The sequence below is a fragment of the Mucilaginibacter defluvii genome (assembly GCF_039543225.1).
GTDB classification, from domain to species: domain Bacteria; phylum Bacteroidota; class Bacteroidia; order Sphingobacteriales; family Sphingobacteriaceae; genus Mucilaginibacter; species Mucilaginibacter defluvii.
Genome location: NZ_BAABJI010000002.1, coordinates 1,786,094 through 1,843,764, shown reverse-complemented (window position 1 = coordinate 1,843,764; position 57,671 = coordinate 1,786,094). Strand labels below are relative to the sequence as shown.

The window sequence follows — 57,671 nt, the reverse complement described above, 5'->3', positions numbered from 1 at the left end:
TGCTGCTCCAATACCTGTTTGGTAGCGGCTATCAGGTGTTGTACGTTGCCTTTGCCACCCATTTCGGCTACAAAACGACCGCCGGGTTTAAGGCTTTTGTATACACAATCCATCATAGCATCGGCATTTTTTATCCAGTGCAAAACAGCATTGCTAAAAACGGCATCATACTTTTCGGTCGCCTTAAATTTAGTGGCATCTTCAACTGCGAAATCAACATCCGGGTAATTGGCTTTAGCCTGGCGGATCATTTCTGCAGAGCTATCTGTGCCTTTAACTATAGCGCCTAAATCATGCAGTTGCTGTGTAAGGTAGCCGGTACCGCAGCCCAGGTCGAGTATATGCTCACCGGGTTGGGCGTTCAGTAACTCCAACACATTCTCCCCGTATTGAAATACAAAGGCATGTTTTTGGTCGTATAATTCAGCGTTCCATTTCATTGGTACCCCTCTCTTATCTCCCCAAAGGGGAGAGGCTCTTTTTTTTTAAATTATAATGGCAACTCCTCGTTAATCTCCTCCCTTTGGGGAGGCCGGGAGGGTTACAAATATTCCAGTACTTTTTGGCCCATGGCGGTGGTGCCTAATATTTTGGCTTTGTCGGTGTTGGCATCGGCAATGTCGCCGGTGCGGTAGCCGTCTTTTAGTACTTTGTCGATAGCGTCGGTTATCTTTTTAGCTTCCTCTTTCAGGCCGAAGCTGATCTCGAACATCAGCGCTACGGATAGGATAGAAGCCAGCGGGTTGGCTTTATCCTGCCCGGCAATATCATGCGCCGAACCGTGGATAGGCTCAAAAAAGCCGGTGCCATCACCTACCGAGGCAGAAGCAAGCATACCCATTGAGCCCGCGATCTGCGAAGCCTCATCGGTCAGGATATCACCAAAAAGGTTGGCGGTAAGCACCACATCAAACTTTTTAGGGTTTTTAACCAGTTGCATGGCGGCGTTATCAATAAACATGTGTTCGGTTTCAACGTCAGGGTAGTTTTTGGCTACTTCCTGCACAACCTCACGCCACAGGCGCGATGCCTCCAATACGTTAGCCTTATCAACCGAGCACAGGCGTTTGCCACGCGCGCGGGCAGCTTCATATGCCTTTGTTGCAATGCGCTCAACCTCATAACGATGATAGATCATTAGATCAGAAGCTGTGTTGCGGTCTTCGCTGCGTTTCTTCTCGCCAAAGTAAACATCGCCTGTCAGTTCGCGGAAGAACAGAATATCCGTTCCCCTTAGAATTTCAGGCTTCAGGCTTGATGCATCCAGCAACTCATCAAACAGCATGATGGGGCGCAGGTTGGCATACAGGCCAAGTTCCTTGCGTATCTTTAACAATCCCTGCTCCGGGCGAACCTTCGCCGATGGATCGTTATCGTATTTTATATGGCCGATGGCACCAAAAAGGATGGCATCACTGGCTTTTGCTTTTTCCAGAGTTTCATCAGGCAGCGGGTTACCGGTTGCCTCAATGGCTGCATGACCCATCAGCGCCTCGTCAAACGTAAATTCATGTCCGCCTGCCGCGCCAACCTTTTCCAGTACCGCCTTACCCCAGGTAGTAACCTCCGGCCCGATGCCGTCGCCTGGTATTACTAAAATGTGTTTTTTCATTTGCCCCCTAACCCCCTAAAGGGGGAATAAGTGTTTAATATGTATGTTATAATTATTGAATCGGCTCTCCGGTTCCCCTTTAGGGATTAGGGGCCTTTTCAAATTCCTCTACCGCTGCCCTGTTGCTCAGTATGTAATCAATATCATCGTACCCGTTTATTAAACAGGCTTTTTTATACGGATTGATCTCGAAGCTTTCTTGTTCGCCAGTTGTTGAGATTTTGATCACCTGGTTTTCAAGGTCAATGTCTACAACGGTAGTATGATCGGCAAATACCGCATCGAAAATCTTTTTCAGGAAATCGTCGCTCACCTGTACCGGCAGCAAGCCATTGTTAAGGGCATTGCCCTTAAATATGTCGGCAAAAAAGCTGCTTACCACGGCATCAAAACCATAATCAGATATGGCCCAGGCCGCATGTTCACGACTACTGCCGCAACCAAAGTTTTTGCCAGCTACCAGCACCTTACCGCTGTAGGTGGGGTGGTTTAATACGAAATCGGCTTTTGGCTGATCGTTCTCGTCAAAGCGCCAATCGCGGAAAAGGTTATTGCCGAAGCCCTCACGGGTAGTGGCCTTCAAAAAACGCGCGGGAATGATCTGATCTGTATCAATATTCTCGATAGGCAGAGGCACCACGGTGGTTTGTATATGTTTGAATATTTTTGTCATGATGATTTTGTTCACTTCATTGCGAGGTACGAAGCAATGAAGATGTTAACCGACTAATTCCTCCTCGTTCAGCATTTCTCTAATATCAGTAACTCTACCGGTAATAGCTGCAGCAGCAGCGGTTAGCGGGCTGGCTAACAAGGTGCGGGAGTTTGGTCCCTGGCGGCCTTCAAAGTTGCGGTTTGAGGTTGATACGCAGTATTTACCTGCCGGTATCTTGTCCTCGTTCATGCCTAAACATGCGCTGCAACCCGGTTCGCGCAGCGGGAAGCCTGCTGATTCAAATATCTTGTCCAAGCCTTCGGCTATGGCTTGTTGTTCTACTTGTTTTGAGCCGGGTACTACCCAAACCGTAACATTCTCGGCCTTGTGTTTGCCTTTTACAAAGGCGGCCACCTGGCGCAGATCCTCAATACGGGAGTTGGTACAACTACCAATGAATACATAGTCGATCGGTTTGCCTAACAACTGCTCATTATCGTGCAGGCCCATATAATCAAGGGCTTTTTTGTATGAGCCTTGTTCCTTAGCCTCAAAATCCTCCGTAGCGGGTACCTGTTGTGTAACACCGATGCCCATACCCGGATTAGTACCGTAGGTGATCATCGGCTCAATATCTTCGGCATTAAAGGTTAATACCGAATCAAACTCGGCATCGTCGTCAGAGTAAAGTGTTTCCCAATAGGCTACGGCTTTATCCCATTCTTCGCCTTTAGGGGCAAATTCACGACCTTTTACATAGTCGATAGTGGTTTGGTCGGGCGCTATTAAACCACCGCGGGCACCCATTTCGATGCTCATATTGCAGATGGTCATGCGGCCTTCCATGCTCAGCGAACGGATGGTATCACCGGCATATTCAACAAAGTAACCGGTACCGCCTGCGGCCGATATTTTGCTGATGATGTATAGTATTATATCTTTTGCACCCACGCCTTTTTGCAGGGTGCCGTTAACTTCAATTTTCATGCGTTTAGGGCGCGATTGCAGTAAGCACTGGGTGGCCAGTACCTGCTCAACCTGTGATGTGCCAATACCAAACGCTATCGACCCGAAGGCGCCGTGGGTAGAGGTATGGCTGTCGCCGCAAACATAAGTGCTGCCGGGGCGGGTTATGCCCAGCTCTGGGCCTATTACGTGCACTATGCCCTGGTATGGGTGGCCGAGGCCATAAAGTTCAACGCCAAATTCGGCGCAGTTTTTTGTAAGCATATCCACCTGGTAACGCGATAGCTCCTCCTTGATAGGCAGGTGCTGATCCCAGGTAGGTACGTTGTGATCGGCCGTGGCAACGGTTTGCTTCGGCCTGAAAACAGGTAATCCACGCTGGCGCAATCCGTCAAAAGCCTGCGGACTGGTAACCTCGTGGATAAAGTGTGTATCGATGTACAAAATATCCGGAAATCCCTCCTTGCTGCTAACAACGTGGGCATCCCAAATCTTATCAAATAATGTCTTTGCCATTTTTCTTTTTGTCCTATTGTATATGTAATGTGCGATAGTCAGTTAGGTTGCCCATTACATGTTTAACTCAATCATCGCTTTTGCAATATATCCCCCTTTGCACAAGCAAAGGGGGATGAGTTATTTTTGTGGCTTTCGGCTAATGTTACGCTTCTACCGCCTGGTTCTCGGGGCGAAGGCTGCGTACAGTTTTACCTGCCTGCCATAATTCGCTGTCACGTAGTTCAGCAAGTTCGGCGTTAAGTTTTTCACGGTAATCAGGCTGGCTGTTTGAGTCGATAGAACGTTGTGACTCTTTGCCGGTAGCAACGCTGTTGTATAATTCTTCAAACACCGGTTTAGTAGCGTCACGGAATTTTTTCCACCAGTCAAGCGCGCCGCGTTGTGCAGTGGTTGAGCAGTTGGCGTACATCCAGTCCATGCCGTTTTCAGCAACTAAAGGCATTAATGATTGGGTCAGCTCCTCAACAGTTTCGTTAAATGCCTCAGATGGTGTGTGGCCATTGCTGCGCAATACATCGTATTGTGCGGCGAAGATGCCTTGGATACAACCCATCAAAGTACCACGCTCGCCGGTAAGGTCGCTGAATACTTCTTTCTTGAAATCAGTTTCAAACAGGTAACCGCTACCTACAGCGATACCCAGTGCAATAACACGCTCCCATGCTTTACCGGTAGCATCCTGGAAGATAGCGAAGCTTGAATTTAAGCCACGGCCTTGCAAAAACATACGGCGCAGTGAAGTACCTGAACCTTTAGGGGCAACCAGGAATACGTCAACATCAGCCGGAGGAACAATGCCGGTTTGCTCATTAAAAGTGATACCGAAACCGTGAGAGAAATATAATGCCTTACCCGGAGTTAAGTGTTTTTTAACAGTTGGCCAAAGCTCGATCTGCGCAGCGTCGCTAAGCAGGTAGCAAATAATGGTACCTTTTTCAAGGGCTTCTTCAATTTCAAAAAGAGTTTCGCCGGGTACAAAGCCATCAGCAATCGCTTTATCCCAGGTTTTAGAGTTTTTACGCTGACCAACAATTACGTTAATGCCATTGTCTTTTTGGTTTAAAGCCTGGCCCGGACCTTGAACACCGTAACCAATAACGGCTACAGTTTCGTTTTTAAGTACGTCCTGCGCTTTTGATAAAGGGAACTCCTCGCGGGTAACTACATTTTCTTCAGTACCGCCGAAATTTAATTTTGCCATGTTTTTTTGTTTTGTTGTGTGATGCGCTTACAGGCGTTTCACCTTGGTTTTATTGTTTTTAGTTCTTAGTTACTTGTTGTATGCACCATTACTTCGCACGTCGCGATGGTGCTTTTAAAATGGGATTACATCGTAAACACCTTCTGCCCCTGGTTTAAATATTCATTCTCAATCACTTCTTCACCCGGTTCAAGCCTTTCAAATTCGCGTAGTTTGGCGTTAAAGCCTTCGCTGTTCTTAATAATGGCTACCCGGGCGCTGCGTACAAATTCGATCAGGCCGTAAGGCTGAAGAATTTTTATAAGCGATTCGGTCTCTTCACGGTGGCCGGTGGTTTCAAACACCGTGTAATCCTTACGGATCACCACCGCGCGGGCACCATTTTCGCGCAATAAACGCTCAACGCTTACCTGCTCGGCAATTACGTTGGTTGATACCTTGTAAAGCGCCATTTCCTGCCAAATCACATCAGCATTGGTATGATAGTATACTTTCAATACTTCTACCTGTTTTTCAATCTGGCGGCATAACTTACGTACTACATCTTCCGTTTCGTTTATCACGATGGTGAAGCGGTGTATGCTGTCAACCTCTGATGGCGAAGTGTTCAGGCTGTCGATATTAATCTTACGGCGTGTAAATATAATAGCAATTCGGTTTAAAAGACCAATTTGGTTTTCGGTATATACCGTTATGTTGAATTCCTGTTTAACCCCACCTAAATCCTCCCTGGCAGGGAGGACTTTTTTATCTTCATTTAATGTGTTTGTCATGATCTAAATTCTTTTGAAAGTTTTATCGCACCTCCCCTTGGGGGAGGCCGGGAGGGGTGTTATTTAAGCCTGATTTCAGAAACGCTGCAACCTTGTGGTACCATCGGGAATACGTTATTCTCTTTAGTAACCATTACTTCCAGTAGGAATGAACCATTGTGGTTAAGCATCTGCTCTAATGCCGCGGTTAGTTCAGCGCGATCGTTCACAGATTTGCCCGCAATGCCATAACCGCTTGCCACGCGTACAAAATCCGGACTTTGGATATCCACAAACGAGTAACGGCGCTCGTTGAACAGCTCCTGCCACTGGCGTACCATACCTAAAAAGCGATTGTTCAGGATGATGATCTTTACGTTAACGCCGGTTTGCATAATGGTACCCAGTTCTTGTAAGGTCATCTGGAAGCCGCCATCGCCAATAATGGCAACTACCGGGCGATCCTGCGCACCAAACTTAGCGCCTATAGCTGCAGGCAGGGCAAAGCCCATGGTACCTAAGCCACCGCTGGTTACGTTGCTGCGGGTTTTGTTGAATTTGGCATAACGGCAGCCCACCATCTGGTGCTGGCCCACGTCGGTAACAATAACGGCATCGCCGCCGGTAAGCTCGTTCAATACCCTTACCACTTCGCCCATGGTCATTTCCTCGGTATCCGGGTTTAGTTCCTTATGGATAACCGCCTCCACTTCTTTTTGGGTAAAGTCGTTAAATTTTGCCAGCCACTCGGTATGTGCTTTCGCTTCTACCAGTTCGGTAAGCAGGGGAAGGGTTTCCTTACAGTCGCCCCATACCGGTACGGTGGTTTGTACGTTCTTGTCAATCTCGGCCGGATCAATATCAAGGTGGATCACCTTGGCTTGTTTGGCATATTTATCTAACCGGCCGGTTACGCGGTCATCAAAACGCATACCGATGGCGATCAATACATCGCACTCATTGGTTAATACGTTAGGACCGTAGTTACCATGCATCCCCAGCATACCTACGTTTAGTGGGTGATCTGTCGGGATAGCGCCTACACCTAAAATTGTCCATGCTGATGGAATGCCTGCTTTTTCAATAAAAGCTTTAAATTCCTGCTCGGCACTGCCTAAAATTACACCCTGGCCCCAAAGCACAAAAGGTTTTTTTGCTTGGTTGATAAGCGCTGCAGCCTCTTCAATATACTGTTTACGCACTATAGGTTTCGGCCTGTAGCTGCGGATATGGTTGCAAGGCACATATCCCTCAAAGTTAAATTTTTGTATCTGCGCGTTCTTGGTAATGTCGATCAATACCGGGCCTGGGCGACCGCTGCGAGCGATGTAAAATGCCTTAGCGATAACTTCCGGTATCTCGTTAGCATCCGTTACCTGGTAGTTCCATTTGGTAACCGGTGTAGTGATGTTGATCACGTCGGTTTCCTGGAAGGCATCAGTACCTAACAAGTGTGCGAATACCTGCCCGGTGATGCAAACCAGTGGCGTGCTGTCAATCTGCGCGTCGGCCAAACCGGTAACCAGGTTGGTAGCACCCGGTCCGCTTGTAGCGAACACTACGCCAACCTTGCCCGATGTGCGTGCATAACCTTGCCCGGCGTGAATACCACCTTGTTCATGGCGCACCAGTACGTGGTTCAGCTTCTCGTTATAATCATACAAAGCATCATAAATAGGCATAATAGCCCCACCCGGATAACCGAAAATGGTATCGGTACCCTCAGCTATCAACGCCTCAAGCAATGCAACTGAACCCGACACCTCTACAGTTTCTTTGGTTTTGGCTGGTGCAGGTATTTCCTGTTGTGCAACTTCCATAATCTCTTATTTTATTTCGAATATCGACTCGAATGTTATTTCTTTATTTTATTCTTGAACCTGAATTTTCAGAATTTTATAATGAGCAGAATTTTTACTAATTGACATTTATACTCATACTGTTAATTCCCTAATTCTGAAAATTCCGGTTCAGACTTACTCATCCGTAACACAACCTTCGGCGGCCGTGCTTACGGTTTTTGCGTATTTGTAAAGCAGGCCTTTGGTTACTTTAAGCGGCGGTTGCTGCCATTGTGCCCTGCGGGCGGCTATTTCCTCGTCGCTTAGTTTTACGTTGATGGTATTGTTGATGGCATCGATCTCTATACGGTCATCATCTTTAACCAGTGCTATCAGGCCCCCCTCAAATGCTTCGGGGGTGATGTGGCCAACTACGAATCCGTGTGTACCGCCCGAAAAGCGCCCGTCGGTTATCAAAGCTACTGAGCTGCCCAAACCCGCGCCAAATATGGCCGATGTTGGCTTTAGCATTTCAGGCATACCGGGCGCACCCTTCGGGCCCACGTTGCGGATTACCACCACATCACCCGGTTTGACTCGCCCCGTCATAATACCGTCAATCAATTCAAATTCACCATCGAACACACGGGCGGGGCCTTCAAAGCGCTCGCCCTCTTTACCGGTTATTTTGGCAACGCTGCCGCCCTCGGCAATATTACCGTACAAAATTTGCAGGTGGCCTGTTGCCTTAATGGCTTTATCTACCGGCAGAATGATCTTTTGCGTATCAAAATCCAGCTCAGGTACATCAGCAAGGTTTTCGGCTAGGGTTTTACCGGTTACGGTTAAACATTCACCGTGTAGCCAGCCTAACTTCAACAGGTATTTCATTACCGCAGGTACACCACCTACCTTGTGCAGGTCTTCCATCATGTACTTGCCGCTTGGCTTCATATCGGCCAGCAGGGGAGTACGGTTGGTCAGTTCCTGGAAATCGTCCTGAGTTAATTTTACGCCAACGCTTTTCGCTATCGCGATAAGGTGTAACACAGCGTTGGTTGAGCCGCCCATTACCATAATGGTGATGATGGCGTTCTCGAAAGCCTTACGCGTCATGATGTCGCTTGGCTTAATATCTTTTTCAAGCAATACCTTAATGGCCTTACCGGCCGCGCGGCATTCCGCTTGTTTTTCTTCGCTTAATGCAGGATTTGATGATGAGTAAGGTAAGCTCATGCCCATAGCCTCAATAGCCGCGGCCATGGTGTTTGCCGTGTAGATACCGCCGCAGGCACCCGCGCTCGGGCAGGCATTTTTAACTACACCCATAAAATCAACATCGTCAATCTGGCCGGCTATCTTTTTACCTAAAGCCTCAAATGCCGATACGATGTTCAAATCCTCACCCTTCCAGTGGCCGGGTTTAATGGTGCCACCGTATACCATGATCGACGGGCGGTTAAGCCGACCCATGGCGATCAGTGAGCCCGGCATATTTTTGTCGCAACCCGGCAGGGTAATCAGGCCATCATAATACTGCGCGCCGCAAACAGCCTCGATGGAGTCGGCAATAACATCACGGCTAACCAGCGAGTAACGCATACCTTCGGTACCGTTGCTCATGCCATCGCTTACGCCTATAGTGTTAAATATTAAACCTACCAGACCTTCGTCCCATATACCTTGTTTAACCACCTTAGCCAGATCGTTCAGATGCATGTTACAGGTATTGCCATCATAACCCATACTGGCTACGCCCACCTGCGCCTTCTTCATATCTTCGTCGGTAAGGCCAATGCCGTAAAGCATGGCTTGTGCCGCCGGTTGGGTAGGGTCCTGCGTTAGGGTTTTGCTGTATTTGTTTAATTCAACAGCCTGTAAAGTATCTGTAGTATCGCTCATTATCTTTGTATATTTTATAAACCGGTGTTAAGGTTAATAATTGATATTGTAAGGTAGAAAGACAGGCTTTTTATCGCAATAGACGCGGATAAAAATTTAAAACAATATTTAATTCTTAATATATTACTTTAATAAAATTATATTCTTATATATAGTGTTTAAATAAAATTAAATATTTTGTTGATTGTACCAAAGAGTAAATTGGTATTCGGTATGTATTCTATGCGTGCATAGTAAACTGTTCAAATTCTGCCTGAAAACGTAAAAAACCAGAAAACAGAACGCAAAAAAAACGCCCCGGTAAACTTGTTACCGGGGCGTTTTTTTTGCGTTCTTTTAGGTTAGTGCGAAATACCTTCAGCCAGTACGGTAACTTTATTATTGGCAGCTTCAACAACTCCGCCTTTAATAATAAAAGTTTCTTTTTGTACCGAACCACCGCGCACGATCAATTTGCCATCCTGCAGGATAGAAATAATAGGAGCGTGGTTATTAAGTATTTCAAAAGCACCCAGTATGCCTGGTACGGTAACCGAAGCGGCTTCGCCCTCAAATACTGTTTTATCTGGTGTAAGAATTTCTAAAGTCATTTATTGTTTAGATTTTAGAGTTAAGAAGCAAGAGTTAAGAAGCAATTTTGGTCTTAATTCTTACTTCTTAACTCTCGACTCTTATATATTAAGCGTTAGCTTCAGCTAACAGTTTTTTACCTTTTTCAATAGCGTCCTCAATGTTACCTACAAGGTTAAAGGCTGCTTCAGGGTATTCGTCAACTTCACCATCCATAATCATGTTGAAACCTTTGATGGTTTCTTTAATGTCAACCAGTACACCTTTTAAGCCGGTAAATTGCTCGGCAACGTGGAACGGCTGTGAAAGGAAACGCTGAACACGACGGGCGCGTGATACAACCAGTTTATCCTCTTCAGAAAGCTCATCCATACCCAAAATGGCGATGATATCCTGAAGCTCTTTGTAACGTTGCAGGGTTTCTTTAACGCGTTGAGCAGTGTTATAGTGCTCGTCGCCTAAGATAGCCGGGCTAAGGATACGTGAGGTTGAATCCAGTGGGTCAACCGCAGGGTAGATACCTAACTCGGCAATTTTACGTGAAAGTACAGTAGTAGCATCCAAGTGAGCGAAGGTTGTGGCCGGCGCAGGGTCGGTCAAGTCATCCGCAGGTACGTAAACGGCCTGTACTGATGTAATTGAACCACGTTTGGTAGAGGTGATACGCTCCTGCATCAAACCCATCTCGGTAGCCAGGGTTGGCTGGTAACCTACCGCTGATGGCATACGGCCTAATAGTGCCGATACTTCAGAACCTGCCTGGGTGAAACGGAAAATGTTATCAATAAAGAAAAGGATATCACGGCCTTTGCCACCTTCCTCATCACCATCGCGGAAGTACTCAGCAATAGTTAAGCCTGAAAGCGCCACACGTGCACGTGCGCCAGGAGGCTCGTTCATCTGACCGAACACGAAGGTTGCTTTTGAATCTTTCAAAGCTTCGGCATCAACTTTAGTTAAGTCCCAGCCGCCTTCTTCCATTGAGTGCATAAACTCATCACCATATTTTATAATGCCTGATTCAAGCATCTCACGTAAAAGGTCATTACCTTCACGGGTACGCTCGCCTACACCGGCAAATACTGATAAACCTGAATACGCTTTCGCTATGTTGTTGATCAGCTCCTGGATCAATACCGTTTTACCTACACCCGCACCACCAAACAAACCAATTTTACCACCTTTAGCGTAAGGCTCCAATAAATCGATAACCTTAATACCGGTAAACAATACTTCGCTTTCGGTTGACAGGTCTTCAAAACGTGGTGGCTGGTTGTGTATAGCACGGCCATTCGTTTTGTCAAGCGCTGCGATACCGTCAATAGGGTCACCAACAACGTTAAATACACGGCCTTTGATAGCTTCGCCAACAGGCATTTTAATACCTGAGCCTAAGTCGATAACAGGCATACCGCGTAATAAACCATCGGTTGAATCCATGGCTATGGCACGTACCCTGTCTTCGCCAAGGTGTTGTTGTACCTCAAGCACAATTGTCTGACCGTTTTGTTTAGTGATCTCTAAAGCGCTGTAAATTTTAGGAAGAGTGCCTTCGCTAAAGCTTACGTCAACTACGGGACCGATGATCCGCGATATTTTTCCAGTGTTTGGCATATTATAACCTGATATTAAAATATTTTAGTGTGTTGTACAGCATTCCTTTAACAGGATACTATTCGGAGCGCAAAGTTATGATTTATAACGAAATATTTATAGCGTGTTAATAAGATTTTTCGAGTGTTAATTACTTCGCAATCCATGGTCTATAGTTCATGGTCAATGGTTCAGATACACAAGGTTGATAGTTCGTTGGTGATAATTGTAATTTAATAGATTGCGATTGATGTTATATTTCCAAGAAATATAACATCAATGGTCTATCTACTATCGACCATGGACCAATAAAAATCTCTACCAATCTGCTCAACAATTTTCAATTTTGCTATCTTAGCAGGCTTTAGCATATAATGATGAACAAATTCTTCGGAACAGGAGTAGCGATGGTGACTCCTTTTCAGCCAGACGGCCAGGTAGACTTCGACGGGTTAAACAACCTGATCGAACATTTAATCGACGGCGGGGTAGAATACCTCGTTGTTTTAGGTACAACCGGTGAGAGCGCCACCCTGAGCAAGGACGAGAAGAAGAAGATATTTAAGTGTGTTGCGGAGAAAAACAACGGTCGCTTACCGCTGGTTGCCGGTATTGGCGGTAATGATACCCGCGAGGTTGTGGAGTTGATAAAAGGTTTTGATAGCACCGGTTATGATGCTATCCTCTCGGTAAGCCCATATTATAACAAACCAACGCAGGATGGGATATATCAGCATTATAAGGCCATTGCCCAGGCATCGGCTTTGCCTGTAATATTGTATAATGTACCGGGCCGTACAGGTAGCAACATTGCTCCCGAAACTACCGTGCGCTTAGCTAACGATTTTGATAATATCATCGGTATAAAAGAGGCCGCGGGTAATTTTGACCAGTTTAACCAGATACTGCGCGATATGCCCGAGGATTTCCTGTTCATATCAGGCGATGACCCGGTTACGCTGCCATTGATCGCTATGGGTGGGGCCGGCTTGATCTCGGTAGTTGGTAACGCCCTGCCGCGCGAATTAAGCGACATGGTGCGCCAATGCCTGGCCGGTGATTTTAAAACCGCACGTAAAGCTCACTTTAGCCTGATTGAATTTACCCGCCTGATGTTTGCAGAGGGCAACCCGGCAGGGGTGAAGTCGGCGTTAAAGCAATTGGGCATTTGTGCCGATAACCTGCGCCTGCCACTGGCACCGGTAAGCAGCGCTACCGAACAGGCGATAGCTTCTGAAATTAATAAGATAAAAGCATAAAAACAGAAAAACCGGCTTCGGCCGGTTTTTAATTGGTCAGTGCTTTAAAAAATCCTAATACTTACTCTTTGTTCTTGGTGTCCTGAACTTCCAAACGGATAGTTTGAGCTAAGTTTTTAAGATCCTGCAAACCTTTGCGTAAACGGGTGCCCGCGGCGCTATTGCCTTTACTGTAGAATTTTTCGGCATCAGTCTCCAGCGAAGACACGAGCTCTTTCAGTTCGCTAAATTTTTTCATTTTAGGTTACTCCTTTTTAGATAATTGAGTTTAATTGTTTTACTGAAGCTAATCTAAAATTGTTTTTATTTAAAAAAAAATTTTGATTGCCAAAATGAACCTCAAAAACCCTTATTTTTTCCACATTTCAACTGATTGACAGTTATTTAGATTGTTTCTTGCTAAAATATCATATAACAAAGGCTTAATGCTCGATTTATAAGCGTTGCTTATGGGGATAGCTTACCGATGCTGTTCGATATTTTATGGCAAAATAAAAGCCCCTGCAAGGGGAATGCAGGGGCTTGATGAATATGTTTGGGTAATAGTTAGTCTACATTGTCGTGCAGAAACGAATTGTTGTTCCTGATCTCAGTTTTACCTTCATCATCAGGTAATAAGGAGAAGCGCGAGATCTGGCTTTCGTTTGATGCAGGAGTTTGCTGCAACGCGATCTCCTTACGTTTGTAAGCCGGAACGTTTTCCATTTCCTGCAGATTGCCTGAGCGTAGTTTCATGCTCAGGTCTTTCAACCGCATGATGCGCTCGCGCGATTTGCGCAGTTGCTCTTCCATTGATTCCTCGGTCTTATCATCATCAGCACCGGCAACAGGCTCCGGAGTTGGTTCAGACTCCGGTTGTACAGGCTCAACGGCATGATATTGCATTACCGATTCTGTTACTTTGAAAGTAAAATCGGTAGCCTCAGGCTCGGCTGCTGCTTTAGGCTCTTCAGGCGTTAACTGGTGCCTAACCACAGGGGCGTTGGTATCTTCAGTTGAGCGTGAAGCAAACAGGTCAAATAAACCGGTTTGTTTAATCTCTTCCTTAGCTTTCATGTAAGGCTCGGCAACCGCGTCGGGCTTAACCGGGTTAATAAATTCGTTAACCGGTTTAACCATCGGCGCATCCTCAGGTATCAGCATAGATACTACTTTCTTGTTGCTGATCTCTTTCTCGCGCTCGTCCTTAGTTTGGAAACCGGTAGCGATGATCGTTACCGATATTTTATCGCCTAAATTTTCATCGCGGCAGTTACCCCAGATCAGGTCGGCGGCAAGGCCGGCTTCTTCCTGAATATAATCAGTGATCACGCTTACCTCATCCATGGTTACCTCTTTATCGCCCGAGGTAATATTGAGCAGGATGTAGCGTGCACCTTCAATTTCGTTGTCTTTTAAAAGTGGCGATGCCAGGGCGCCTTCAACCGCTTTAAGGGCACGGTTTTCACCATCGGCAGCGCTGCTGCCCATTATGGCTACACCGCTATCTTTCATTACGGTGCGCACATCCTTAAAGTCAACGTTTATATAGCCCGGCAGGGTAATAATTTCAGCAATACCTTTGGCAGCCGTGGTCAAAATATTATCTGCCTGGCCAAATGCCGAACCCAGGGTAAGGTTGCCGAATATCTGACGCAGCCTGTCGTTTGATATTACCAGGTAAGAGTCAACATATTTCTTAAGTTCTTCTAAACCTTCCTCGGCCTGCATTTTACGGCGTTTGCCTTCAAATGAGAACGGAGTGGTTATAATACCTACGGTGAGTATATCCAGTTCGCGGGCTGCTTTGGCAATGATAGGGCTTGCGCCTGTACCGGTGCCACCACCCATACCTGCTGTAATAAACAGCATTTTGGTATTGGTGCCAAGCATTTCCTTTATATCGTCAATATTCTCGATAGCTGAATTTTTGCCAACTTCGGGTATTGAACCTGCGCCCATACCTTCGGTAAGGCTGGCGCCTAATTGTACTTTATTGGGGATAGGGCTAAGCTCAAGAGCCTGCGCATCGGTATTACAAATTATGAAGTCGACACCGGTAATTCCCTGCCTGTACATGTGGTTTACAGCGTTGCCACCACCACCGCCAACACCAATTACTTTGATGATTGACGATTTTTCTTTTAACATCTCGAACTGCATATCTCTTGTTTTCAGCTAAATGTATTTTGACGATCAGTCAGAATTCTCTATCGTAATATTATAACTTTTTCCACAATGTTTTTCCACAATTGTCGATATTGTGGAAAAGTTTTCGTTTGTGAATAATTACTTCAGAAAGTCCTCATCTTTTATATCATCTTTAATAAACTTTTTTCCGCTTTCTAATATTTTGCTAAGCAGGCCATATTTTTTCTCTTCGCTGCCGGCGCTGTATTTCACCTTTTCGGGTTTGGCAACAACAGGTGCGGTAAGTGTAAGCGTATCATACTCCATTTTCTGAATACCTTTTATCAGCAGGCCTATACCGGTAGCAAACGTTGGGCTTTGTAGCTCTTCGTAAATGCCTTTTGGTAAAACCTCATTTTTAGCCAGGTGCTCGTTAGGGTAACCTACGCGGCAATCAAGCCCGGTTACATATTCAACCAGTTGGGTAAGATGTTTCAATTGCGCGCCGCCACCGGTTATTACAATACCGGCAATCAGTTTTTTCTCGTAGCCTGATGATTTGATCTCGTAGTACACATGTTCAATAATCTCCTCCATACGGGCCTGAATAACGAATGCCAGGTTTTTAACAGAGATTTCTTTAGGCTCACGACCGCGCAAACCCGGTACGCAAACTATCTCGTTCTCTTTGTTTTCATCAGCCAAGGCCGAACCGAAACGCACTTTCAGTTGCTCAGCAATGTTGCGCATTACTGAACAGCCCTCGCGGATATCCTCGGTTACGCTGTTACCGCCAAACGGAATAACGGCTGTATGACGAATGATACCTTCATGAAAGATGGCCACATCAGTAGTGCCGCCACCAATATCAACCAGTACCACGCCGGCTTCTTTTTCTTCATCGCTCAATACCGACTCTGACGAAGCCAGCGGCTCCAGTATGAGCTCTGAACTTTCCAGGTGTGCCTTGTTTACGCATTTAACAATATTTTTAATAGCGGTAACCTGACCGGATATGATATGGAAGTTGGCCTCCAAACGTACGCCTGCCATACCGATTGGATCCTTAATGCCGGGTTCGTTGTCAACAGTAAATTCCTGCGGCAGTACATGGATGATCTCTTCACCCGGGGGCATCACCAGGTTATACATGTCTTCTATCAGCTTATCAATATCCTTGCGTGATATTTCGCTTTGCAAATCGCGACGGGTTATCAGGCCACGGTGCTGCAGGCTTTTAATATGCTGCCCTGCAATACCCACGTTCACTACCTTAATTTCAACATTTGATTGTGTGCCTGCAACATCAACGGCCTGCGATATGCCCTGCACGGTTTTATCAATGTTTGACACCATACCACGGGTAACACCGGCCGACTCCGCCTTGCCTATACCCAATACCTCTATCTTCCCGTTTTTGCTGCGGCGGCCAACAATGGCGCATATTTTTGTAGTCCCGATGTCCAATCCTACAATGATTGGTGAACTTTTCTCCTGTGATAAACCCTTGTCCATTTTACTGTTGTTTTATTTGCGATGTATCGTTATTCAGTTTAGTTGTTGTATCCGTTTTTACCGGATTGCTTTTCTTCCTGGTGGTGTCGGTCTTGCTGTCTTCGTTCTTGATGCCTATTACCTGGTTGGTGTATTTAACGTTAAGCGCTTTATACTTGTCCCAACCCACCTTTGGTAAAGCCTGCGTGTAAAAGGCTTTAAGGTTGCGGAATTTAACATCCAGCGAATCGGCGTTACCTAACAATATTTTTTGATTACCTACCCGTGGTATCAGCTCAATTTCGCGCGCCTGGTTAACATATATCTGTGCTACCTGCGCATCCCATAACGAATCTTTACGGATGTAACCGGCTGTTTGGTATAACGATGCCGCCAACTTGGTATGCAGCGTATCAACCCGGTTGGCAAACAGCTCGTCAATGTATCCGTTGGCTACAACCACACGTGCCGTAAAGTTGTTTGACAGCGGCATCTTTAATCCGTGCTGATCCACATAAAAATCCTGATCGAACCGGTTGATGATGCGCAATATAGGCTGCCGCTGAATGATCTCTACTTTAATCATCCCATCCATATCGGTATACACCTTGGCAAACTCTACAAAAGGGTTGGCCTTGAGCTGGTTTTCCAGCTCGTGTATGTTGATGTTTTGCAACCTGCGGCCCTCAAGCGTGTGGCTGGTGGTGTGCAAAATATTATCTACCTCCTGCCTGTCAATAAAATACTGGTTGCCGGGTATGTACACTTTAATACCCTTGCAAACCACTTCTGCCTTTTTTATCTCGATAAAACTCATGAGCGCAACCAGGCCACCCAGGCAAATTACCCAGGCCGAGCCAACAAGTATGCGGTTCCATATGCGTTTACCCGACATTTTCTAACACCTTTTTTAATGGTTGCACCAACTGGTCAATATCACCTGCGCCCACCGTTAAAAGTAGCTCAGGTTTTTCATTTTCTATTATTTGTATAGCTTCTTGTTTTCCACATTTGCGCTTATTCCACAATTTCATCTTGCTGAGTATCAGCTCTGAATTTACACCATCAATCGGCAATTCGCGTGCGGGGTAAATGTCAAGCATCAGCAGTTCGTCGCTCATGTCCAGCACCTCGGCAAAGCCATCGGCAAAATCGCGGGTGCGGGTATACAGGTGCGGCTGAAATATGGTGGTCAGCTTTTTATCCGGATATAAAGTTTTCACAGATGATATAGCCGCGCGCAACTCCTCGGGGTGATGGGCGTAATCATCAATAAAAATGTGTTTATCGATCTTTACAATATATTCAAAGCGGCGTTTAACCCCTCTGAATGATTCGAGCGCGCTCTTGATAGCCTCGCCAGATACATTTAAACGCAGCGCTACCTCGATGGCAGCAACAGCATTTTCAATATTATGTAAACCGGCAATACCCAAACAAATATTGCTGATGCTTACCGAGTTGTTTTTAAAGTCGAAATAAAAGTTACCGTTCTCCACCCGTATGTTCTCCGCCACGGCATCGGCCTCGCCGTTTATGGTGTAGGTAGTGCCGTTTGCCAGTGGCAGGCCTTGCTTATTTATCAATTGGCCACCTTGCTTTATCTGCGATGCGAACAGCGTAAACGACTCAGTTAAATGCGAGTGATCGCCATAAATATCCAGGTGGTCGGCATCCATCGAGGTTACCACGGCAATATCAGGGTGCAGGGTAAGGAAGGAGCGATCGTACTCATCAGCCTCAACCACCACAATATCGTTTTTACCGAACAGCACATTGCTTTGGTAGTTGGATGATATGCCGCCCAAAAATGCCGAACAATCCGTACCCGAATCTTTCAGGATATGGGCGATCATACTGGAAGTAGTGGTTTTGCCATGTGTGCCGGCTACCGCTATGGTATACTTGCTGGCGCTGATCAAACCCAATACCTGCGAGCGTTTATGCAATGTAAAGCCCTTGCCCGTAAAAAAGTTCAGTATTGCCGAATCCTTAGGTATAGCAGGGGTGTAGATGACAAGCGTACTATCATCGGGCTGCCTAAAGCTTATTTGTATCTCGGCCGGTTCGTCCTCAAATATGATGCATATGCCCTCGTTATGCAGGCTATCAGTTAAATCGGTTGATGTTTTGTCGTACCCGCAAACAACACAGCCCAGTTGATGGAAATAGCGCGCAAGGCCACTCATGCCTATGCCGCCTATGCCCACCAGGTAAACCCGTTTTATGTTGCTTAATTCCATCATCACTTTAAAATAAGGCCCCTCTACTTGCAAAGAGGGAACCTTATTGTTTAATTGTTAATTGTTATTTGGATAACCTCTTTCGCAATTACTTCATCGGCATTAGGCATAGCCAGTTTGCCAATGTTGTTGCATAATATTTTTTGTTTCTCTTTGTCTTTTAATAATTCCAGTGTCTTGTCAACCAGTTTGGCCTCGGCATCGCGGTCGGCCACAAATATGGCAGCGTTTTCCTGCACCAAAGCCAGCGCGTTTTTGGTTTGATGATCCTCAGCCACGTTTGGCGATGGTACCAGTATAACCGGTTTTTTAACCTCGCAAAGCTCGGCAATAGTGCCCGCGCCGGCACGTGATATAATAACATCAGCCGCAGCGTAAACCAGATCCATACGGTTTAAAAACTCCCGTACCTGTATGTTGGGGTGAAAATTTTCGCCCAGTTGCTCTATAATACTTTTATAGTAATACTTGCCGGTTTGCCAAATTACCTGCACATCGGCATCAATAAATTTTTGCAGCCCGGCCTGTATGCTGTGGTTAAGCGTACGCGCACCCAGGCTGCCACCTAATACCACCACAGTTTTTTTATGTGCCGATAGGCTGTACAACTCCAAAGCCTGCATTTGCTTACCGGCAATGCTAACCGACTCCTTACGTACCGGGTTGCCGGTTTTAATGATGCGGTCGGCAGGGAAAAATTTATCCATTCCGTCAAACGCGACGCATATTTTTTTGGCTTTTTTACCCAGCCATTTATTGGTTACGCCCGCGTAGGAGTTTTGCTCCTGTATAAGGGTTGGTATGCCTTTCAATGATGCCGCGTATAATAATGGACCCGAAGCATAACCACCGACACCAACGGCGGCATCGGGCTTAAAATCTTTAATGATCTTCAGCGCCGCGCGTACGCTGCTTATCAGCTTAAAAGGGAACATGAGGTTTTTGATGATAGAACCACGCTGTATACCCTGTATGTTCAGGCCGATGATCTTGTAGCCTGCCGCCGGAACTTTTTCCATTTCCATACGGCCATTGGCACCTACAAACAATATTTCAGTTGATGGATCGAGCTTTTTCAAGGCATTGGCAATTGATACTGCCGGGAAAATATGCCCGCCCGTTCCGCCGCCGCTGATGATGATACGTCGTCGCCCAGCCCCCTGAAGAGGGAGGTTTACGTTGCTTGTATTTTTAGTTTGATCCATCATTTAACTCTCTTTCAATACTCCCCTTAGGGGCTTGGCGGTTACACCGCCACTTCCCTTATCTCGCCAACCACAACTTTTTTAGGTTCCTCAATATCCCTGCTTACTGATAGTATGATGCCGAAGGCCACGCTTGTAAATAATATGGATGTACCACCCATACTTACCAGTGGCAGCGGTACACCGGTTACCGGGCCTAAACCAACAGCTACGGCCATATTGGCAAATGCCTGTATAGTTAAGCTAAAGCTAAGTCCTGCCGCCAGCAATGCGCCAAAGGCTTTTGGAGCTTTAGTTACTATCTTGATACACCGGTAAAGCAAAAACAGGTAGATACCTACCAGTGCTATGCCGCCTACCATGCCGTACTCCTCAATAATGGTAGCATATATAAAATCCGAATAGGGGTGAGGCAGGTAGTTACGCTCGGTACTGTTGCCCGGCCCTTTACCCACAAATCCGCCGGTCGCGATGGCGATCTTGGCGTGATCGGATTGGAACGACTTATCAGGATCAGCTTTCTCAGGGTGCATGAAAGCGTTGATACGTGATACATAAGTATCACGACGGCCGCCAAACAGCATTACTCCGGCTAACAACACAACCCCCGCTAAACAAACCAATGCAATTTGTTTTATACTGATACGCCCTACAATGAGCAGCAGGATGCTTACACCAAACAGCATGATGGCCGTTGAAAGACCTGCCGGAGCGATCAATACAAACACTACGCATACTGAGCCCATGATAGGTACGAAGGATTGCTTAACATCCTTTATGTTTTCCTGCTTGCGCGATAGGGTACGGGCCAGGTAGGTTATCAGCGATAGCTTGGCTAAATCCGAAGTTTGAAAGGTTAATCCACCAGGCAAGGCAATCCAGCGGCTGGCATCATTTACGTGGTTACCGAACAGTAGCGTGTACAGCAATAACGGAATAGTAACGATCATTAACAGCTTTGATATACCAGCATAATAGCGGTAATCTAGCTTGTGTGATATGTACATGAGGGCGATGCCAGCCACAATCATGGCAAGGTGCTTCATCAGGTACGATTCTGCACCCGTGCCATGTTTATAAGCGATGGTACCGGTTGAGCTGTACACCGCCATTAACGAAATAACCGACAGCACGATCACGATCAGCCAGATCCAGCGGTCGCCTTTGGTATTGTTTAGTATCGCGTTTAACATATTTAACTCTCCCAACCCTCTCCAAAGGAAAGGGCTTTTTTATCTTAATAATTTTATTCCCCCTTCAGGGGGTTAGGGGGCTTACAGTTCCCTTACTGCATCCTTAAATTGCTGGCCGCGGTCTTCGTAGTTCTTAAACAGATCGAAGCTGGCGCAGGCCGGTGATAGTAAAACCGTATCGCCTTTTTTAGCTAAATGGAAAGCGATCTGCGCCGCTTCCTGTGCCGAAAAGGTATTTACTATAACCTCAACATCATCCTCAAAGGCATCATGTATGCGTTTATTATCCTTACCCAGGCATACAATGGCTTTTACCTTTTGCTTTACCAGGTCTTTAAGCATACCATAGTCGTTACCTTTATCAACGCCGCCCAATATCAGTACCACATCGCTGGTCATGCTCTCCAGCGCGTACCAGGTTGAGTTAACGTTGGTAGCCTTTGAGTCGTTAATAAAGCTGATGCCCGATATTTTGGCAACAAACTCAAGCCTGTGCTCAATGTTCTTAAAGTTGCCCATGCTCTCCCTCATACTCTCGTTCCGTAATTCAAGCACCTTGGCTACTATGCCCGATGCCATTGAATTATAGATGTTGTGCTTTCCCTGCAGGGCCAGATCTTTAATTGACATTGTAAAATGTTCTTGTTGTGTGTTGATGACAATATTGTCGTTCTCCAGGTATGCACCCGGCTGTATTTTCTTTTCGATTGAAAAAGGCAGCATTTGCGCGCCGAATGTGCGGCTTTGCAAACCTTTCAGTATTTCAGCATCGTCGGCGCAGTATATAAAATAGTCGTGCTCCGTTTGGTTTTGCGTAATGCGGAACTTCGACGCTACATAATTATCCATTTTATAGTCGTACCTGTCCAGGTGATCGGGCGTAATATTGAGCAGTATAGCGATATCTGCCTTAAACTCATACATGTCATCCAGCATAAAGCTGCTGATCTCCAAAACATAATAATCAAAACTTTCGGTTGCCACCTGGTAGGCAAAGCTGTTGCCTATGTTACCCGCCAGCCCAACATTCAATCCCGCGTTTTTCAGGATGTGATAGGTAAGGCTGGTAGTGGTGGTTTTTCCGTTTGACCCGGTGATGCAGATCATCTTAGCTTCAGTATACCTGCCCGCGAATTCAATCTCGGATATTACCGGGGTTTTTTGCTCGCGCAGCTTTTTAATGATCGGCGCTTTCTCCGGTATACCCGGGCTTTTTACCACTTCTGTAGCGGTCAGTATTTCGGCTTCGGTATGCTGCTGCTCCTCAAAGCGGATATTCCATTGCTGTAGCTGTGCTTTGTACTTATCGGCAATAGGGCCAAAATCAGATACAAAAACATCATAACCCTTTTGCTGCGCAAGGTATGCCGCGCCTACGCCGCTTTCGCCCGCGCCAAGCACTACAAGCTTCGCCTGTGCTTTTGAGGTTGATATGTTTTTTTCTTCGCTCATTTTATAATCTCACCGATTGCTCTCTGATTTTACCGATCGCCTTAATTTTTATTCTCTAATTACTAATCTCTAACCTCTAATTACCACACACTACTCACCACTCACTATTCACCACTCTATCTCAGCTTCAATGTTATGATCGCCATTATCGCCAGCATAATGCCTAATATCCAAAAACGGGTAACGATCTTGGATTCGTGGTAGCCCTTTTTTTGGTAATGGTGGTGCAGTGGCGACATCAAGAATATCCTGCGGCCCTCGCCGTATTTCTTTTTAGTATATTTAAAATAGGATACCTGCATAATCACCGACATGTTTTCTACGATAAAGATGCCGCAGAGTATGGGTAGCATCAGCTCCTTGCGTATCATGATGGCGAATACCGCAATGATACCGCCGATGGCCAAACTGCCTGTATCGCCCATAAATACCTGGGCAGGGTAGGAGTTGTACCACAGGAAACCGACACATGCACCCACAAAGGCCCCGGCAAAAATTACGAGTTCGCCCGAGTTGGGGATATACATAATGTTGAGGTAATCGGCTATAACCGTATTGCCCGATACATAAGCCAGCAATGCCAGCGTAATGCCGATGATAGCCGATGTACCCGTAGCCAGGCCGTCAATACCATCCGTTATATTGGCACCGTTGGATATCCCCGTTATAATAATGATCACGAAGAACAGGAAAACCACCAGCGCGTATTGCTCGTACCCTTCGCCGGTAAATTTTAATACCTTGCTGTAATCAAACTCATTGTTTTTGTAAAAGGGCAGGGTAGTAATGGTCGACTTGATATCCTGCGTATAAACCGGCACATTATCGCGCATATGGAATGATACCGGGGCATCATAAGTTACCGGTAGTTTTACTTCCTGTCGGATAATAATGCTGTCGTTGAAGTACATTGTCCAGCCGATAAACAGGGAAAGGATAACCTGACCGGTGATCTTAAAGCGGCCTGCAAGACCCTCTTTGTTCTTTTTAAATACCTTGATATAATCATCCAGAAAACCGATAGCACCCAGCCAAATGGTGGTTACCAGCATCATGATGATGTAGATGTTCTCCAAACGTGCGAACAAAAGGGTAGGCACTACAATACCCAGGATGATGATGATGCCACCCATGGTAGGCGTACCTTGTTTTTGCATTTGCCCTTCAAGGCCAAGGTTGCGCACGGTTTCGCCCACCTGCTTATAGCGCAGATAATCAATCAGCCTGCGGCCGTATACCGTGGTGATAATTAACGACGTAATTACCGACATTGCCGTACGGAACGTGATGTACTGAAACACCCCCGCTCCCGGAATGTGGAATTTTTCGTTTAAATATTGAAAAAGGTAGTATAGCATCTGCCTTTGTTTTAATTCATTTCTTTAAATAACGCTACCAATTCTTCCATATCGTCAAAGTGGTTGCGTACGCCGTTTATCTCCTGGTATTTTTCGTGGCCTTTACCGGCAAGCAGTATCACATCACCGGGTTTGGCCAGGGTACAGGCTGTTTTTATAGCCTCACGCCGGTCGGTAATACTCAATACATGGCGTTTGAATGCCGGGTCAACACCTGCTTTCATATCTTCGATGATCTGCGCCGGATCTTCGCTGCGCGGATTATCTGACGTTAGGATCACGTTGTCGCTCCATTCGCAGGCTACCTTTGCCATCACCGGGCGTTTAGTTTTATCACGATCGCCGCCGCAGCCAATCACCGTTATTACTTTTTCGTCGCCTTTGCGTATCCCATGAATGGTGCTTAATACATTTTGTACTGCATCCGGCGTATGGGCGTAGTCAACAATGCCGATCACCTTATTAGGCGCTACTATATAATCAAAGCGGCCCTCAGCGCCAGGCAGTTTGCTCAGGCTGGTTAGTACTTTGGCTTTATCCTGATCGAGCAACATGGCAGTAGCGTAAACCGCCAGCAGGTTGTAAGCGTTAAATGTACCTACCATCCTGAACCATACTTCTTCGTTATCAATGTTCAGCAGCAAACCATCAAACGCGCTTTCCAATATCTTAGCCTTGTAATCGGCCATGCTTTTAAGGGCATAGCTTTTTTTATGGGCCTTGGTGTTTTGCAACATCACGCTGCCGTTTTTATCATCGGCATTGGTTAAGGCGAATGCATTTTTAGGCAAGCCGTCAAAAAAAGCTTTTTTAGCATCACGATACGCCAGGAATGTTTTATGGTAATCCAAATGATCGTGCGTAAGGTTGGTAAAAATGCCGCCGGCAAAAGTCAGCCCCTGTATACGGTGCTGCGCTACAGCGTGCGAGCTTACTTCCATAAAGCAATAATCGCAACCCTGGTCTACCATATCAGCCAGTAGGCTGTTAAGCGCTACCGGATCGGGTGTGGTATGGGTTGAGGGTATGATGGTACCGTTGATCTGGTTTTCAACGGTTGACAGCAACCCGCATTTATAACCGAGGTCACGAAACAACTGGTATAAAAGCGTGGCAATTGTGGTTTTACCATTAGTGCCCGTTACACCAACCAGTTTCAGGTTCGATGATGGCTTTTCGTAAAAGTTAGCTGCCACAATACCTAATGCGATAGCCGAATCAGCCACCATTAAAAAGTCAACCTCGCCGGTAACATGCGCGGGTAGTTCTTCGCAAATAATAGCCGCGGCTCCATGTTCTACCGCTTGCTCAATATAATCGTGCCCGTCAACCACAGTGCCTCTAACGGCAATAAACAATGAGCCGGGTACCACCTTGCGCGAATCAAAAACAACGGCTGTTATTTCAACATCCGCGCTGCCTTGTAACTCGGTAAAAGCAAGCCCCTCAATTATATCGCTCAAGTATCTCATTGCAGTTCCAGTATTATTTTTGATCCCTTAGGTATCAGGCTGCCGCCCGTTACCGATTGTTTTTTTACCGCGCCGCTGCCGCGTGCCACTACTTTATAACCGGCGTTGCCCATTACATAAAGTGCGTCGCTAAGCCCCATGCCGGTAACATTAGGTACCGAGCCTTTTTTTACTTTGGTATCTTCAAAGGCGATACCGCTGCTGGTGTCGATCCCGTTTTCTAAAGCGTTTACAGACGCGTACAAGGGTTTAAGGCCAAGTTTGCTATAAACATGTTTTAAGGCTTTAACATTACCCTGCTTAACATCGGGCATGCTGGTGTTACCCACAAAATGCTCGGTTTTGTTTTGGTTGATGCGCATATCAGCGGCATAAACCTTGTCGGCTATTTCCCTGAACGCCGGACCAGATACCGCCGCGCCATAGTAGCCGTTTTTTGGGTCGTTAATAACTACGATCAACGAATACTTCGGATTATCTGCAGGGAAATAACCGCAAAATGATGCCTGGTACTTGCGGTTGGCACGGTAGCCCAGATTAGCATCGGCCACTTGTGCGGTGCCCGATTTACCCGCAACCTTATAAACCGGGTTGTTGATGATACTTTTACCAGTGCCCTCGGTTATTACCCCCTCAAGCATGGCTTCCATCTTGCTCAATGTAACATCCGAGCATATTTTCGGATTAATAACACGGGCGTTGAAATGCTCTACTGTATTACCTAAACGGCGTATCTCACGCACAAAGATTGGTGCGATATATTTGCCGTTGTTAGCAATCGCGTTATAAAACGACAGCATTTTTAAAGGCGTAAGTTGCATCTCGTAACCATAGGCCATTTGCGGCAAGCTCATGTTTTTGTTCCAGCTACGGTTTTTTGGGTTCTTTACAACAGGTTGTGCCTCGCCCGGAATTTGCAGGCCCATTTTTTCATTCAGCTTCCAGTCATATAGGTGATCGGTAAATTGAGATTGATTATCATGGTAAGCCGTATTTACCAAATAGGCTACCGCCGCGTTTGATGATTCCTCGAACGCCTTTTTAACCGTTACCCGGCCAATACTGCCATGTGAATCCTTAATGGTGTGGCCTTTGATTGGATAATTACCGGTGTTCACCATGGTATTGGTATCTACCTTGTTGTCTTCCAGCAGTGCCATATACGAGGCTACCTTAAAAGTAGAACCTGGATCCTGGTTGCCGGCAATGGCATAGTTGAACTTTTCTTTATAAACACCATCCTCAACCTTGGTAAAGTTTGCTACAGCGCGTACTTCGCCGGTATTTACCTCCATCAGGATGGCCGTACCATGGTGGGCATCGCTTTTAATCAGTTGTTTTTCCAAAGCGGTTTGTACCACATCCTGAAAGTTAACATCGATGGTTGATATAATGTCCGCGCCTTCTTTTGGTGCGATATCATACTCACCGTCGTTCACCGGCATCCATATGCCACCGGCAATGCGCTGCATCAATCTGCGGCCTTTTTCGCCGTTAATGTAATTGGCAAAGGCACCTTCTAAACCCACCGGGTTTTGTATATTATCATTTTTATAACCTATGGTACGCGCCGCCAGGGTTTGAAAAGGCATAATACGCTTGTTCTTTTGCACAGCTATAAGTCCGCCACGGTATTTGCCCATATTGAAAATAGGGAACTGGCGTACCTTTTTCAGTTGCTGATAAGTGACCTTACGCTTTAGTAAAAAGTAACGGGCCTTTTCGTGCCTGGCCTCGCGCAATATGCGGGCATACTGACGTGCTGATTTATCAGCGAATAACCCCGATAATTTTCCGGCCAGCGAGTCAACCTTTTCGTAAAATATCTTGTCGTCCTCAATGGCGCCGGCAAGCATATCCATACGCAGTTCATACTCCGGTACCGATGTAGCCAGCAGGCTGCCATCAACCGAGAAGATGTTACCTCGGCCGGCCTCAACGTCCATATTACGCACCGAAAGACTATCGGCCATAGAGCGCCATTTTTTGCCCTGTATTACCTGTACGCGGCCCAGTTGAAATACAACGGCAATAGCAAAAAGCAGGATCAACCCGAAAGCAAGGTAAACCCTGAGCAGTATGTTGGTCCTAATTCCCATTTTGATCCTCCTTAACGGTTATTTTTTGAGGTGGTTCAAGTGATTGTTTTATGCCGATAGTATCGGTACGTTTAGCTACTTCGGTTAACGTGCTTTTATAAGCCAGCTCGGCTTTTGCCGATTTATAATCCCAGGTAAGCTCTTTAACTTCTTTACTTATCTTATCAATATCACGCAGATTTCGCTCGGCCAAATGCCTGTTTGCTATATAAAGCATACATAAAAACGCTACGTATAAAATAAAAGGCAGGGCCCTGGTAGCCTCCTCGGTGGTTACAAAGCCTTTATTTAAAAATTGCGTAAAAAGGTTATCCGGTATTTCACGTGCCGGCTTTTCTTCCACAATAAGCTCCTTTTCAGCTACTTCTTCCTCAATTTCACTGCGTAAACGATTCGTCATTTCTTTACAGCTATTCTAAGTTTCGCGCTGCGCGCCCTGTTGTTATCTTTTATCTCGTCCTCAGTTGCGGTAATAGCGCCACGGCTCACCGCGTCCAAAGGTTTTTTATCGTTACCATATAAATCCTTTTCCACCTCGCCACTGAATTTGCCTTTGGCGATGAAGTTCTTAACCAGCCTGTCTTCCAGCGAATGGTATGACATCACCACCAGCCTGCCGCCGGTACCCAGTACTTCTGCCGATTGGGCCAGAAAATCCTTCAAGGCTTCCAACTCCTGATTTACCTCAATGCGCAATGCCTGGAAAACCTGCGCTAGGTATTTGTTCTCCTTGCCGCGTGGTATCAGGTTGCTGATGGCGTTCTTTAGGTCGGCAATGGTATTCAGCGGGGTATTCAACCTTGCTGTCGCAATGGTTTTGGCCAGCGACTTCGCATTTTGTATCTCACCGTAAACGCCAAAAATGCGGTGCAAGTCAGCCTCAGCATAGGTGTTTACTACCTCCTTAGCGGTCAGTGTATCGGCCTGATTCATGCGCATATCCAGCTCGGCGTCAAAACGGATAGAAAATCCGCGGTCGGCCTGGTCAAACTGATAGGATGATACCCCCAGATCAGCCAAAATGCCATCCACCGGGATAGCATCATGCAGGCGGCAAAAGTTTTTTAAGTACCTGAAGTTCTGATCAACAAAAGTGAAGCGGTCATCATCAGGTATATTGCGCTGGGCGTCGGCGTCCTGGTCAAAAGCGATCAGGCGGCCATCGGGGCCAAGATGTTTGAGTATTTCGCGCGAGTGGCCTCCGCCGCCAAAAGTCACATCTACATAAGTGCCGTTGGGTTTAATGGCCAGCGCCTCAATACATTCCTTAAGCATTACAGGTACGTGGTAACCGTTAGTCATCGTCCCTCCTTCCTGCACTGCCCATTACCTGCTCAGCCATTGCTGCAAAATCATCCGGAATGCTGTTCATCAGCTCATCATAAGCGGCCGGTGCCCATAGCTCAATTTTGTTAAGCTGGCAAGCCACAATCACTTCGTTGCTGATGCCGGCATAATCAAGCAATGCCTTCGGCAACAGTACGCGCCCGGCAGCGTCTAAAGACAAGCCCATGGCTCCACGGGTGAAAAAACGCACAAAATCGCGGCTTTTCCTGTCGTATTGATTAAGTTTGCTCAGGTCGTTCACCGTATTTTCCCATTCCTTTTTAGTGTATATCGTCAGCTGTTTTTCAAACCCGCGCAAAATCACAAGACCCTCTCCTTCAACTCCGGGGAGTTGTTTCTTGAGGTCCGCAGGGATCATTAAGCGCCCCTTGGCATCCAGCTTGCAATCATATTCACCTAACAGGAATGACATCTATGGTATATCGGCAAATTTTGTAACGTAAAAGTAAATCACTTTTCCCACTTTCTACCACTTTCCCCCACTAAAAGTTTTCAACATTTTTAGTGCGCTTTTTGTTGCGTTAATTTTTTAAATAGTTTTGCTGTAAATCAGTTGTTTATGGCAGTGAATGATGCGGTGGGAAAAAGTGGAGCAGAAATGCAGGTTTTAGAGGGGTTTTAATAAGACTAGCAAAATATATAGACGCCAAAGTTGATTGAAGCGTAGTTATTGTGTGAGTTTATCGCAATTTTGTTGATCGGCGCCATAGTATATATTTGAGAGCCGGATGGCACTGTAAATCACTGGCAAAACACACTATGCAGAAAATATTAAAATTAGTTTTGATTGTAGTAGTTACGATTGGCCTGGTATATGTTCTAGCTGCTTATATCAGGATGGATAGTTTCTCGTTCGCATGGATTTTAAATTTTATGTTGATGACGGGTGTACTCGCTTTTACCGAAACATTAAAAAGCGACCTCGCTTCATCTTATTATAGGGAGAAGAAATGGGAGCGTGGCGGAAAGATTTACGAGCAGTTTGGCATCAATTTCTTCAGGAAGTTATTGGTTTGGGTAGGCTGGGAAAAGCTGCATAAAAAAAACAATCCGGTAGCAAAAGATATCCAAGCGTTAAAGCATTTACATCATCAAACTAAAAAATCGGAGTTGGGCCACATGATTATCCTGTTCATCGTATTTGGATTTAATATTTTCGTGGCCGTTAAATTCGGATTTCTCAAGTCACTATCGTTACTGACATTGAATGTATTATTTAACCTTTACCCAATCTTTCTTCAACGATATAACCGCCCCCGGATAGAAAGGGCTATCGCCCTGAGTAAAAACAGATGATACTTATTTGGAAGATTTGGTAAGCGAATGCGCCAATATTAATTGATGAATTATTTAACTTTGGATTGTGAAATCATTCTGCCTTATAATTTCCATGATTGTGCTGATAATGTCGGCAAAACCATGTTGTGCAGATCAGGGTTGTCAGGATACTATAAACGAAATAAAAGAGCAAGCCGCTAAGCAATCATCCCATGAAAAAGAGTGTATCGGTTGTTCACCCTTCTTTATGTGTTGTTCTTGTTTTGGTTTTGTTGTCACCAATCCTGTACTAACTTCTATTGAAGTTATTTTTGAAAGTCCTGAGCGTATATATGCTTCTTATACTCATCCTTATTTAAAAGAAGTGGCTTTGGCAATATGGCAGCCCCCTCAACTAAGTTAATCCCTTTTTATAGCCACCGTTGTGGCTTATTGTTATTGGAATTAACTTAATCATAAAAATTAATGAAACGAATATTTGTGCTCGTAGCAGCACTGCTATATACTACTTTAGCTCTTTCTCAAAATACATTTAAAGCCATTATTAAGGATGGTAAAACAAATACCCCCTTAATTGGCGCAACCGTACTATTACAAGGTGCAACCAAAGGTGCAACAGCCGATACAAGTGGGCTAATAACTTTAAGCGGGCTACCAGATGGGATGCAGATTTTGCAGTTTCGCTATGTAGGATACCAAACCAAACTGGATACGCTTACTTTTCCACTTCAGGTACCAGGGATGGTGGTGGTGCAGTTGATGCCATCAGGTAAAGGGGAGGGGGAGGAGCTCATTGAAGTTACCGTATCGTCTACACGCAGCAGCCGTACTATTGCCAATACACCTACCCGGGTAGAAGTTATTTCAGGTGAGGAACTGGAAGAAAAAGGCAATATGAAACCCGGAGATATCCGCATGATGCTCAATGAAAGTACGGGTATACAAACGCAGCAAACATCGGCAACCAGTGGTAACTCGGCCATCCGTATTCAAGGGTTAGATGGTAAGTACACGCAGATAATACGTGACGGCTTTCCTTTGTACTCCGGCTTCTCAGGTGGATTGGGTTTACTGCAAATAGCACCGCTGGATTTGAAACAGGTGGAGGTTATCAAAGGGGCATCGTCAACACTTTATGGTGGCGGCGCAATTGCCGGGTTGGTTAACCTGGTATCAAAAACACCTACAGATGAACGAAAGCTGGATTTTCTTTTAAACGGCACATCAGCAAAAGGGTTGGATGCAAGCGTGTTTTACGGCCAAAAGTTTGATAAAGCAGGTGCAACTATTTACGCAGCCTATAATCATGGTTCACCTTATGACCCTTCAACAATAGGTTTAACCGCTATACCCCGGTTTAACCGCTATACGTTAAATCCGAAATTATGGCTGTATTTAAATGATCGCACTACACTTAACATTGGTTTAAATACTACCATAGAAAACCGGATCGGTGGTGATCTTGATTACATCAATGGCCTGGGTAATGCGCAGCATTCTTACTTTGAGCAAAATAAGACAGGCAGATACAGCAGCCAATTACAACTTGACCACAAGCTGAATGATAATGAAAAACTGACATTTAAAAACAGTGTGAGTTATTTTTACCGCAATATAGCTTTGCCTGATTATCGTTTTTCGGGTGTGCAGGTATCTTCTTACAGTGAAGCTAATTATTCATTTACGGGCAAAAGGTCGGATTGGATAGCAGGGTTGAATTTATTGACTGATCGTTTTGAAGAAGAAAAACAGGGTGCTTTTGCGCTTCGCGATTACACCTATAACACCATTGGCGGTTTTGTTCAGAATACGTTTGATATAGATAATAATATTACACTGGAAACCGGAATCAGGGGTGATTATCACAACGATTATGGTTTATTCCTTTTACCGAGAGTATCTGCACTCTGGAAAATCAATGAGCATTTATCTACCCGTTTGGGTGGTGGCCTGGGTTATAAAGCACCAACGATATTTACAGAAGATGCAGAGCGGATACAGTTTCGGAATGTGTTGCCATTGGATGTTACGGAAACCAAAGCTGAGCAGTCATACGGGGCCAATTATGATATAAACTATCATGCAGCCTTATTTGATGACGCTGTAGCATTCAGCATTAATCAGTTGTTATTTTATACCAAAGTTAATAACCCCATGCTGTTGAAACAACTTATAAATGGCAACCTCCAATACCAGCAACCGGAAGGAAATTTGAATACTAAGGGTATGGAAACCAATATCAAACTTACATATGGTAATTTTAAGCTTTTTATAGGCTATACACTTGCTGATGTAAAGCAAACCAGTGAGAATGCCACTACTGATTATCCGCTGGTATCCCGTCACCGTTTAAATAATGTACTCATGTATGAGGTGGAAGATAGGTTAAAAATAGGTTTGGAAGCGTATTATTTTAGCCCTCAACAGTTAAACAACGGAAGCATAGGAAAAGGATATTGGATAACGGGGCTAATGGCGGAGAAGATATGGGAGCGGTTTTCACTGTTCATTAACTTTGAAAACCTGACAGATACAAGGCAAACCAAGTTTGATACAATATATACAGGGAGCATTACTAACCCGGTATTTCGGGATATTTATGCGCCATTAGATGGTTTTGTAATTAATGGAGGAGTTAAATTCAAGCTTTAGTAACAATTCTTAAAACAGTAAGCCTTACCTTATGGTGAGGCTTACTGTTTTTTTATCAGTTCACTTCCAGCAAATCCTTTTCCGGCAACTTCGGGAATTTGCCGTGCGGCTCGCGCTGATACCAGTAGGCTACCGTTATAATATCCGACTTTTGCGGCAGATAACGCCCGCCATCGCGCCAGCCTAAATCCTGTATGGTTACTTTTAAATCTTTATCAAACCTTACAGGGTCCATAATATGCCAGCGGTACATGCCAAAACGTTGCTGAGCTTTGTAAGTTCCGTCGGGGCGTATTACCTGGTGCAAACCGGCGTAGGGGGTGGTAAACTCGGTGTATTTGCCGCCGCGGTCAAAGTTGTACGATCCGCAAAAGTAGTCCTCCGTGCCAGTGCCTGCTATGGTTGGATATTCCTTATCGCCATCCATGAAAAATTTGATCTCGCCCTCGCCCCACCAGCCGTTATTGTTTACCCCAATGCCCATGTAAGTACCCACATACTGCCCTTTGCCCTTAACTCCATCCAGTATAGTATGCAGCGATGTGGTGTTGGGGTTTGAGCGGCGGTACTGTGCATGAAAATAGGCTTCATCATCGCCGATGGTAGTGAGCGTATAGTTGATCTGGTAATACAATCGCATTGGTTCGGCCTTATTGATGTTCTCCAACGTAACACGGCATTTTTTGCGGAAAGGCATCTTCCAGTAGCAATTAAAGGCACTACCCGGGTTTACTGTAACCGGCAAGGAGTTTAGCGGCGCATACTCATTACCCCAGCCCATTCCGAAGAACACGCCAACTGGCGACTCCACCGATGGTTCGGTTTCATCATCCCAATAAAAGCGGAGGATAGAGAACTGCCAGTTGCCGGTAGGCGTCATCCATATTTGTTGTATGGCGCCGGGGCCTTCCATTTCGGCAATGGTAATGGTTTCGCCGGGGTTTACAATGATGAAGGGGTTTACCTTCCAGCCTATACCCAGGTCGCGGGCTTCATTAGCGGCATTGGCCACATTGCGCTGGCCCTTGTTCTTCACCGGGTCGGCCATGGCTCCCTTGCCCTTAGAACCGGTAAAATTCTCCGGACTAATGGATCTCGTTTGCGCGTCGGACAGTCGGGAAAGATTGCCCAGGTTCATATCCAGCCCGTTAAATTTTTCGGGTTGCTGGGCTTTGGCAGTTATAAAGGCAGCGGTAACCCATAAAGCTAAGAGCAGTTTTTTCATAAGCGGTATTTGTTAGTTATAATTGGTAAGCCGATGTTTAGCACCGGCCTACCTCAAATTAACGGATATTGAAAAACTTTAGCAACCCTTAACGCCAATGTTACTTAAAGCTAATTTCGGTAGGGCCCGACACACGCTCCACATGGCAGGCGCATTTGCCGCCGGATATTTTTACGGTATCCTTACGGCTAACATTGGTGGCGCTATCAGTTGCGGTAAGTTCAATATCATCGCCGCCTTCTGTCAGTTTTTTGCGGTCACCATCATCAACAATGGTAAACATGTTGCCTGTGGTTTGATCCTGATGGGTTAGGTTTTGACCTGTGCGCAGGTTAACGGCCTTAAAATCCTTAACTGGTTTGTTATAGCTTACCGGCACGCTGGCAAACATCATAGTACAGGGCTTGTCGGGGCATTTTTCTTCGGCCTGGTTACAGGTATTTATAGCCAGTATGGCTAAAAGCATTACGGGTAATTTGGTCATGGGTAAATTAGAAATTAAAAAAAATGGCCCGACTTATTAAGGCCGGGCCTCACAACAATTAAACACTATTTATATATAATAGTTCTTCAGCTAAAACCGGCGCTTTCACGTTGCAGGTTTTATTTCATAGGATGTAGGGTAAGTATTTAGTCAAATTGTATCGTGTCCGGACCGGAGAGTTTTTTGATGTGGCAGGCACATGCGCCGCCTGATATAACAAGTGATGCGTTTTTTACCTTTTTAGTAACGCTATCAACGGCCTTAATGTTAATGATGTCTCCTTCTGAAGAAAGTTTGTCGAGGTCGCCGTCATCAGCCACAGGATAAACGTTTTCAGGGTAAAGGTCGTATTGTTTTTGATGGCCCAGCGTGTCGCCGGTTCGTTTATTCACGGCACTGAAACTGCTCAAGGTGGCGGGTTTGCCATCTTTATCAATAAAACTGACGGTGATGGTAGCGAACTCCTCGGTACAAACCTTATCCGGGCAGGTAGATATATCCTTTTTTCCGCACGATGTAATTACCAAGGCTGCAGCGATGAATAAAAACGTTCTTTTAAGCATAAAGCAGGTTTTATTATCCTTACGCAACGGTAACAGCTAACGCTACAGCTTTATACGAATTTTATTGGTTGGATGAGACCACTTCAACCTCGGCTACCGGGCTGAACAGGTAGATGCGCCGTGTGGCGACTTCAACACATTTATAACGCTTGCGCAGCTTTTCCCCTTTTTGAAATACACGGCCATCCTTTAGTTTGAATAGGGTGTTGACAGCTATCTTTTCAACCGTGTGTATCGATTCCTTCGGATTATCGTATAAGCGCAGCGAACGGTACAGGTTAAGATCTGAGCAGCTTGAAGCGGCGGGATTATTCAAGTAACGCACAATGGCATGCTTTACATCTGCCGGAAAAACATCCTTCTCAAAAAAAGGCTGCATCATCTTCTTAAAATTGTTCTTCCACTCGGCGCCGTGGGGTTTGGCTTTGTGTTTATGCTCGTTCCAGGTGTGCAGGTGCGCGAACTCGTGCACGGTGGTCACCAAAAATGCGTAGGGGTTTAAATTGTAGTTAACTGAGATGCGGTGTCCCTTGCCATCAAACGGCGGACGGTAATCGCCAAACTTACTGCTACGGCCACGCGATATTTTAAATTCGCACTTAAAATAATCTATCCACCGGCCAATAAGCGGCGCGGCATCGGGTGGCATATAACGGGCAAGAATTTGTATTTTATCCAAAGGTAACCTCTGCGGACAAAGATACTAACCAACAGCCTATTTTAAAAGCTGATAGGTAATGAAGGCTACGCCATAGGCCAGCGCCGTCATGTAAGCGAATTGTATGGCGGGCCATTTCCAGCTCTTGGTTTCGCGGTATACTACGGCAACCGTACTGGCGCATTGCATGGCAAAGGCATAAAACATCATCAGTGAAAATGCCGTGGCCAGGGTAAATACCGGTAGCCCGGTTTCAGGGTTGCGGGCATTAGCCATTTTTTGCTGTACCGATTGTATGTCGTCCGTATCGCCCTCCACACTGTAAATGGTTGCCATGGTGCCCACAAAAACCTCGCGGGCGGCAAATGAGGTAATGATGGCGATACCGATCTTCCAATCGTAGCCCAACGGTTTGATGACCGGCTCAATGGCGTGGCCAAGCATGCCGGCGTATGAGTTCTCCAGTTTCTCGGACGCGATGATGCGGTTCAGTTCTTCGGGGCTGTTAGTCTTTATTCTTTCGGTAACGCGGTATTTCTGGTCAATGCGCTCAAACCGGTCGCCCGGCCCGTAGGAGGCAAGTACCCATAATACGATAGATACGGCGATGATGACTTTACCGGCCTGTATAACAAAGGCTTTGGAGCGGTCGTACATGGCGAACAGAACGTTCTTCCACCTCGGCATACGGTAAACAGGCAGCTCCATAATAAAGTAACCGCGCTCGCGTACCTTGAGGATAAACTTGAGCACGAAAGCCACAATAATGGCCGATACCAAACTGAAAACATAGATGGCCGTAAGTACCAAACCCTGCATGTTAAATATGCCCCACACCCGCTGGTCAGGCACTACCAGGGCGATAAGCAGGGTGTAAACCGGTAAACGTGCCGAGCAGGCTACCAGTGGGGTAACCATAATGGTGATCATCCTGTCTTTCCAGTTCTCAATGGTACGGGTGCCCATAATAGAAGGTACGGCACAGGCAAAACCGCCGATCAATGGTACTACCGATTTACCGCTCAGACCTACCTTGCGCATCAGTTTATCCATCATAAAAGTTACCCGCGACATGTAGCCCGTATCTTCCAGTATGGAAATGAAAGCGAAAAGGATAGCGATTTGAGGAATAAAAACCAGCACCCCGCTTAATCCCGCTAAAACGCCGTCAATAAGCAGGCTGGCCAGCGGCCCTTCGGGCAATACATTACGCAGTGCATCCTCAGCCCAAACAAAAGACGCCTCAATAAGGTCCATCGGGTAGGATGACCAGGCGAATATCGACTGAAAGATAAAAAGTAATATCCCCATAAAGATGACAAAGCCCCATACTTTATGCGTCAATATATGATCTATGCGGTTGCTGAAACTTTCGTGCTGCGCGGCTTCGGGTGTTTTTACGGCATCATAAAGTAGATCATTTATAAAGTTATAGCGGGCAACGGTTTCAGCTGCCTGCGCTTTTTGCGAATGGAACGCATGTTTCTGCTCCAGGCTTTCAATACGGTCGCTTTGCTCGCTGCTCAAAAAACGCAGGTGTTCATGCTGATGCGCTAATTGCAGCGCGAAGTAAGGGTTATCAACCTGTAGCTCTTCGCTGATCTGTCCGATCAGTTCGGGCGCAAGAACATTTACATCAATGGTATCAGGCTGCAGGGCCACTTTATTGGCATGGGCTATGGCCTGCTTAAGTTGGGTTACGCCTTCTCCTTTGCGTATGGCCATCGGTACCACAGGGACACCCAATTTTTTCGAGAACAGGTCGATATCAATTTTTATGGCTGATGAACGCGCGAGGTCCATCATATTTAACGCCACAATAACCGGTATCTTTAAATCGGCTATCTGGGTATAAAGTAACAGGTTTCGTTTAAGGTTGGTAGCATCCAGCACAACAACCACCAGGTCAGGGCGGGCGGTGTCCGCTTTATCGGCCAGTACAGAAAATACGATAGATTCGTCTTTACTTTTGGGGTAAAGGCTGTAAGTGCCGGGCAAATCCACCACTTCGGCGTGGCGGCCATCGGGCAGTTGCATGTAACCGGTCTTTTTATCAACTGTAACACCCGGAAAGTTGCCTATTTTTTGGTTTAAGCCGGTAAGTACGTTAAAAAGGCTTGATTTGCCTGTATTAGGGTTTCCGGCTAATGCTACGCGTATATCGGCTTTCAAATCAAAACTTATTGTAAAATGATGGTTGAGGCCTCGAATTTACGAAGGCTGAGCTGGTAGCCTGAAACGCTGATCGCTATAGGATCGCCAAGCGGGGCAACACGGGTAACCTTTACGGTTTCGCCCGGCAGGCAGCCCATCTCCATCAATTTCACCGACATTTCCAGATCGGTAAACTCCTTTACAACGCCGGTTTGGCCTACTTCAAGCTGCGATAGATCCATCATCAGTTATAAATTAACCCTGCAAATATAGGCTTATTTATACCCAATCCAAATAAGCCGGAGCTTAACGGCATTATTATTTATATAATGATTTATGAATGACGCTCAGTTTTGTGCTGCACATAGCCAAAATGCGGACAATTACAATCCTTTTTAAATATGCCGCATGATGCCAGCAGGAGCATACCACAGGCCAAGGCTACGATATATAATTTATTTATTTGCATATTTTACTGCGTTGCTGGTAACTAATATGCTGAACATGCCCATACAAATACCAACGGCGTCGGCAAATAAATCATTCCAATCGGCGCCGCGCCAGGTGAAAAAGTATTTTTGCAGCAACTCAACGGCACCGCCAAAGGCAACCATGAACAAGATGATCAGCACTGTAGTTAATACGGATAAGCCGCGCTTTTTGTTGTGCCTTAAGTAACCGGCGCTGTACAAAACCGTCATGGTAAAAAACAGGCCGCAGTGCACCAGCTTATCAAACCCCTCAAAAAACGCGGGCGAGTGGCTTACCCCGCCCATCTTAATATTGCAGATAACTAAAATAAAAAAGGCCCACAAAATAGCGGGCCAGTAACTTTTAAGTACAGCGTTCATTAAGCGCCTACTAAGCTTTTATATTCATCGGCTGATAAAAGCCCGTCAACATCAGCAAGGTCGGCCGGCGTAATCTTAACGATCCAGCCTTCTCCATACGGATCAGAGTTAACCAGTTCAGGCTGGCTATCCAGCGCAGCGTTAACCTCATTAACCGTACCCGTAACCGGGATAAACAAGTCTGAAACAGTTTTAACCGCCTCAATAGTGCCAAAAACTTCTTCTTTTGCTACTTCCTGGCCAACGGTGTTAATGTCAACATAAACAATGTCGCCCAGTTCGCCCTGTGCAAATTCGGTGATGCCGATAATAGCCTGGTCACCTTCAATTTTGATCCACTCGTGGTCCTTAGTGTATTTTAATTCGGCCGGAAATTCCATTTCAGTCAATATTTTAATATGTGCTCAAAAATAAAAAAACTTTGGCTTTAACAAACATAAAAAGGGGTTATAATGAAATATGCCCTTAATTAAAACGCAATGGTACAAACTTTGTTAACTCATACAAAATAACATATACTACCATGAAAAAACTAAGTTTAGTAATGATGATGGCGCTTGGCGCTTTCACTTTCCAGGCCTGTCAAAATTCGGGCAGCAAAGATGCAGTTGAAACAGCCGACAGTCTGAACACCAATACCGACACCAGCACAAGTGCAGCAGCTACAGATAGCGGTACTATTGCGGATGAAGATTCAAAATTCTCAACCGAAGCGGCTAACGCAGGTATGGCTGAAGTAGCCCTGTCAGAACTGGCATTAAAAAAATCAACCAATGCTGATGTTAAAGCGTTTGCACAATCAATGATCAAAGATCATAGTGCGGCTAATGAAAAACTGAAAGCCCTGGCCACAACCAAAAACATTACATTGCCTGCCGTAGTAGGTGAAGAGGAGCAAAAAGTTGCTGCCGACCTATCAACCAAAGCAGGTGCTGAGTTTGATAAAGCTTATGTAGATCAAATGGTGAAAGACCACGACAAAGCGGTATCATTATTTGAGGATGGTTCAAAGAATGTTAAAGATGCCGATTTGAAAGCTTTTGCTACCGAAACTTTGCCAAAATTGAAAGCTCACAAGGAGCACATCAAAACCATTAAAGATAAAATGAAATAAGCCACCGCAGTATTTTCTGCAAGGTGAAAAGGCGGCAAGCGTAAAGTTTGCCGCTTTTTTGCTTTTACACACCTAACAGCAGCGCTAAAATTGTAATATTGCATTATGTCATCACCTATAGTAGCCGGTTTAATGGCTTTCGGCATGTCGGGCAGGGTATTCCACGCGCCGTTTTTAAATACAAGCGAAAACTTCAGGTTGAAAGCCGTAGTTGAGCGTAATCAGAAAAAGGCTCATGAATATTACCCGGATATCATCAGCTACAATGCTATTGACGAGCTGCTTAACGACGACGAAATAGAACTCATTGTAATCAATACACCCAACTATACCCATTACGACTTAGCTAAACAGGCGCTCAATGCAGGCAAACATGTATTGCTCGAGAAACCCGCCGCCGCCACTACGGCCGAGGTTAAGGAGTTGTTTGATTTGGCCCGATCGGTAAATAAGCACTTGTTGGTTTACCAAAACCGCCGCTGGGATAGCGGGTTCCTTTCTGTTAAAGAGGTGATAGAAAGCGGCCGCCTCGGTAATATTGTAGAGGTTCATTTGCGGTTTGACAGGTACCGCCCCGCCATAGGTCCCAAAATTTTCAAAGAAAGTAAGGATATGGCTGCCAATGGAATATCGTATGATCTTGGTCCGCACCTGTTGGATAACGCCATCGCGCTTTTTGGCAGGCCGATAAGCTGGCATAAAACTTTAGGAAGTTACCGCGAAGGTTCGCAGGTGGATGATTATATTAACCTGCATCTCATCTATCCAAACCAGGTAAATGTATACCTAACCGCCGGCTTATTAATAGCCGAGCACTTGCCTGCATTTGTGGTACACGGTACGTTGGGTAGCTTTGTAAAACCGCGCACCGATGTGCAGGAAGATCAGCTGAATGCCGGTATGATGCCAACCGATGGAGCTTATGGCATTGAGCCGGAAGGCAGCGAAGGTAAACTGGTTACGTTTGATGAGGTAGGGGAGAAAGTAACAGAGATGGTGCCATCAAAAAAAGGCGACTATAAAAATTTATTTAAGGCGGTGTATCATACCATACGCGAAGGCGCGTTATTCCCGGTAACAGAGGAGCATATTGCCTGGCAGATTGAGATACTGGAAGCTTAAATTATAAAGTGGTTATGAAAAAACTGATATACGCCGCATTGATACTGGTTACTGCTATCGGATGCATCCAGGCGAAGAATGATAAAAACGATAACGGCACTGAAAGTTCTAACACTGCGCAGGCGCCCATCCGCAATACAGAAAAGCTTGCACCTTTTAAGATACTTACTACCGATAGTACCTATTTCAGTTATAAAGATTTGAAACCCGGTAAGCCGGTTATGCTGATATACTTCGCGCCGGATTGCGGCCACTGCCACGATTTGATGAAGGAGCTTAAGCCCCAGTTTAAACAACTTGCCAAAGTGCAGGTGGTATTAGTTACCTGGACTAAATATGAATCGTTAAAGCCTTTTTACAAAGAGTTTGAACTGGCCAAACAACCTAACTTTAAAGTAGGTACTGAGGGTTACGACATGCCGGTGCAAAAGTATTATCAAATTGCCCAAACGCCTTTTACTATTTTGTATGACAAGAATGGCAAACTGGTTAAAGCCTTCCCTAAAGCGCCAAAGGCGGATGAGCTTTTAGCAGAGGTAAAAAAGGTTTAACGCTTATTGCTGTAACTGTTTTTCCTGCTGTTGTTGCTGCTGTTGTTGTTGCATTTGTATCATTTCCATGTAGCGTTGGTAACTGTTTTTGCTGAATTCGGTCACCTGGTCGGCAATAGGGACTTCAATCACCTGGTGCTGGTTATCCGGCAAAGCTTCCTGGTCTACCGATACGGTAACAACCAGTTTATGGTTTGATGAGCCTTTATATATACCCTTAACCGGTGAACAGTCCGAAAAGTTACGGCCAACCGCTAAGCGTACATGGGTATCATTGGCTATACAGTTGTTTGTAGGGTCGATGCCCAACCAGCCATAATCAGGTATAAAAGCCTCAACCCAGGCGTGGGTTGCGCCCTCGCCGCGCATGCCGTTGCTGTTGGTGCATATGTAGCCGCTTACATAGCGCGCAGGTATTTGTAATATGCGCAGCATCTCTATCAGTATATGGGCAAAATCCTGGCAAACGCCCTGCTTCATTTTCCAGATCTGATCCAGCTTGGTATCAACGGTAGTTACACCTTTGATGTACTCAAAATTATCAAATACGTACTGGCAAAAGCGCAGTACAATCTGGTACGGGGTGTCATCATCCTTGCGCTCCTTATGTACAATTTCCTGTAGTTCGCCAAGGCCATCAAAGTATTCCTGCTTTAAAAAATCAATGTAGGGTACTACGGTTTGCAGCCGCTTAAGGTCTTCCCACTGGTGCGAAGGGAATATATCGTTAACCGGAAGCGTGCGGTGTTTGGTGGCCACCAATACGCGCGAGTTGATCACCATAACGTTATGCCGCTCGGTATAAGTAAAGCTACCTATGCGGTTGCCAAAATAGTCGGTATGCACATCAACATTTGGGTTTCCGGTTATGGTGACTTCCTGGCGAATTACTTCCTGGTAATCATCAACAATGGGGTAGAGGATTATCTGGTTCGCGCTGTCGCGAACTGTTCCTTCGTAAATGTATTTGGTGGTATGTTGTATCTCAAATTCGGGCATGGCGTAGGGTTGTTAAGCGTTGGCAAAGTAATACTCGTTCATGGCGTTGCCGATGCCATAGAGCTCGCCGCGTATCTGGCTTAAAAAGGAGTGCAGCCCTTCCTGCCGGATGCTGCGTACCGAATTGTATTTAATGCGGCTCTGCAAGCGGCCGATCTGGAAAGACATCTCACGAAAATTTTCGAGATTGTTGTCATTCTTCAACCGGTCAAAATAACGTTGTATGTTATTAACTGAATAAATAACCGAGCGCGGGAAGTCATTATTCAGTACTACTTGCTCCAGCACATTTTCAGCCTCGAAGCCCTCGCGATAGGTCTTCAGGTAAAGTTCGTACCCGCCTAACGAAAGCAAAAGGTGTTTCCAATAGCTGGTATCGGTTAACAGGTCGGGATTGTCATTGATTGAAACGAATTTCATATCCAGTATATCTACCGATTGTATGGCACGCTCCAGGTATTTGCCTATGTTCATAAAGCTGCGGCCCTCGCCGCGTTCCATCGTGATCTCTACGGTGCCGTAGTAAAGCATAATCTGCTTGATCAGCACATCAAGTACGCCTATAGGGTCCTCGCGTTGCAAAGCCCTTTCCAGCCGGCTATCCTTAACGGCATGGTAATACTCGTTCAGGCATTGCCATAAATCCTTGGTAATGTGCTCCTGCACACTGCGGGCGTTCTCACGGGCATGCGTAATAATGTTGAGGATGCTGTTCGGGTTGGTTTTGCCCGTAACCATATATTTTAATACGGCTCGGGTGTCATTTTCCAGTTTCTGCGCTTCCTCGTCATCCAGGCCGGCAAAAATGCGTACCACCGGCTCCCAGGTAAATTCCTGAATGGCATCCTGCGATGAAGCGTAATTAATTTTGAGCATACGTAAAATACCATCGCTACGCTCAATATACCTGCTTAACCAATAAAAACTTGCTGCTACTCTGCTTAACATTTTTTGCTCCCAGGCCCCCTAAAGGGAGATGTATTTTTAATTTCTGTTATACTTAAATCTTTATTTGTCAACTCCCCCTTTAGGGGGTTGGGGGGCTCAGCTTAACACCCATGTATCCTTACTGCCGCCGCCCTGCGAGCTGTTTACTACCAATGAGCCTTCTTTCAAGGCTACCCGTGTTAAACCGCCGGGCACTATCTCAATTCCATCCGGGCCATATAATGCATAAGGCCTCAGATCAATGCGCCGTGGCGTTAGTTCGCCCTGCATGTAACATGGCGCTGCCGACAGGTTGATAGTAGGCTGGGCAATAAAGTCGCGTGGATTCTTGATGATCTCCTGTTTGTACTCGTCAATTTCCTGCTCGGTTGAGGCATGGCCCATCAGCATACCATAGCCACCGCTGCCGTTAGTGCGTTTTACCACCATTTTGTTGATGTTCTTAAACACGTGTTCGCGCTCATCGCGGTCGCCTAACTGGTAGGTAGGCACGTTTTTTAGTATAGGCTCCTCGTTCAGGTAATACTTAATCATTTGCGGTACATAGGCATAAACGGCCTTGTCGTCAGCAACGCCGTTACCAATGGCGTTCACAATAGCCACATTGCCCTTACGGTAAGCTCCCATAATTCCCGCTACTCCCAGCATACTTGCCGGGTTAAATACCAGCGGATCAAGATAATCATCGTCCACGCGGCGATAAATTACATCTACCTGCTGCAGGCCGATGGTGGTTTTCATGTATACTTTATGATTATTTACCACCAGATCGCGCCCCTCAACCAGCTCAACACCCATCAAACGTGCAAGGGTGGTATGCTCAAAGTAGGCTGAGTTGTATATACCCGGACTTAACAGCACGATGGTTGGGTTATGTATTTGCCGCGGCGAAAGCGCCAGCAGGTTTTTGTATAATATGGATGGATATTCGGTAACGCTGCGAACACCACATTGCGGCAACAGATCAGGAAATAAGCGCTTGGTGATCTCCCGGTTCTCCAGCATATAGCTTACGCCTGAGGGAGTACGCAGGTTATCTTCCAGTACGTAAAAAGTACCGTCGTAATCACGGATCAGATCGATGCCCGAGATATGAATATAAATATCATGCGGAACCTGCAGGTTATACATTTCGCGTAAAAAATGCGGGCAGGAGTAGATGATATCTATCGGGATAATGCCATCTTTGATGATGAACTGGTTACTGTAAACGTCCTTTAAAAAGAGGTTAAGGGCGGTGAGGCGTTGCTTTATGCCGCGCTCAACAAAGGCCCATTCCTGCGCGGTTATAATGCGTGGGATAATATCGAAAGGGAAAATCTTTTCAATACCCTCACCGCTGTTGTAAACCGTAAAGGTGATACCCTGGCTCATAAAAAGGCGTTTGGCCAGGTCTTCTTTTTTATTCAGATCATCAGCGGATTCACGCGAAATGTAGTCGATTACCTTGCGATAGTGATCTCTGACACTTGAATTTTCGCCGTACATCTCGTCCCAAACGCCATTTATGGGATTGTATTTATTAAAATAAGTTGATTCAACCATAAAGATGTAAAAGACGAATATTTATTTTATGATATTTTAAATAATCTGATGTAATTTATAAATCAATTTTAACAAAATGGAATTAAAATTTAGATATATAGCAAAAAATGTGGTTTGAAGATCATTCGATGCGTGGTTATATTATTTATAAAACGATCTTAAACAAAAAAGCCGACCATTGGTCGGCTTTTTTAGCGTAGCACTATGACTATTAGTTTTCAGCAATTACACGGTAGCGTAAAGTAAGCGCGGTTGAGCCTGACACGTAAATGGTATAGATTTTACCGGCTTGTACTTTAGTATCCAAATCAAGTACGGCATTGGCCTGACCGGCAGCGTACAAGTACATTTTGGTATTCGCGTCAACTTCTTTATAAGTTGTTACAGCTTTGTAAGCTACATCAGTAAAAAGTTTACTGGTAGCGCTTACACCTAAATCAACATTGCTTTGTACAGCTGATGCCAGGTGGATAAAACGAACTTTTGCTTTACCTGCTGTTGGCGCTTTGCGGTCGTCTTCAGCTACCACGTAAGTTTTAGCATCGGCGTTGCCGGCATAGTACAAGCTGTAATATTTGTCGTCGTCCAGATCAACGTTGAATGATACGTTGGCAGATGATGAACCTACGTTGCGGAATTGGACGGTTTTGTTATCGCCTGATGCAGTTTGGATATAGTTTGAAGTTTCGCCATAGGCTACAGCCGATGTGTTCAGTTTGGTACCACCAACATAAACCTCTTGCGAAAGCGAACCCTCAACCGCATTGGTTATACGTACAGATGCGCTGTCGGTGTCCACATTCTCGTCGTCATTTTTATCGCATGAGGTGAATGACACAGCTGCAAGTATTACACACGACAGTGAAAGGATTTTAGCGTTTCGTAGTTGATTAAACATTTTCATAGTTGTAAAGATGATTTGTATATAACATTAATTTAACATCATTACTATGGCAATCTATATTCCAATAAGATAATATGCTTGTTTTAGAGGTTATTATATATTTTTTAATAAATATCGCCTGTACGCTTAACTGAACAACCTGTAGGTGTAACTGAACTTTTTCATCAAATTTTCATATAAAAAAAGCGCCTCTTTTTTAAGAGGCGCTTTTTATGATTTATACTATTAAATATTATTCTGCATGATCGTGCACGCGTTCTTCGCGGAACAATTTGGCGCTGAAGTAATCATTATTCATGCGGCCGATGTTGGTCAGGCTGATCTCCTTAGGGCACTCGGCTTCGCAGGCACCGGTATTGGTACAGTTACCAAAACCTTCTTCGTCCATTTGCGCCACCATTGATTGTACGCGGCTCCAGCGCTCTGGCTGGCCTTGCGGCAACATGCCCAGCTGCGAAATTTTGGCTGATACAAACAACATAGCCGAAGCATTTTTACAGGCCGCAACGCAGGCGCCGCAACCGATACAGGTTGCTGAATTAAACGCTTCATCCGCAATTACTTTAGGGATAGGTATCTCGTTGGCATCAGGCACACCACCTGTGTTGATAGATACATAACCACCGGCTTGCTGTATACGGTCAAACGCTGAACGGTCAACCGCTAAATCCTTAACCACCGGGAATGCGGCTGCACGCCAAGGCTCAATCGTAATGGTTTCACCATCTTTAAACGAGCGCATGTGAAGCTGGCAGGTAGTAATAGCACGCTTAGGGCCATGCGGACGGCCGTTGATATACAGCGAGCACATACCGCAAATGCCCTCGCGGCAATCATGGTCAAAGTATATAGGCTCTTCGCCTTTTTTGGTAAGGCTTTCGTTCACCACGTCAAGCATTTCAAGGAATGACATGTCTGGCGAAATACCTTCAGCCTTGTAGGTCACAAACTTACCTGAGGTTTGTGCATTTTTTTGGCGCCAAACTTTAAGCGTCAGGTTCATATTTCCGTTACTCATCTTTATTTAGATATGAGATGTGAGATATTAGATTTGAGAATTACTGTTTCAACCGTTGTTGAAAAGCATAGTTCATTTTCTGTAGCTCTTCAATTTGTTTTAACAGATCATCTTTCAAATCATCTTCAATTAAATTTAATCTATTTGAAATAACTAACTGAGTTTGCAATTCATAAGATGAGCCGTTGGCGATACCTAAAAAATTACAGAACTCTTTATTAGAGTTTCTACCGGCACCTTCGGCAATGTTTGATGGAATTGATACTGCCGCTCTTCTTGATTGGCTTGTTAAGCCAAACCTTTCATCAGCAGGGAACGTAGCAGTGGCTTTGTATACCTCTACAGCTAAATCAATAGCTTTATTCCATATTTTCAATTCAGTCAAATTATGCATAGCAGGTGGTTTTTTGATATTAGTAAGAGGTGGTTTATCTCACATCTCAAATCTAATATCTCAAATCTTACTTATAGCTCCTCTGTGTTAACTTAACATTTTCAAAAATCAACTCTTCTTTATGCAGTTCTTCGGGCTGGTTTTCACCTTTAAACTCCCAGGCTGCTGCAAAAGCAAAGTTTTCGTCGTCGCGCAGCGCTTCACCTTCTTCGGTTTGCGATTCCAGGCGGAAGTGGCCACCGCATGATTCCCGGCGCATTAACGCGTCGTCTATCATCAATTCGCCAAGCTCAATAAAGTCAGCTACACGGCCGGCTCTTTCAAGCGCGGCGTTAATCTCTTCATTTTCGCCGGTTACAATAGCATTCTTCCAGAAATCGGCCTTAAGCGCCTGTATCAATCCTTTAGCTTTTGTTAAACCTTCTTCGGTGCGCGCCATGCCGCAATACTCCCACATAATGTGACCAAGTTCACGGTGGTATTCAACCACGGTTTTGTTGCCTTTAAGCGAAAGCAGCTTATTTATGTACGCAAGCACATCCTGTTTGGTTTGCTCAAATGCGGGGTGGCTTTTATCAACCGGTTTCGGGCCGATGGTTGCCAGGTAATCACCCAGTGTATAAGGGATAACGAAATAACCGTCAGATAAACCTTGCATCAAAGCTGAAGCACCAAGGCGGTTAGCGCCATGGTCAGAGAAATTACACTCGCCTAAAGCATATAAACCAGGTACGGTAGTACTCAGGTTATAATCAACCCAAAGGCCGCCCATGGTATAGTGTACTGCCGGGTAAATACGCATTGGTTGAGTATACGGATCTTCAGCAGTGATCTGCGCGTACATATCAAAAAGGTTACCGTATTTGGCGGCTACGGTTTCCTGGCCTAAACGTTTAATAGCGTCGGCAAAATCAAGGAATACAGCAAAACCTGAAGTGCCTACACCTTTGCCTTCATCGGCCATTTCTTTAGCGTTACGTGATGCCACGTCTCGCGGTACAAGGTTGCCAAATGCCGGGTATTTTCTTTCCAGGAAGTAATCGCGGTCATCTTCCTTAACATCGCTCGCTTTTATTTTACCTGACCGTAATTGCTCGGCAATTTCTACGGTCTTAGGTGCCCATACACGTCCGTCGTTACGCAATGATTCAGACATCAGCGTAAGCTTTGACTGGTGATCGCCGCTAACCGGGATACAGGTAGGGTGAATTTGCGTGTAGCATGGGTTAGCAAAGTACGCGCCGCGCTTGTGTGCCCTCCAGGCCGCGGTTACGTTTGAACCGATAGCGTTTGTTGAAAGGAAAAATACGTTGCTGTAACCACCGGTACATAATAATACCGCATGGCCGGCATGGGTATCAATTTCACCGGTTTTAAGGTTACGGGTAACAATGCCTTTGGCCTGGCCGTCAACAACAACCACGTCAAGCATTTCGTGGCGGGTATACATTTTAACCTTGCCATTATGTATTTGGCGGTTGAGCGCTGAATAGGCGCCTAAAAGTAATTGCTGCCCCGTTTGGCCGCGGGCGTAGAAGGTACGTGATACCTGCGCGCCACCAAATGAACGGTTATCCAGCAAACCACCGTATTCGCGGGCAAAAGGCACACCCTGTGCCACGCATTGGTCAATAATATTTACTGATACCTCGGCCAAACGGTGAACATTAGCTTCACGGGCACGGTAGTCGCCACCCTTGATAGTATCGTAAAATAAACGGTAAACACTGTCACCGTCGTTCTGGTAATTTTTAGCCGCGTTTATACCACCCTGCGCAGCAATGGAGTGTGCACGGCGGGGGCTATCCTGAAAGCAAAACGCGGTAACGTTATAGCCCAGTTCGGCCAATGTAGCCGCTGCCGATGCGCCTGCCAAACCGGTACCTACAACTATAATATTGTACTTACGCTTGTTGGCCGGATTAACCAGCTTCAGGTTAAATTTATGCTTGCTCCATTTTTCGGCCAGCGGGCCATGGGGAATCTTAGCATCTAAAATCATCTCTTACAATTATATTTTGACAAGCCTCGCGGCTCCATCTTATCAACAATAAACCTTATCCAAAGAAAAAATAGTAAACGGGCATTGCCGCAAAACCAAGCGGAATAATCACCGCGAAAAACCATGTGCCGATAAAGTAAATCAACGGTTTGTATTTGCGGTGTATCCAGCCCAGCGTATGGAACGCGCTTTGAAAGCCGTGCAGCAGGTGGAATGATAACGCGCCTAACGCAATTACATAAAAGGCCACGTACCACCATTGTTTAAAGGCGACTTCAACCGTCTGGTTCAAATCCTTAGCTACCATGGTTTCAATGCCGCCCTCGGTAAATACAGCGTATTGATAATCGCCCGGAGGTAGGTCGCGTGCCGAGATTTGTTTGCCGGTTACCAGGTCGGTTTTGTATTCCTTAAACGGAATAACGTGTGTGCTTTTACCGGCGAAATCATCCTGGTGGTATTTAAACCAGAAGTCTTTCATGTGTATCACAATGAAAAGAAATAGGATTGAACCCAGCAGCCCCATGTTTTTTGATGACCATGAAACCGGTGATTTTGGCGCCGAAGCGTAGCCGATTGGGCGGGCTTTACGGTTGTTTACCGTTAAAATAATAGCATAAATTGTATGCACCAGGATAGACAGGTATAGCAGGTACGACACTACCCTTATCGGCGGAAAATGCGTCATGAAGTTGGCATAGGCGTTAAATGCCTGGCCGTTATCATGCTTAAATAATGCAAGGTTACCGCTTAGGTGAACAATTAGGAAAGTACACAAAAACAAGCCTGTTAAAGCCATGATCAGCTTCTTGCCCAGCGACGAGTTAAAGGTTTGTTTAAATTCGCTCATTATGAAGTTTTAATTATTTCGGCAAAAGTATCTATTAAATAACAAAACCATGTAAATGGTTCTGACATAATCAGGGTTTATAAGTTATTTAGAAACAATCTAAGCACTCATTTGGTTACACTGATTTTACATACATAAAGGTATATTCGCCCCTTTACATTAATAGTTATGAAATATTTAAACCTATTACTTATTACAATGCTGATTGCCGGTTGCAACCGTGCCGACCGTATAGAGATTGATGGAACCTCGCCGGGTATTAAAAGCGGTGTTTTTGGTATTGTTGATGTGTTGAACAAGCCTGTTTATGGCGATAATATCGTGGATGGAAAATTCAGAATAAACGAGATTTTGGAGTACCCGGGTTATTACCAGATCAAGGTGACCAATATGCTTGATAATAAGTTAACCCATATACCTTATGAAGTGTACCTGGAAAATGGTAAATACAATATCGAGATAAACGGTAACGACCTGACCAAGTACCCGAAGATCAAGACAGAATCAAAAATACAGAATGAACTTACCGCTTATTATACCCTCGCTAATGAGTTGGTTGCCGATGTTGCCCAAAAGGTAAAGGAGGAGCGAGCGTTTTTAAAAAGCAGCGCCGGGAAGAGCCTTGAAGGTACGGCCTACCTCGCACGGGTTGATAAACTGAAGGAGCTACAGGATCAGCAAACGGAGGTAGAGGCTTCGGTTATTGAAAAGTTTATCGAAAAATATCCGAAAAGCGCTATAGCTGCCCACTTCATAAAAAATGCCGATTACAAAAGCGACCCGGTTAGGTATTACGCGCTATATAATAAATTGAGCGATGAAGCTAAAGATTCCGAGGAAGGCAAAGAGGTAGGCGGCAAACTATCCGGCCTGGCCAAACTGGTACCCGGCCAAACCGCGCCCGACATTTACGGGACGGATATAAAAGGAAAAGCTTTTGACCGTAACGCGTTTAAAAACAAAAAAATTATTTTGATTGATTTTTGGCGTGCCGGCAACGAGGTGAGCAGGCAAAACCATTTGCAAATGAATAGCAAATTACTCTTTCAGGTAAATAATGATCAGGCTTTCGGCATCATTAGTATTGACCTGGATGAGAACAAAGAATACTGGTTGAAGGCGATTAAAGAAGATGCCATGAAGTGGCCGCAGTTTTCAGATCTGAAAGGTAATGAATCAAAAAACGCAGAAGCCTGGGGCATAAGCCGCGTGCCAACTTACTATTTGCTTGACGGTAACTGGAAAATATTAAAGCGCGATATTCCTTACAACGATATATCATTTGAGATAACCGATTACCTGGAAAAGAAATAGCATGGTAAAATTATGGGGCTTTGATAATGTGCCGGCAGAGCGGTTGCAGCAACTTGCTGATAATTACAATATAGCCCGTAACCTGCGGGATATGTTTCCGCACCCTTATGTTATTACTGATGCCGAAGAGTTTATACAATGCGCTATTGATGGCAGCATACCTCATGTGTTCGGTATTTTTAATGAGGATGAATTTATTGGCGTTGGGGGCATAACCGTTAAAACGGATATTCACCGTAATAGCGCAGAGATTGGCTATTGGTTAGGCGAACCCTATTGGGGAAAAGGCTACGCTACCGCAGCGGTAAAGCTGTTGACGGACTATGCCTTTAACATTGGCCTGGTCCGCGTATTTGCTGGTGTCTTCGCGCATAATAAAGCATCGCAGCGGGTGCTTGAAAAGGCAGGCTATACACTTGAGGCAGTGCTGCGATCAGCCATAACCAAATACGGTGAAGTGTTTGATGAGCATTTATACGCGATCGTCAAGCGTTAAGCCCGGCATCCTGATAAAACACAAAGGCATTTACCAGTCAGTAAATGCCTTTGCTGTTAAGGGTTATATTAGATTAATGGGTTATTACTCAGACCGAAGATTTTTTATCGGGTTTACCAGCGCGGCACTTACTGCCTGCCAGCAAACGGTAACCAATGCAATAACTATAACCATTATGCCCGATACGGCGAATATATCCCAGCTGAGTTTAACGCGATATACATAATCTTCTAGCCATTTGTTCATGGCCAGCCAGCCTATCGGTATGGCGATGATCAATGAAATTAACACCAGTTTCAGGAAATTGCCGGTTAGCAAAGCGAGCAGGTTACCTACCGATGCACCCAGCACCTTGCGGATGCTTACTTCCTTACTGCGCTGCTCGGCCATAAAAGCGGCAAGGGCAAATAAACCGAGACAGGCAACCACAATGGCCAGTATAGAAAAGCCTGTAAATATATATTGCGTGCTCTGCACATCGCTGTACATGGCGGCGTAACGCTCGTCCAAAAAGTTGTAGCGCATGGCCTGATGCGGCTGAAATTTTTTCCAGGTGGCGGTTATGGCGGCAAGCGCGGCCTGCATATCGGCACTCTTTACTTTGATGGATACCATGCTGTTGCTGTTGCCCAGTATCATTACCATAGGGTCAACCTGCTGCTTTATCGATTCATAATTAAAATCATCAATAACGCCGATAATAGTTAGATGCTCACCGCCATTGGTAATCACCTTGCCCAGCGGGTCTTTATAACCCAACTGGTTAACCATCGCTTTATTAACTATCGTAGCCTGCGAATCGGTAGGCATATCTGTGCGGAAATTACGGCCGGCTACCAGTTTCATGCCCATTGTGGCCAGATAATTTTCATCAATAACCCAGTGCTGTGTACGTATAGGCGGGTCTTCCTTTTCACGGCCCTCTTTAAAAAAGGAGTTGCCATTGCGTTTGGTTCCGCTTACCGGTAAAAAGTCGCTAACGGTTACGTTTTTTACAAAAGGCAGGTTAAGTAGTTCGCTTTTAAAGGATGCGGTTTGCGGGCCTAATGCATCCGCACCTTCAATGGTTACCACCTGCTCCTTATCAAAACCGATTTTGGAGTTAAGTATATACTGCATCTGCTTGTAAATAACCGCCGTGCCGATAATCAAAACAATAGATACTGTGAACTGAAATATTACCAGTCCGCTGCGCAAACCGGAATTACGGGTACCCATGCTCAACGCACCTTTAAGCGTAGTGGCAGGTTTAAAGTAGGAGAGGTAAAAGGCCGGATAAATTCCCGCTATTAAGCCGATGATAAAAGCGCTTGTTACCAATGCCGGGAGCAGCCACCACTCCGTCCATGGCAGGGTAAGCTGTGTTCCGGCCACCTTATTAAACGCTGGTAATGTTATTGCGGTAAGCGCTATCCCTAAAATGAAGGAGAAAAAGCTGTATAGCAGCGACTCCGTTAAAAACTGCCTGATCAGGTTGGCCCTTGTTGAGCCGATAACCTTGCGTACGCCCACCTCGCGCGCACGGTTGGCAGACCGCGCGGTCGACAGGTTAAGAAAATTGATACAAGCCAGCAATAGTATAAACCCGGCTATCCCGGCAAAAAGCCATATAAAACGGACATCGCCATGTTTAATATCATTCTCATCAATATTGTATGAGTTAAGGTGGATATCGGTTACCGCTTGCAGTGAGAGTTTCGCGTTTTTCCTGATCTCTTTCACGTTGCTGCGCCCTCTTTCCTTCATAGTCGGGATGATGTATTTGTCGAGGATGCCGGCGGTCATTTTTTTATTGAAAGCGTTAACATCAATGCCTGGGCGCATTTGCACATAAATACCGTAGTTGCTCGCATACCAGCTTTCCTGTTCGCCATCCCAAAAGTTTAGTCCGGCTAACGATATAAAACCTTTAAACTGCATGTGCGCGTTTTCAGGGAAATCGCGCATTACGCCGCCAATCATCAGCGGTACCTTGGTATTGTTGTTAAATATTAGCGCTTTGCCTACCGGGTTTTGGCCCGGAAAGTATTTATCGGCCAGGCTTTTATTGATTACTACCGAGTTGGGATTACGCAACGCGGTAAGCTTATTGCCGTAAACCATTTTTATGTCCAGTATGTCAATTACAGAGGTGTCGGCAAAGCAGAATCCATCCTCATAGGTATTGTTAACCTGATCGGTACGGCGTATCTGGTTTTCGGTGCCGCCAAAAAGTTTGCTATGCAGTATGCGGCCGGCTTTTTTTACTTCCGGAAAATCGTTCACCAACGCCTTTGCCATGGGCGGCTGGAAGCTGATACCACGGAATGTGGTACCGTCAACCTTTAATTCGCCAACAATGCGGTAAACATTGTCTTTATTGGCGATGTCCTGGTCGTAGCTGGTTTCGTTGCGTATATAAAGCGATATTAATATGCAGGCGGCAATGCCTATAGCGAAGCCGCCGATATTGATAGCGGCGTACATTTTTTGCTTTTGCATATTGCGAAAAGCGATCTTCAGGTAATGTGTTATCATGATAATGGCTGATAAATGTTTTAAATTATTCAATCAGACGGTCAGCTATAAATGGAATAACCAAGAGTATGCCATGTAAATAAAATACTAATAATCAATTGTTTATGCTTGTGTAAGCGCAGCTGGGCGTTCGGTTTCGTTACACCCGGTGTTCGCTAATGTTTATCAATTGTTTAATGTTAGCTATGCTGATATCAGGTAAATGGCACTATATTTAAATATAAACCGTTAATGTATTACCGTGCTCAAAAAAACAATATTTTTTATAACCATACTATTGTGTGCTGTTTCGGCACAGGCGCAAACGGTTGATACTGCCGCTGTATTTGATAAGTATCTTGATTTAAACATGGCGATGTTTGAGGGTAATGCAGACAATGCCGAGCGCATTGCCGAGAACATTATGGCAGACACGGTTGCTTTGCCTCCAAAGGCGCGTACTAATTATTATAACATATTAGGTAAGCTTTACGAGGAACGCCATCCGGCCGAAGCTAAGGTTTATTATGAGCGGGTTTTGGCGCATATGCCTGATTTTTATGTGGCGCATTTGGCCTTAGGGTATATTTATTTAAAGGAAGCCGAAGAAGCCGAAAAGAAAAAACAATCCGACCCGACAACCGCCAATAAGTGGGCTTATATTAATTCAGCTAAAAAAGCCATCGTACATCTGGAAAAGGCGCAGGCCTGCGACCCTAACGACGACACGTTGAACGGCATAACATCGCTTTACAAAAAATTGAATGACACCGCAGGTTTGGCGAATTTAAAAACACGCTTAGCTTCGTTATCAAATAACTGTATAGACCTGCTCGAAACGCAATAATCAGAGGCGGATAGCTTTGCCCTGTTGCGGAAAGATCAGGTTCAGGCCAAATGAATTTTGTTGTTTGAGTTGCTGCATTAATTTCCTGATGTTTTTCTCTGGCGGCTTTACGTGGGTTACTATCAGGTTAAAGTTTTTGAGTTTGCCGGTACCGGTGTAGCTCTCCAGCACGCTCATTTCCTTCATCAGCCAGTTAGGGGTGAGGTGGCCGAACAGGCTTTTGTCCGGCTGTTCATTCGGGTATGATACTTCGATCATGATAGCCTTTAACTGCTCTTTATTGATCAATGGTGCAACGGCCTGCCATAGTTCGCGCAACCGTGTGCTTTTCTCAACTTCATCAGGGCCGGTATCGCCCAGGTAAAGCAGGTAAGCATCGTTGCTTTTTACAAGATAGGCGGCCCCTGTTAAATTTGAATGGCTCAGCGGGAATACCTGCACTGTAAGCCCGGTGCCATCAACGGTTACCGGCTTTTTAGGTTCCATGGGTTTATAACTGTATTTTTTTAACTGTGGCTTTTGGCCTTCATCAGTAAAGTTAGCCCAGCTTTCCCAGGTAAAGTAGTGTGTTTTAAGTGTTTCAAGACATGATGCCAATCCATAAATGTTTTTGGTGCTGTCTTCGGGCGAATTAATGATCAATCCTGAAACATGGTCCAGGTGCGCGTGCGATATGAAATACCCCTTAATGTATTGCTTCAATACCTTTTCGGCGGATACTTTAAAAGTATGTTTGCCGATGGCTTTTTCGATACCATAGTGAAGTGTACCTGCATCTAAGCAGATGTAACCGTTGCTGCCGGTAGCGCCAACCATATAAGCCGAAAGGTTACTTTCGTCAATACCGCCCTTTATGCCTAAAGGCACTATATAAAAAGCAGATTTTTTTGTTTGCGCCCCGGCAGATAACGCCAGCGATAAACATAAAACCAATAACCTTGAAAATTTAAACGGCATAACCTTAATGTTGATGCGCAAAACTACATCAAAGCTTGCAAAAATTTATTCGGTTTTCATTTCCTTTTGCGCCTGGGTGTCGTACTCATAATCGCCGCCGAGCAGGTAACCCCAAGGTTTAAGGCTTGGTACACGGTCAAAAATTATCTTGAATATGGCTATAACCGGTATAGATAAAAACATGCCTGAAAGGCCCCATATCAACTCGCCGATGATAATGCCGATAAAGGTGATTAAAGCATTGAGCCGCACTTTTGAGCCAACTATAATCGGCAGCAAAATATTGGCATCTAAAGCATGTATACCTACTACTGATATGGCTACGGTAACCGTTTGTTCAATACTGCCGGTAGCAAAGGTTACAATGGTGCTCAATAACAAGGCTGTGAAAATGCCAATGTATGGGATGATATTAAACAACCCCACCAATATGCCAAGTAATACGGCGTATTTAATGTTGAATATCCAGAACACGGCGCAGGATATGCCGGCAACAACAATCATTTCCAATATCAGGCCCACAATATACTGGCGTAATATCACTTGAATGTTCTCCACGATATCCGTTACTACGGCTGAGTTATCTTCGCTGAAAACGTGAACCACGAACCGGAAGAGCAACCGGCGATAAAACAGGATGAAAAAGGTGAATATCAATATAAATATGTAGAACAACAGCAGCGAAGATACGGCCCCGAATGTTGTACCTAACACTACCGTACCCGACTCCATTATTTTCTGTGTCGTATCGTGCACGTAGTTCATCTGCTTATCAGTATTGATATGGAACGAGGTTTCAATCCATCCCTGTATGCTGGCTATGGATTGGGTGATCTGCGTTTTTAGCATAGGCCAGTCTGACGCTAAAGATGATATTTGCGAACCAACCAGGTAACCCACCAGACCAATAAAGCCCACAAATAAAATAATGGCGGCAAATGATGACAAGCTGCGCGGAAACCTGAGCTTGCGCTCCATAAAATTGGCGACGGGCAGTAACAGTACGGCAAATAAGAAACCGAACATCAACGGGTCAAGTATTTCTTTACCCAAAATAATCAGATAGCTTAGCGCTATAATGCCTATAAGTACCAGCGCAAGGCGTTCGTAAAAAGGGGTAAGTAGTTTTTTGCTTGTCATAATCAGGGTAATGTTATGTGGCTAACAGCGGTTTATGCAATATGTTTTCCAACAATACCCTCGTGCTTGCATTATCCTTATAGCTATTTAGAATGTTAATACACAAGCGGTTTCGCGCGGATAGCGGAAGCTTAACCTATATCAAAATAATTATTGCGCGTTCAGTAATATTCGCAGATATGCCGGATAGGACGCTGAGCCGCCCGCCGTAAGGCTGTCGCCAATGCAAACCACTACACTATAGCTTCCCTTAGGTAAATTATCCTGAATAAAGCGGTTAACCTTAGCGGCAATAAATTGCCGGCCATCAACAGTAAGGTGTATGCC

The 57,671-nt window shown here is 45.3% G+C and carries 54 protein-coding genes (2 of these 54 running past the window's edge); 10 read left to right on the top strand and 44 right to left on the bottom strand.

What is annotated here, in order from left to right; genetic code table 11:
• The 10 genes from ABD960_RS14380 to atpD form a co-directional block, all read right to left on the bottom strand.
• Positions 1-440 carry the 5' portion of a class I SAM-dependent methyltransferase gene (locus tag ABD960_RS14380; protein ID WP_345331844.1) on the bottom strand. The gene continues 319 nt to the left of window position 1, outside the view, so only the first 440 of its 759 coding nucleotides appear in the window; the start codon lies at positions 438-440; the stop codon falls past the left edge of the window.
• Between the two features lie 101 nt (positions 441-541).
• A complete protein-coding gene (gene leuB / locus ABD960_RS14375; RefSeq protein ID WP_345331843.1) occupies positions 542-1,612 on the bottom strand; it encodes a 3-isopropylmalate dehydrogenase in 1,071 nt (356 codons plus the stop codon).
• 79 nt (positions 1,613-1,691) lie between these two features.
• A complete protein-coding gene (leuD, locus tag ABD960_RS14370) occupies positions 1,692-2,285 on the bottom strand; it encodes a 3-isopropylmalate dehydratase small subunit (protein WP_345331842.1) in 594 nt (197 codons plus the stop codon).
• A gap of 45 nt (positions 2,286-2,330) precedes the next feature.
• Positions 2,331-3,749 carry a 3-isopropylmalate dehydratase large subunit gene (leuC, locus tag ABD960_RS14365; RefSeq protein ID WP_345331841.1) on the bottom strand — a complete coding sequence of 473 codons (1,419 nt, stop codon included), beginning with the start codon at positions 3,747-3,749 and terminating at the stop codon, positions 2,331-2,333.
• A 145-nt stretch (positions 3,750-3,894) separates the two neighbouring features.
• Positions 3,895-4,953, bottom strand: a complete 1,059-nt coding sequence (ilvC, locus tag ABD960_RS14360; protein ID WP_232178314.1) for a ketol-acid reductoisomerase — start codon at positions 4,951-4,953, stop codon at positions 3,895-3,897.
• 125 nt (positions 4,954-5,078) lie between these two features.
• Complete coding sequence (ilvN, locus tag ABD960_RS14355) at positions 5,079-5,726, bottom strand: acetolactate synthase small subunit (protein ID WP_345331840.1); 648 nt, start codon at positions 5,724-5,726, stop codon at positions 5,079-5,081.
• Between the two features lie 59 nt (positions 5,727-5,785).
• Complete coding sequence (gene ilvB, locus ABD960_RS14350; protein ID WP_345331839.1) at positions 5,786-7,525, bottom strand: biosynthetic-type acetolactate synthase large subunit; 1,740 nt, start codon at positions 7,523-7,525, stop codon at positions 5,786-5,788.
• Positions 7,526-7,681: 156 nt separating this feature from the next.
• A complete protein-coding gene (gene ilvD, locus ABD960_RS14345; RefSeq protein ID WP_345331838.1) occupies positions 7,682-9,388 on the bottom strand; it encodes a dihydroxy-acid dehydratase in 1,707 nt (568 codons plus the stop codon).
• 341 nt (positions 9,389-9,729) lie between these two features.
• On the bottom strand, positions 9,730-9,978 hold the full coding sequence (gene atpC / locus ABD960_RS14340; protein WP_194101054.1) for an ATP synthase F1 subunit epsilon: 249 nt from the start codon (positions 9,976-9,978) through the stop codon (positions 9,730-9,732).
• An 88-nt stretch (positions 9,979-10,066) separates the two neighbouring features.
• The gene (gene atpD / locus ABD960_RS14335; protein ID WP_345331837.1) at positions 10,067-11,572 is read right to left on the bottom strand and encodes a F0F1 ATP synthase subunit beta; all 1,506 of its coding nucleotides are present in this window, start codon (positions 11,570-11,572) and stop codon (positions 10,067-10,069) included.
• A gap of 356 nt (positions 11,573-11,928) precedes the next feature.
• On the opposite strand from atpD, the gene dapA reads away from it, so the two are divergent.
• The gene (gene dapA / locus ABD960_RS14330; RefSeq protein WP_345332840.1) at positions 11,929-12,810 is read left to right on the top strand and encodes a 4-hydroxy-tetrahydrodipicolinate synthase; all 882 of its coding nucleotides are present in this window, start codon (positions 11,929-11,931) and stop codon (positions 12,808-12,810) included.
• A 61-nt stretch (positions 12,811-12,871) separates the two neighbouring features.
• On the opposite strand, the gene ABD960_RS14325 is transcribed toward dapA, so the two are convergent.
• The 14 genes from ABD960_RS14325 to mraZ all read right to left on the bottom strand — a co-directional run bounded on the left by ABD960_RS14325 (position 12,872) and on the right by mraZ (position 29,194).
• The gene (locus tag ABD960_RS14325) at positions 12,872-13,048 is read right to left on the bottom strand and encodes a histone H1 (protein ID WP_194101056.1); all 177 of its coding nucleotides are present in this window, start codon (positions 13,046-13,048) and stop codon (positions 12,872-12,874) included.
• Between the two features lie 308 nt (positions 13,049-13,356).
• Positions 13,357-14,952, bottom strand: coding sequence for a cell division protein FtsZ (ftsZ, locus tag ABD960_RS14320; protein WP_345331836.1), 1,596 nt, complete (start codon positions 14,950-14,952; stop codon positions 13,357-13,359).
• A gap of 126 nt (positions 14,953-15,078) precedes the next feature.
• Positions 15,079-16,434, bottom strand: a complete 1,356-nt coding sequence (ftsA, locus tag ABD960_RS14315; protein WP_345331835.1) for a cell division protein FtsA — start codon at positions 16,432-16,434, stop codon at positions 15,079-15,081.
• A 1-nt stretch (position 16,435) separates the two neighbouring features.
• Positions 16,436-17,308 carry a cell division protein FtsQ/DivIB gene (locus tag ABD960_RS14310; protein WP_345331834.1) on the bottom strand — a complete coding sequence of 291 codons (873 nt, stop codon included), beginning with the start codon at positions 17,306-17,308 and terminating at the stop codon, positions 16,436-16,438.
• On the bottom strand, positions 17,298-18,656 hold the full coding sequence (murC, locus tag ABD960_RS14305) for a UDP-N-acetylmuramate--L-alanine ligase (protein WP_345332838.1): 1,359 nt from the start codon (positions 18,654-18,656) through the stop codon (positions 17,298-17,300). The genes ABD960_RS14310 and murC overlap by 11 nt, the downstream gene beginning before the upstream one ends.
• Before the next feature lie 50 nt (positions 18,657-18,706).
• Entirely contained in the window at positions 18,707-19,861 is a 1,155-nt protein-coding gene (gene murG / locus ABD960_RS14300; RefSeq protein WP_345332835.1) for an undecaprenyldiphospho-muramoylpentapeptide beta-N-acetylglucosaminyltransferase, read from the bottom strand.
• Positions 19,862-19,902: 41 nt separating this feature from the next.
• Positions 19,903-21,054 (bottom strand): FtsW/RodA/SpoVE family cell cycle protein, encoded by a 1,152-nt coding sequence (locus ABD960_RS14295; protein WP_345331833.1) that lies wholly within the window; start codon positions 21,052-21,054, stop codon positions 19,903-19,905.
• Positions 21,055-21,135: 81 nt separating this feature from the next.
• The gene (murD, locus tag ABD960_RS14290; protein ID WP_345331832.1) at positions 21,136-22,506 is read right to left on the bottom strand and encodes a UDP-N-acetylmuramoyl-L-alanine--D-glutamate ligase; all 1,371 of its coding nucleotides are present in this window, start codon (positions 22,504-22,506) and stop codon (positions 21,136-21,138) included.
• Positions 22,507-22,622: 116 nt separating this feature from the next.
• On the bottom strand, positions 22,623-23,864 hold the full coding sequence (mraY, locus tag ABD960_RS14285) for a phospho-N-acetylmuramoyl-pentapeptide-transferase (RefSeq protein WP_345331831.1): 1,242 nt from the start codon (positions 23,862-23,864) through the stop codon (positions 22,623-22,625).
• 11 nt (positions 23,865-23,875) lie between these two features.
• Positions 23,876-25,336 (bottom strand): UDP-N-acetylmuramoyl-L-alanyl-D-glutamate--2,6-diaminopimelate ligase, encoded by a 1,461-nt coding sequence (locus ABD960_RS14280; RefSeq protein WP_345331830.1) that lies wholly within the window; start codon positions 25,334-25,336, stop codon positions 23,876-23,878.
• Positions 25,333-27,435, bottom strand: coding sequence for a penicillin-binding protein (locus ABD960_RS14275; protein WP_345331829.1), 2,103 nt, complete (start codon positions 27,433-27,435; stop codon positions 25,333-25,335). The genes ABD960_RS14280 and ABD960_RS14275 overlap by 4 nt, the downstream gene beginning before the upstream one ends.
• A complete protein-coding gene (locus tag ABD960_RS14270) occupies positions 27,425-27,835 on the bottom strand; it encodes an FtsL-like putative cell division protein (RefSeq protein ID WP_345331828.1) in 411 nt (136 codons plus the stop codon). Before ABD960_RS14270 ends, ABD960_RS14275 begins: the two co-directional genes overlap by 11 nt.
• Positions 27,832-28,737 (bottom strand): 16S rRNA (cytosine(1402)-N(4))-methyltransferase RsmH, encoded by a 906-nt coding sequence (rsmH, locus tag ABD960_RS14265; RefSeq protein ID WP_345331827.1) that lies wholly within the window; start codon positions 28,735-28,737, stop codon positions 27,832-27,834. The genes ABD960_RS14270 and rsmH overlap by 4 nt, the downstream gene beginning before the upstream one ends.
• Positions 28,730-29,194, bottom strand: a complete 465-nt coding sequence (mraZ, locus tag ABD960_RS14260) for a division/cell wall cluster transcriptional repressor MraZ (RefSeq protein ID WP_345331826.1) — start codon at positions 29,192-29,194, stop codon at positions 28,730-28,732. Before mraZ ends, rsmH begins: the two co-directional genes overlap by 8 nt.
• A 347-nt stretch (positions 29,195-29,541) precedes the next feature.
• Here mraZ and ABD960_RS14255 point away from each other — a divergent pair, with 347 nt between their 5' ends.
• The 3 genes from ABD960_RS14255 to ABD960_RS14245 all read left to right on the top strand — a co-directional run bounded on the left by ABD960_RS14255 (position 29,542) and on the right by ABD960_RS14245 (position 32,712).
• Positions 29,542-30,078 carry a glycosyl-4,4'-diaponeurosporenoate acyltransferase CrtO family protein gene (locus ABD960_RS14255; protein WP_345331825.1) on the top strand — a complete coding sequence of 179 codons (537 nt, stop codon included), beginning with the start codon at positions 29,542-29,544 and terminating at the stop codon, positions 30,076-30,078.
• A gap of 67 nt (positions 30,079-30,145) precedes the next feature.
• A complete protein-coding gene (locus ABD960_RS14250) occupies positions 30,146-30,463 on the top strand; it encodes a hypothetical protein (RefSeq protein WP_345331824.1) in 318 nt (105 codons plus the stop codon).
• A gap of 62 nt (positions 30,464-30,525) precedes the next feature.
• Positions 30,526-32,712, top strand: a complete 2,187-nt coding sequence (locus ABD960_RS14245) for a TonB-dependent receptor (RefSeq protein WP_345331823.1) — start codon at positions 30,526-30,528, stop codon at positions 32,710-32,712.
• Between the two features lie 55 nt (positions 32,713-32,767).
• Here ABD960_RS14245 and ABD960_RS14240 read toward each other — a convergent pair whose 3' ends face one another.
• The 8 genes from ABD960_RS14240 to gcvH all read right to left on the bottom strand — a co-directional run bounded on the left by ABD960_RS14240 (position 32,768) and on the right by gcvH (position 39,027).
• Positions 32,768-33,937 carry a glycoside hydrolase family 172 protein gene (locus tag ABD960_RS14240; RefSeq protein WP_345331822.1) on the bottom strand — a complete coding sequence of 390 codons (1,170 nt, stop codon included), beginning with the start codon at positions 33,935-33,937 and terminating at the stop codon, positions 32,768-32,770.
• 100 nt (positions 33,938-34,037) lie between these two features.
• A complete protein-coding gene (locus ABD960_RS14235; protein ID WP_345331821.1) occupies positions 34,038-34,421 on the bottom strand; it encodes a hypothetical protein in 384 nt (127 codons plus the stop codon).
• A gap of 146 nt (positions 34,422-34,567) precedes the next feature.
• A complete protein-coding gene (locus ABD960_RS14230; protein WP_345331820.1) occupies positions 34,568-34,984 on the bottom strand; it encodes a hypothetical protein in 417 nt (138 codons plus the stop codon).
• Between the two features lie 61 nt (positions 34,985-35,045).
• Positions 35,046-35,663: a SprT-like domain-containing protein gene (locus tag ABD960_RS14225; protein ID WP_345331819.1), complete on the bottom strand. Its 618-nt coding sequence runs from the start codon at positions 35,661-35,663 to the stop codon at positions 35,046-35,048.
• A gap of 36 nt (positions 35,664-35,699) precedes the next feature.
• Positions 35,700-37,814 (bottom strand): ferrous iron transport protein B, encoded by a 2,115-nt coding sequence (gene feoB, locus ABD960_RS14220; RefSeq protein WP_345331818.1) that lies wholly within the window; start codon positions 37,812-37,814, stop codon positions 35,700-35,702.
• 8 nt (positions 37,815-37,822) lie between these two features.
• Positions 37,823-38,038, bottom strand: a complete 216-nt coding sequence (locus tag ABD960_RS14215; RefSeq protein ID WP_232178477.1) for a FeoA family protein — start codon at positions 38,036-38,038, stop codon at positions 37,823-37,825.
• 213 nt (positions 38,039-38,251) lie between these two features.
• The gene (locus tag ABD960_RS14210) at positions 38,252-38,647 is read right to left on the bottom strand and encodes a VanZ family protein (RefSeq protein ID WP_345331817.1); all 396 of its coding nucleotides are present in this window, start codon (positions 38,645-38,647) and stop codon (positions 38,252-38,254) included.
• Positions 38,647-39,027: a glycine cleavage system protein GcvH gene (gene gcvH, locus ABD960_RS14205; protein WP_345331816.1), complete on the bottom strand. Its 381-nt coding sequence runs from the start codon at positions 39,025-39,027 to the stop codon at positions 38,647-38,649. Before gcvH ends, ABD960_RS14210 begins: the two co-directional genes overlap by 1 nt.
• Positions 39,028-39,170: 143 nt before the next feature.
• On the opposite strand from gcvH, the gene ABD960_RS14200 reads away from it, so the two are divergent.
• From ABD960_RS14200 to ABD960_RS14190, 3 genes are all read left to right on the top strand, one after another.
• Positions 39,171-39,761 (top strand): DUF4142 domain-containing protein, encoded by a 591-nt coding sequence (locus ABD960_RS14200; protein WP_345331815.1) that lies wholly within the window; start codon positions 39,171-39,173, stop codon positions 39,759-39,761.
• A gap of 105 nt (positions 39,762-39,866) precedes the next feature.
• Positions 39,867-40,883, top strand: a complete 1,017-nt coding sequence (locus ABD960_RS14195; RefSeq protein ID WP_345331814.1) for a Gfo/Idh/MocA family oxidoreductase — start codon at positions 39,867-39,869, stop codon at positions 40,881-40,883.
• Positions 40,884-40,897: 14 nt separating this feature from the next.
• Positions 40,898-41,434: a TlpA family protein disulfide reductase gene (locus ABD960_RS14190; RefSeq protein WP_345331813.1), complete on the top strand. Its 537-nt coding sequence runs from the start codon at positions 40,898-40,900 to the stop codon at positions 41,432-41,434.
• A gap of 3 nt (positions 41,435-41,437) precedes the next feature.
• On the opposite strand, the gene ABD960_RS14185 is transcribed toward ABD960_RS14190, so the two are convergent.
• The 8 genes from ABD960_RS14185 to ABD960_RS14150 all read right to left on the bottom strand — a co-directional run bounded on the left by ABD960_RS14185 (position 41,438) and on the right by ABD960_RS14150 (position 50,094).
• The gene (locus tag ABD960_RS14185; protein WP_345331812.1) at positions 41,438-42,433 is read right to left on the bottom strand and encodes a transglutaminase family protein; all 996 of its coding nucleotides are present in this window, start codon (positions 42,431-42,433) and stop codon (positions 41,438-41,440) included.
• A gap of 12 nt (positions 42,434-42,445) precedes the next feature.
• On the bottom strand, positions 42,446-43,381 hold the full coding sequence (locus ABD960_RS14180) for an alpha-E domain-containing protein (protein WP_345331811.1): 936 nt from the start codon (positions 43,379-43,381) through the stop codon (positions 42,446-42,448).
• A gap of 96 nt (positions 43,382-43,477) precedes the next feature.
• Positions 43,478-44,926 carry a circularly permuted type 2 ATP-grasp protein gene (locus ABD960_RS14175; protein ID WP_345331810.1) on the bottom strand — a complete coding sequence of 483 codons (1,449 nt, stop codon included), beginning with the start codon at positions 44,924-44,926 and terminating at the stop codon, positions 43,478-43,480.
• 211 nt (positions 44,927-45,137) lie between these two features.
• The gene (locus ABD960_RS14170) at positions 45,138-45,830 is read right to left on the bottom strand and encodes a DUF4397 domain-containing protein (protein WP_345331809.1); all 693 of its coding nucleotides are present in this window, start codon (positions 45,828-45,830) and stop codon (positions 45,138-45,140) included.
• Between the two features lie 232 nt (positions 45,831-46,062).
• Positions 46,063-46,848, bottom strand: coding sequence for a succinate dehydrogenase/fumarate reductase iron-sulfur subunit (locus tag ABD960_RS14165; RefSeq protein WP_232178281.1), 786 nt, complete (start codon positions 46,846-46,848; stop codon positions 46,063-46,065).
• A gap of 40 nt (positions 46,849-46,888) precedes the next feature.
• Positions 46,889-47,242, bottom strand: a complete 354-nt coding sequence (locus ABD960_RS14160; protein ID WP_345331808.1) for a four helix bundle protein — start codon at positions 47,240-47,242, stop codon at positions 46,889-46,891.
• Between the two features lie 67 nt (positions 47,243-47,309).
• Positions 47,310-49,244, bottom strand: coding sequence for a fumarate reductase/succinate dehydrogenase flavoprotein subunit (locus tag ABD960_RS14155; protein ID WP_345331807.1), 1,935 nt, complete (start codon positions 49,242-49,244; stop codon positions 47,310-47,312).
• Positions 49,245-49,299: 55 nt separating this feature from the next.
• A complete protein-coding gene (locus ABD960_RS14150) occupies positions 49,300-50,094 on the bottom strand; it encodes a succinate dehydrogenase cytochrome b subunit (protein WP_345331806.1) in 795 nt (264 codons plus the stop codon).
• A gap of 168 nt (positions 50,095-50,262) precedes the next feature.
• Between ABD960_RS14150 and ABD960_RS14145 the strand changes: the two genes are divergently transcribed.
• Complete coding sequence (locus ABD960_RS14145; RefSeq protein ID WP_345331805.1) at positions 50,263-51,408, top strand: TlpA family protein disulfide reductase; 1,146 nt, start codon at positions 50,263-50,265, stop codon at positions 51,406-51,408.
• Position 51,409: 1 nt separating this feature from the next.
• Complete coding sequence (locus tag ABD960_RS14140) at positions 51,410-51,904, top strand: GNAT family N-acetyltransferase (RefSeq protein WP_345331804.1); 495 nt, start codon at positions 51,410-51,412, stop codon at positions 51,902-51,904.
• Positions 51,905-51,988: 84 nt separating this feature from the next.
• On the opposite strand, the gene ABD960_RS14135 is transcribed toward ABD960_RS14140, so the two are convergent.
• Positions 51,989-54,421, bottom strand: coding sequence for an ABC transporter permease (locus ABD960_RS14135; protein ID WP_345331803.1), 2,433 nt, complete (start codon positions 54,419-54,421; stop codon positions 51,989-51,991).
• A gap of 241 nt (positions 54,422-54,662) precedes the next feature.
• Here ABD960_RS14135 and ABD960_RS14130 point away from each other — a divergent pair, with 241 nt between their 5' ends.
• Positions 54,663-55,247 (top strand): tetratricopeptide repeat protein, encoded by a 585-nt coding sequence (locus ABD960_RS14130; RefSeq protein ID WP_345331802.1) that lies wholly within the window; start codon positions 54,663-54,665, stop codon positions 55,245-55,247.
• On the opposite strand, the gene ABD960_RS14125 is transcribed toward ABD960_RS14130, so the two are convergent.
• The 3 genes from ABD960_RS14125 to ABD960_RS14115 all read right to left on the bottom strand — a co-directional run.
• Positions 55,248-56,204: an MBL fold metallo-hydrolase gene (locus ABD960_RS14125; protein ID WP_345331801.1), complete on the bottom strand. Its 957-nt coding sequence runs from the start codon at positions 56,202-56,204 to the stop codon at positions 55,248-55,250.
• Between the two features lie 45 nt (positions 56,205-56,249).
• Positions 56,250-57,344 carry an AI-2E family transporter gene (locus ABD960_RS14120; RefSeq protein ID WP_345331800.1) on the bottom strand — a complete coding sequence of 365 codons (1,095 nt, stop codon included), beginning with the start codon at positions 57,342-57,344 and terminating at the stop codon, positions 56,250-56,252.
• A gap of 150 nt (positions 57,345-57,494) precedes the next feature.
• A protein-coding gene (locus ABD960_RS14115) for an SGNH/GDSL hydrolase family protein (RefSeq protein ID WP_345331799.1) crosses the window boundary here: on the bottom strand, positions 57,495-57,671 show its 3' end. 486 nt of this gene lie beyond the right edge of the window; 177 of the gene's 663 nt are visible here — the last part of the coding sequence; the start codon falls outside the window, past its right edge; its stop codon occupies positions 57,495-57,497.

Coding starts and splice junctions, on each gene's coding strand:
- ABD960_RS14125 (WP_345331801.1), bottom strand. CDS start 56,204: ATGCCGTTTAAATTTTCAAGGTTATTGGTTTTATGTTTATCGCTGGCG.
- ABD960_RS14240 (WP_345331822.1), bottom strand. CDS start 33,937: ATGAAAAAACTGCTCTTAGCTTTATGGGTTACCGCTGCCTTTATAACT.
- ABD960_RS14160 (WP_345331808.1), bottom strand. CDS start 47,242: ATGCATAATTTGACTGAATTGAAAATATGGAATAAAGCTATTGATTTA.
- leuC (WP_345331841.1), bottom strand. CDS start 3,749: ATGGCAAAGACATTATTTGATAAGATTTGGGATGCCCACGTTGTTAGC.
- ABD960_RS14185 (WP_345331812.1), bottom strand. CDS start 42,433: ATGCCCGAATTTGAGATACAACATACCACCAAATACATTTACGAAGGA.
- ABD960_RS14165 (WP_232178281.1), bottom strand. CDS start 46,848: ATGAGTAACGGAAATATGAACCTGACGCTTAAAGTTTGGCGCCAAAAA.
- ABD960_RS14325 (WP_194101056.1), bottom strand. CDS start 13,048: ATGAAAAAATTTAGCGAACTGAAAGAGCTCGTGTCTTCGCTGGAGACT.
- ABD960_RS14170 (WP_345331809.1), bottom strand. CDS start 45,830: ATGAAAATGTTTAATCAACTACGAAACGCTAAAATCCTTTCACTGTCG.
- ABD960_RS14275 (WP_345331829.1), bottom strand. CDS start 27,435: ATGGGAATTAGGACCAACATACTGCTCAGGGTTTACCTTGCTTTCGGG.
- ABD960_RS14180 (WP_345331811.1), bottom strand. CDS start 43,381: ATGTTAAGCAGAGTAGCAGCAAGTTTTTATTGGTTAAGCAGGTATATT.
- ABD960_RS14215 (WP_232178477.1), bottom strand. CDS start 38,038: ATGGATCTATCGCAGCTTGAAGTAGGCCAAACCGGCGTTGTAAAGGAG.
- ABD960_RS14270 (WP_345331828.1), bottom strand. CDS start 27,835: ATGACGAATCGTTTACGCAGTGAAATTGAGGAAGAAGTAGCTGAAAAG.
- ftsA (WP_345331835.1), bottom strand. CDS start 16,434: ATGGACAAGGGTTTATCACAGGAGAAAAGTTCACCAATCATTGTAGGA.
- ABD960_RS14195 (WP_345331814.1), top strand. CDS start 39,867: ATGTCATCACCTATAGTAGCCGGTTTAATGGCTTTCGGCATGTCGGGC.
- ABD960_RS14155 (WP_345331807.1), bottom strand. CDS start 49,244: ATGATTTTAGATGCTAAGATTCCCCATGGCCCGCTGGCCGAAAAATGG.
- ABD960_RS14210 (WP_345331817.1), bottom strand. CDS start 38,647: ATGAACGCTGTACTTAAAAGTTACTGGCCCGCTATTTTGTGGGCCTTT.
- murG (WP_345332835.1), bottom strand. CDS start 19,861: ATGGATCAAACTAAAAATACAAGCAACGTAAACCTCCCTCTTCAGGGG.
- ABD960_RS14255 (WP_345331825.1), top strand. CDS start 29,542: ATGCAGAAAATATTAAAATTAGTTTTGATTGTAGTAGTTACGATTGGC.
- leuB (WP_345331843.1), bottom strand. CDS start 1,612: ATGAAAAAACACATTTTAGTAATACCAGGCGACGGCATCGGGCCGGAG.
- mraY (WP_345331831.1), bottom strand. CDS start 23,864: ATGCTATACTACCTTTTTCAATATTTAAACGAAAAATTCCACATTCCG.
- ABD960_RS14145 (WP_345331805.1), top strand. CDS start 50,263: ATGAAATATTTAAACCTATTACTTATTACAATGCTGATTGCCGGTTGC.
- murD (WP_345331832.1), bottom strand. CDS start 22,506: ATGAGCGAAGAAAAAAACATATCAACCTCAAAAGCACAGGCGAAGCTT.
- atpD (WP_345331837.1), bottom strand. CDS start 11,572: ATGCCAAACACTGGAAAAATATCGCGGATCATCGGTCCCGTAGTTGAC.
- ABD960_RS14230 (WP_345331820.1), bottom strand. CDS start 34,984: ATGCTTAAAAGAACGTTTTTATTCATCGCTGCAGCCTTGGTAATTACA.
- murC (WP_345332838.1), bottom strand. CDS start 18,656: ATGGAATTAAGCAACATAAAACGGGTTTACCTGGTGGGCATAGGCGGC.
- ABD960_RS14150 (WP_345331806.1), bottom strand. CDS start 50,094: ATGAGCGAATTTAAACAAACCTTTAACTCGTCGCTGGGCAAGAAGCTG.
- atpC (WP_194101054.1), bottom strand. CDS start 9,978: ATGACTTTAGAAATTCTTACACCAGATAAAACAGTATTTGAGGGCGAA.
- ABD960_RS14200 (WP_345331815.1), top strand. CDS start 39,171: ATGAAAAAACTAAGTTTAGTAATGATGATGGCGCTTGGCGCTTTCACT.
- ABD960_RS14140 (WP_345331804.1), top strand. CDS start 51,410: ATGGTAAAATTATGGGGCTTTGATAATGTGCCGGCAGAGCGGTTGCAG.
- leuD (WP_345331842.1), bottom strand. CDS start 2,285: ATGACAAAAATATTCAAACATATACAAACCACCGTGGTGCCTCTGCCT.
- ABD960_RS14175 (WP_345331810.1), bottom strand. CDS start 44,926: ATGGTTGAATCAACTTATTTTAATAAATACAATCCCATAAATGGCGTT.
- ABD960_RS14235 (WP_345331821.1), bottom strand. CDS start 34,421: ATGACCAAATTACCCGTAATGCTTTTAGCCATACTGGCTATAAATACC.
- ilvN (WP_345331840.1), bottom strand. CDS start 5,726: ATGACAAACACATTAAATGAAGATAAAAAAGTCCTCCCTGCCAGGGAG.
- rsmH (WP_345331827.1), bottom strand. CDS start 28,737: ATGACTAACGGTTACCACGTACCTGTAATGCTTAAGGAATGTATTGAG.
- ABD960_RS14245 (WP_345331823.1), top strand. CDS start 30,526: ATGAAACGAATATTTGTGCTCGTAGCAGCACTGCTATATACTACTTTA.
- ftsZ (WP_345331836.1), bottom strand. CDS start 14,952: ATGCAGTTCGAGATGTTAAAAGAAAAATCGTCAATCATCAAAGTAATT.
- gcvH (WP_345331816.1), bottom strand. CDS start 39,027: ATGGAATTTCCGGCCGAATTAAAATACACTAAGGACCACGAGTGGATC.
- mraZ (WP_345331826.1), bottom strand. CDS start 29,194: ATGTCATTCCTGTTAGGTGAATATGATTGCAAGCTGGATGCCAAGGGG.
- ABD960_RS14280 (WP_345331830.1), bottom strand. CDS start 25,336: ATGAGATACTTGAGCGATATAATTGAGGGGCTTGCTTTTACCGAGTTA.
- ABD960_RS14190 (WP_345331813.1), top strand. CDS start 40,898: ATGAAAAAACTGATATACGCCGCATTGATACTGGTTACTGCTATCGGA.
- ABD960_RS14120 (WP_345331800.1), bottom strand. CDS start 57,344: ATGACAAGCAAAAAACTACTTACCCCTTTTTACGAACGCCTTGCGCTG.
- dapA (WP_345332840.1), top strand. CDS start 11,929: ATGAACAAATTCTTCGGAACAGGAGTAGCGATGGTGACTCCTTTTCAG.
- ABD960_RS14310 (WP_345331834.1), bottom strand. CDS start 17,308: ATGTCGGGTAAACGCATATGGAACCGCATACTTGTTGGCTCGGCCTGG.
- ilvD (WP_345331838.1), bottom strand. CDS start 9,388: ATGAGCGATACTACAGATACTTTACAGGCTGTTGAATTAAACAAATAC.
- ABD960_RS14295 (WP_345331833.1), bottom strand. CDS start 21,054: ATGTTAAACGCGATACTAAACAATACCAAAGGCGACCGCTGGATCTGG.
- ilvC (WP_232178314.1), bottom strand. CDS start 4,953: ATGGCAAAATTAAATTTCGGCGGTACTGAAGAAAATGTAGTTACCCGC.
- ABD960_RS14135 (WP_345331803.1), bottom strand. CDS start 54,421: ATGATAACACATTACCTGAAGATCGCTTTTCGCAATATGCAAAAGCAA.
- ilvB (WP_345331839.1), bottom strand. CDS start 7,525: ATGGAAGTTGCACAACAGGAAATACCTGCACCAGCCAAAACCAAAGAA.